The organism is Micromonospora sp. NPDC049559 (genome assembly GCF_040676675.1).
Lineage (GTDB): Bacteria > Actinomycetota > Actinomycetes > Mycobacteriales > Micromonosporaceae > JBFAPK01.
On record NZ_JBFAPK010000014.1, the window covers coordinates 106,634 to 163,511 of the forward strand.

Annotated in this window: 51 protein-coding genes, 1 pseudogene and 1 riboswitch (1 of these 53 only partly in view); of the genes and pseudogenes, 24 read left to right on the top strand and 28 right to left on the bottom strand. The window is 73.4% G+C overall.

The features are described 5' to 3' along the window. Nucleotides 1-67 precede the first annotated feature (67 nt). From katG to AB0J86_RS17590, 8 genes and pseudogenes are all read right to left on the bottom strand, one after another. Complete coding sequence (gene katG / locus AB0J86_RS17555) at nt 68-2,299, bottom strand: catalase/peroxidase HPI (protein WP_363858184.1); 2,232 nt, start codon at nt 2,297-2,299, stop codon at nt 68-70. A gap of 55 nt (nt 2,300-2,354) precedes the next feature. Then, a complete protein-coding gene (locus AB0J86_RS17560; RefSeq protein ID WP_363858303.1) occupies nt 2,355-2,777 on the bottom strand; it encodes a Fur family transcriptional regulator in 423 nt (140 codons plus the stop codon). 357 nt (nt 2,778-3,134) lie between these two features. Next, entirely contained in the window at nt 3,135-4,367 is a 1,233-nt protein-coding gene (locus AB0J86_RS17565; protein WP_363858186.1) for an epoxide hydrolase family protein, read from the bottom strand. Nucleotides 4,368-4,504: 137 nt separating this feature from the next. Beyond that, nucleotides 4,505-4,693: a DUF397 domain-containing protein gene (locus tag AB0J86_RS17570; RefSeq protein ID WP_363858188.1), complete on the bottom strand. Its 189-nt coding sequence runs from the start codon at nt 4,691-4,693 to the stop codon at nt 4,505-4,507. Continuing rightward, nucleotides 4,684-5,451 (bottom strand): annotated as a pseudogene (locus AB0J86_RS17575) (helix-turn-helix transcriptional regulator). Before AB0J86_RS17575 ends, AB0J86_RS17570 begins: the two are co-directional and overlap by 10 nt. 213 nt (nt 5,452-5,664) lie before the next feature. Beyond that, entirely contained in the window at nt 5,665-6,273 is a 609-nt protein-coding gene (locus tag AB0J86_RS17580; protein WP_363858189.1) for a hypothetical protein, read from the bottom strand. Nucleotides 6,274-6,330: 57 nt separating this feature from the next. Continuing rightward, on the bottom strand, nt 6,331-6,987 hold the full coding sequence (locus AB0J86_RS17585) for a response regulator transcription factor (RefSeq protein ID WP_363858191.1): 657 nt from the start codon (nt 6,985-6,987) through the stop codon (nt 6,331-6,333). Continuing rightward, nucleotides 6,984-8,144, bottom strand: coding sequence for a histidine kinase (locus AB0J86_RS17590; protein WP_363858193.1), 1,161 nt, complete (start codon nt 8,142-8,144; stop codon nt 6,984-6,986). The genes AB0J86_RS17585 and AB0J86_RS17590 overlap by 4 nt, the downstream gene beginning before the upstream one ends. 281 nt (nt 8,145-8,425) lie before the next feature. Between AB0J86_RS17590 and AB0J86_RS17595 the strand changes: the two genes are divergently transcribed. Next, complete coding sequence (locus AB0J86_RS17595; protein WP_363858195.1) at nt 8,426-9,289, top strand: MIP/aquaporin family protein; 864 nt, start codon at nt 8,426-8,428, stop codon at nt 9,287-9,289. A 51-nt stretch (nt 9,290-9,340) separates the two neighbouring features. Next, on the top strand, nt 9,341-10,858 hold the full coding sequence (gene glpK / locus AB0J86_RS17600; RefSeq protein ID WP_363858197.1) for a glycerol kinase GlpK: 1,518 nt from the start codon (nt 9,341-9,343) through the stop codon (nt 10,856-10,858). Between the two features lie 85 nt (nt 10,859-10,943). On the opposite strand, the gene AB0J86_RS17605 is transcribed toward glpK, so the two are convergent. Continuing rightward, the gene (locus AB0J86_RS17605) at nt 10,944-11,570 is read right to left on the bottom strand and encodes a TetR/AcrR family transcriptional regulator (RefSeq protein WP_363858199.1); all 627 of its coding nucleotides are present in this window, start codon (nt 11,568-11,570) and stop codon (nt 10,944-10,946) included. Nucleotides 11,571-11,700: 130 nt separating this feature from the next. Between AB0J86_RS17605 and AB0J86_RS17610 the strand changes: the two genes are divergently transcribed. Beyond that, nucleotides 11,701-13,197: an MFS transporter gene (locus tag AB0J86_RS17610; RefSeq protein WP_363858201.1), complete on the top strand. Its 1,497-nt coding sequence runs from the start codon at nt 11,701-11,703 to the stop codon at nt 13,195-13,197. A gap of 59 nt (nt 13,198-13,256) precedes the next feature. Here AB0J86_RS17610 and AB0J86_RS17615 read toward each other — a convergent pair whose 3' ends face one another. From AB0J86_RS17615 to AB0J86_RS17635, 5 genes are all read right to left on the bottom strand, one after another. Then, nucleotides 13,257-14,459, bottom strand: a complete 1,203-nt coding sequence (locus tag AB0J86_RS17615; protein WP_363858203.1) for a serine hydrolase domain-containing protein — start codon at nt 14,457-14,459, stop codon at nt 13,257-13,259. 104 nt (nt 14,460-14,563) lie between these two features. Next, a complete protein-coding gene (locus AB0J86_RS17620; protein ID WP_363858205.1) occupies nt 14,564-15,223 on the bottom strand; it encodes a 4'-phosphopantetheinyl transferase superfamily protein in 660 nt (219 codons plus the stop codon). 2 nt (nt 15,224-15,225) lie between these two features. After that, complete coding sequence (locus AB0J86_RS17625) at nt 15,226-16,077, bottom strand: metallophosphoesterase (protein ID WP_363858207.1); 852 nt, start codon at nt 16,075-16,077, stop codon at nt 15,226-15,228. Between the two features lie 16 nt (nt 16,078-16,093). After that, nucleotides 16,094-16,498, bottom strand: coding sequence for a cold shock domain-containing protein (locus tag AB0J86_RS17630; protein WP_363858209.1), 405 nt, complete (start codon nt 16,496-16,498; stop codon nt 16,094-16,096). 110 nt (nt 16,499-16,608) lie between these two features. Then, nucleotides 16,609-17,901, bottom strand: a complete 1,293-nt coding sequence (locus tag AB0J86_RS17635; RefSeq protein ID WP_363858211.1) for a hypothetical protein — start codon at nt 17,899-17,901, stop codon at nt 16,609-16,611. Nucleotides 17,902-18,621: 720 nt separating this feature from the next. On the opposite strand from AB0J86_RS17635, the gene AB0J86_RS17640 reads away from it, so the two are divergent. Next, a complete protein-coding gene (locus AB0J86_RS17640) occupies nt 18,622-19,080 on the top strand; it encodes a YbhB/YbcL family Raf kinase inhibitor-like protein (RefSeq protein ID WP_363858213.1) in 459 nt (152 codons plus the stop codon). A 186-nt stretch (nt 19,081-19,266) separates the two neighbouring features. After that, nucleotides 19,267-19,938, top strand: a complete 672-nt coding sequence (locus AB0J86_RS17645) for a FadR/GntR family transcriptional regulator (protein WP_363858215.1) — start codon at nt 19,267-19,269, stop codon at nt 19,936-19,938. Nucleotides 19,939-19,965: 27 nt separating this feature from the next. Here the strand turns inward: AB0J86_RS17645 and AB0J86_RS17650 are convergent, their stop codons facing one another. Further along, complete coding sequence (locus AB0J86_RS17650; RefSeq protein WP_363858216.1) at nt 19,966-20,817, bottom strand: poly-gamma-glutamate hydrolase family protein; 852 nt, start codon at nt 20,815-20,817, stop codon at nt 19,966-19,968. Between the two features lie 160 nt (nt 20,818-20,977). Between AB0J86_RS17650 and phnD the strand changes: the two genes are divergently transcribed. From phnD to phnE, 3 genes are read left to right on the top strand one after another with little or no spacing between them, the layout of a single operon-like run. Further along, nucleotides 20,978-21,904 carry a phosphate/phosphite/phosphonate ABC transporter substrate-binding protein gene (gene phnD / locus AB0J86_RS17655; protein WP_363858218.1) on the top strand — a complete coding sequence of 309 codons (927 nt, stop codon included), beginning with the start codon at nt 20,978-20,980 and terminating at the stop codon, nt 21,902-21,904. Between the two features lie 14 nt (nt 21,905-21,918). Beyond that, the gene (locus AB0J86_RS17660) at nt 21,919-22,635 is read left to right on the top strand and encodes an ATP-binding cassette domain-containing protein (protein ID WP_363858220.1); all 717 of its coding nucleotides are present in this window, start codon (nt 21,919-21,921) and stop codon (nt 22,633-22,635) included. Beyond that, a complete protein-coding gene (gene phnE, locus AB0J86_RS17665; RefSeq protein WP_363858221.1) occupies nt 22,625-23,596 on the top strand; it encodes a phosphonate ABC transporter, permease protein PhnE in 972 nt (323 codons plus the stop codon). Before AB0J86_RS17660 ends, phnE begins: the two co-directional genes overlap by 11 nt. Before the next feature lie 57 nt (nt 23,597-23,653). On the opposite strand, the gene yicI is transcribed toward phnE, so the two are convergent. The 4 genes from yicI to AB0J86_RS17685 all read right to left on the bottom strand — a co-directional run bounded on the left by yicI (nt 23,654) and on the right by AB0J86_RS17685 (nt 29,254). Further along, entirely contained in the window at nt 23,654-25,927 is a 2,274-nt protein-coding gene (gene yicI, locus AB0J86_RS17670; protein WP_363858223.1) for an alpha-xylosidase, read from the bottom strand. A 120-nt stretch (nt 25,928-26,047) separates the two neighbouring features. Continuing rightward, nucleotides 26,048-26,971, bottom strand: a complete 924-nt coding sequence (locus tag AB0J86_RS17675) for a carbohydrate ABC transporter permease (RefSeq protein WP_363858225.1) — start codon at nt 26,969-26,971, stop codon at nt 26,048-26,050. Beyond that, nucleotides 26,968-27,897: a sugar ABC transporter permease gene (locus tag AB0J86_RS17680; RefSeq protein WP_363858227.1), complete on the bottom strand. Its 930-nt coding sequence runs from the start codon at nt 27,895-27,897 to the stop codon at nt 26,968-26,970. Before AB0J86_RS17680 ends, AB0J86_RS17675 begins: the two co-directional genes overlap by 4 nt. A 55-nt stretch (nt 27,898-27,952) precedes the next feature. After that, complete coding sequence (locus AB0J86_RS17685; protein ID WP_363858229.1) at nt 27,953-29,254, bottom strand: extracellular solute-binding protein; 1,302 nt, start codon at nt 29,252-29,254, stop codon at nt 27,953-27,955. Between the two features lie 291 nt (nt 29,255-29,545). Between AB0J86_RS17685 and AB0J86_RS17690 the strand changes: the two genes are divergently transcribed. From AB0J86_RS17690 to cobM, 11 genes are all read left to right on the top strand, one after another. After that, complete coding sequence (locus AB0J86_RS17690) at nt 29,546-30,556, top strand: LacI family DNA-binding transcriptional regulator (RefSeq protein ID WP_363858231.1); 1,011 nt, start codon at nt 29,546-29,548, stop codon at nt 30,554-30,556. A 255-nt stretch (nt 30,557-30,811) separates the two neighbouring features. Further along, nucleotides 30,812-33,853 carry a glycoside hydrolase family 38 C-terminal domain-containing protein gene (locus AB0J86_RS17695; protein WP_363858233.1) on the top strand — a complete coding sequence of 1,014 codons (3,042 nt, stop codon included), beginning with the start codon at nt 30,812-30,814 and terminating at the stop codon, nt 33,851-33,853. A gap of 31 nt (nt 33,854-33,884) precedes the next feature. Then, complete coding sequence (locus tag AB0J86_RS17700; protein ID WP_363858235.1) at nt 33,885-34,277, top strand: DUF1992 domain-containing protein; 393 nt, start codon at nt 33,885-33,887, stop codon at nt 34,275-34,277. 156 nt (nt 34,278-34,433) lie between these two features. Then, nucleotides 34,434-35,426 carry an aldo/keto reductase gene (locus tag AB0J86_RS17705; RefSeq protein ID WP_363858237.1) on the top strand — a complete coding sequence of 331 codons (993 nt, stop codon included), beginning with the start codon at nt 34,434-34,436 and terminating at the stop codon, nt 35,424-35,426. 124 nt (nt 35,427-35,550) lie between these two features. After that, a riboswitch (cobalamin riboswitch) is annotated at nt 35,551-35,675 on the top strand. A gap of 63 nt (nt 35,676-35,738) precedes the next feature. Beyond that, nucleotides 35,739-37,814: a VWA domain-containing protein gene (locus AB0J86_RS17710; protein WP_363858239.1), complete on the top strand. Its 2,076-nt coding sequence runs from the start codon at nt 35,739-35,741 to the stop codon at nt 37,812-37,814. A gap of 1 nt (nt 37,815) precedes the next feature. After that, complete coding sequence (cobO, locus tag AB0J86_RS17715; protein ID WP_363858240.1) at nt 37,816-38,418, top strand: cob(I)yrinic acid a,c-diamide adenosyltransferase; 603 nt, start codon at nt 37,816-37,818, stop codon at nt 38,416-38,418. Then, entirely contained in the window at nt 38,412-39,758 is a 1,347-nt protein-coding gene (locus AB0J86_RS17720; protein ID WP_363858242.1) for a cobyrinate a,c-diamide synthase, read from the top strand. The genes cobO and AB0J86_RS17720 overlap by 7 nt, the downstream gene beginning before the upstream one ends. Continuing rightward, entirely contained in the window at nt 39,749-40,219 is a 471-nt protein-coding gene (locus tag AB0J86_RS17725; protein WP_363858244.1) for a cobalamin biosynthesis protein, read from the top strand. The genes AB0J86_RS17720 and AB0J86_RS17725 overlap by 10 nt, the downstream gene beginning before the upstream one ends. Next, entirely contained in the window at nt 40,216-40,608 is a 393-nt protein-coding gene (locus tag AB0J86_RS17730; protein WP_363858246.1) for a TIGR03618 family F420-dependent PPOX class oxidoreductase, read from the top strand. The genes AB0J86_RS17725 and AB0J86_RS17730 overlap by 4 nt, the downstream gene beginning before the upstream one ends. Continuing rightward, nucleotides 40,601-41,890 carry a precorrin-6y C5,15-methyltransferase (decarboxylating) subunit CbiE gene (gene cbiE, locus AB0J86_RS17735; protein WP_363858248.1) on the top strand — a complete coding sequence of 430 codons (1,290 nt, stop codon included), beginning with the start codon at nt 40,601-40,603 and terminating at the stop codon, nt 41,888-41,890. Before AB0J86_RS17730 ends, cbiE begins: the two co-directional genes overlap by 8 nt. A 25-nt stretch (nt 41,891-41,915) precedes the next feature. Next, nucleotides 41,916-42,677: a precorrin-4 C(11)-methyltransferase gene (gene cobM / locus AB0J86_RS17740; protein WP_363858250.1), complete on the top strand. Its 762-nt coding sequence runs from the start codon at nt 41,916-41,918 to the stop codon at nt 42,675-42,677. A gap of 63 nt (nt 42,678-42,740) precedes the next feature. Here cobM and AB0J86_RS17745 read toward each other — a convergent pair whose 3' ends face one another. Beyond that, nucleotides 42,741-43,832 carry a cobalt-precorrin-5B (C(1))-methyltransferase gene (locus AB0J86_RS17745; RefSeq protein ID WP_363858251.1) on the bottom strand — a complete coding sequence of 364 codons (1,092 nt, stop codon included), beginning with the start codon at nt 43,830-43,832 and terminating at the stop codon, nt 42,741-42,743. Between the two features lie 47 nt (nt 43,833-43,879). On the opposite strand from AB0J86_RS17745, the gene AB0J86_RS17750 reads away from it, so the two are divergent. Further along, on the top strand, nt 43,880-44,767 hold the full coding sequence (locus AB0J86_RS17750; RefSeq protein WP_363858253.1) for a cobalt-precorrin-6A reductase: 888 nt from the start codon (nt 43,880-43,882) through the stop codon (nt 44,765-44,767). Between the two features lie 219 nt (nt 44,768-44,986). Here AB0J86_RS17750 and AB0J86_RS17755 read toward each other — a convergent pair whose 3' ends face one another. Further along, nucleotides 44,987-46,429, bottom strand: coding sequence for an MFS transporter (locus tag AB0J86_RS17755; RefSeq protein ID WP_363858255.1), 1,443 nt, complete (start codon nt 46,427-46,429; stop codon nt 44,987-44,989). Nucleotides 46,430-46,614: 185 nt separating this feature from the next. Here AB0J86_RS17755 and AB0J86_RS17760 point away from each other — a divergent pair, with 185 nt between their 5' ends. Beyond that, on the top strand, nt 46,615-47,184 hold the full coding sequence (locus AB0J86_RS17760; protein ID WP_363858257.1) for a helix-turn-helix domain-containing protein: 570 nt from the start codon (nt 46,615-46,617) through the stop codon (nt 47,182-47,184). 205 nt (nt 47,185-47,389) lie between these two features. Then, nucleotides 47,390-48,742, top strand: a complete 1,353-nt coding sequence (locus AB0J86_RS17765) for a hypothetical protein (RefSeq protein ID WP_363858259.1) — start codon at nt 47,390-47,392, stop codon at nt 48,740-48,742. A 140-nt stretch (nt 48,743-48,882) separates the two neighbouring features. Here the strand turns inward: AB0J86_RS17765 and AB0J86_RS17770 are convergent, their stop codons facing one another. The 4 genes from AB0J86_RS17770 to AB0J86_RS17785 form a co-directional block, all read right to left on the bottom strand. Continuing rightward, nucleotides 48,883-49,497: an HNH endonuclease family protein gene (locus AB0J86_RS17770; protein WP_363858305.1), complete on the bottom strand. Its 615-nt coding sequence runs from the start codon at nt 49,495-49,497 to the stop codon at nt 48,883-48,885. Between the two features lie 182 nt (nt 49,498-49,679). Next, nucleotides 49,680-50,348: a DUF6585 family protein gene (locus tag AB0J86_RS17775; protein ID WP_363858261.1), complete on the bottom strand. Its 669-nt coding sequence runs from the start codon at nt 50,346-50,348 to the stop codon at nt 49,680-49,682. Nucleotides 50,349-50,509: 161 nt separating this feature from the next. Continuing rightward, the gene (locus AB0J86_RS17780; protein WP_363858263.1) at nt 50,510-52,582 is read right to left on the bottom strand and encodes an NPCBM/NEW2 domain-containing protein; all 2,073 of its coding nucleotides are present in this window, start codon (nt 52,580-52,582) and stop codon (nt 50,510-50,512) included. 297 nt (nt 52,583-52,879) lie between these two features. Continuing rightward, a complete protein-coding gene (locus AB0J86_RS17785) occupies nt 52,880-53,098 on the bottom strand; it encodes a hypothetical protein (protein ID WP_363858265.1) in 219 nt (72 codons plus the stop codon). Between the two features lie 161 nt (nt 53,099-53,259). Here AB0J86_RS17785 and AB0J86_RS17790 point away from each other — a divergent pair, with 161 nt between their 5' ends. Both AB0J86_RS17790 and AB0J86_RS17795 read left to right on the top strand, forming a co-directional pair. Beyond that, the gene (locus tag AB0J86_RS17790; RefSeq protein ID WP_363858267.1) at nt 53,260-53,811 is read left to right on the top strand and encodes an AAA family ATPase; all 552 of its coding nucleotides are present in this window, start codon (nt 53,260-53,262) and stop codon (nt 53,809-53,811) included. Between the two features lie 418 nt (nt 53,812-54,229). After that, complete coding sequence (locus tag AB0J86_RS17795) at nt 54,230-54,781, top strand: flavin reductase family protein (RefSeq protein WP_363858307.1); 552 nt, start codon at nt 54,230-54,232, stop codon at nt 54,779-54,781. Between the two features lie 78 nt (nt 54,782-54,859). On the opposite strand, the gene AB0J86_RS17800 is transcribed toward AB0J86_RS17795, so the two are convergent. The 3 genes in view from AB0J86_RS17800 to AB0J86_RS17810 are tightly spaced (at most 46 nt apart) and all read right to left on the bottom strand, a layout consistent with a single transcriptional unit that may run on beyond the window. Beyond that, nucleotides 54,860-55,684, bottom strand: coding sequence for a MetQ/NlpA family ABC transporter substrate-binding protein (locus AB0J86_RS17800; protein ID WP_363858269.1), 825 nt, complete (start codon nt 55,682-55,684; stop codon nt 54,860-54,862). 46 nt (nt 55,685-55,730) lie between these two features. Then, a complete protein-coding gene (locus AB0J86_RS17805) occupies nt 55,731-56,363 on the bottom strand; it encodes a methionine ABC transporter permease (RefSeq protein WP_363858308.1) in 633 nt (210 codons plus the stop codon). Between the two features lie 20 nt (nt 56,364-56,383). Continuing rightward, nucleotides 56,384-56,878, bottom strand: the 3' portion of a protein-coding gene (locus AB0J86_RS17810) for an ATP-binding cassette domain-containing protein (RefSeq protein WP_363858271.1). Its footprint extends 489 nt past the window's final position; 495 of the gene's 984 nt are visible here — the last part of the coding sequence; the start codon falls outside the window, past its right edge; it ends in the stop codon at nt 56,384-56,386.

Here is a 56,878-nt window from a genome sequence, read left to right on the forward strand (position 1 = left end):
GCCGCTCGCGAGCGGCCGGGGGCGTCGGTACGTGCGGTCGGCCGAACCGGCCGACCGCACGTCGGGATCACACGAGGTCGAACCGGTCCAGGTTCATGACCTTGACCCACGCGGCGACGAAGTCGTGCACGAACTTCTCCCGCGCGTCGTCGCTCGCGTAGACCTCCGCGAGCGCCCGCAGCTCGGAGTTGGAACCGAAGACCAGGTCGGCCCGGGTACCGGTCCACCTGACCTCGCCCGTGGCGGAGTCGCGGCCCTCGAAGAGGTTCGCGTCCTCGGAGACGGCGTGCCACGTCGTGCCCAGGTCGAGCAGGTTGACGAAGAAGTCGTTCGTCAGCGCGCCCGGGGTGGCGGTGAAGACGCCGTGCGGCGACTGCTGGTAGGTCGCGCCGAGGACGCGCAGACCGCCGACGAGGACGGTCATCTCGGGCGCGCTCAGGGTCAGCAGGTTCGCCCGGTCGACCAGGAGGAACTCGGCCGGCAGGCGGTGGCCCTTGCCGAGGTAGTTGCGGAACCCGTCCGCGGTCGGCTCCATCGCCGCGAACGACTCCACGTCGGTCTGCTCCTGCGTGGCGTCCATGCGGCCCGGGGTGAACGGAACCTCGCCCGCGAAGCCGGCGTTCCGCGCGGCCTGCTCGACGCCGGCGCCGCCGGCGAGCACGATCAGGTCGGCCAGCGAGATCTTCTTCCCGCCGGTCTGCGACGCGTTGAACGACTGCTGGATCCCCTCCAGGGTGCGCAGCACCGTGGCCAGCTCGTCCGGGTTGTTGACCTCCCAGCCGCGCTGCGGTTCGAGGCGGATGCGCGCCCCGTTGGCGCCGCCGCGCTTGTCACCGCCGCGGAACGTCGAGGCCGACGCCCACGCGGTGGAGACCAGCTGGGAGACCGTCAGGCCCGAGTCGAGGATCTGGGCCTTGAGGGCGGCGATGTCGTCGGCGTCGACGAGCTCGTGGTCCACGGCCGGGATCGGGTCCTGCCAGACGAGCGTCTCGGTGGGGACCTCCGGGCCGAGGTAGCGCTGGATCGGGCCCATGTCGCGGTGGGTCAGCTTGAACCACGCCCGGGCGAAGGCGTCGGCGAACTCGTCCGGGTTCTCCATGAACCGCCGCGAGATCTGCTCGTAGACCGGGTCGAAGCGGAGCGCGAGGTCGGTGGTGAGCATGCCGGGGGCGTGCCGCTTCGCCGGGTCGTGGGCGTCGGGGACGGTACCCGCGCCGGCGCCGTGCTTCGGCTGCCACTGGTGGGCACCGGCCGGGCTCTTGGTCAGCTCCCACTCGTACCCGAAGAGGTTCCAGAAGAAGTTGTTGGTCCACTTCGTCGGCGTCGTGGTCCAGGTGACCTCCAGACCACTGGTGATCGTGTCGGCGCCCTTGCCGGTACCGAAGCTGTTCTTCCAGCCCAGGCCCTGCTCCTCGATCGGGGCGCCCTCGGGCTCGGGGCCGACGTGGTCGGTGGTGCCCGCGCCGTGGGTCTTGCCGAAGGTGTGACCGCCGGCGATCAGGGCGACGGTCTCCTCGTCGTTCATCCCCATCCGGCGGAACGTCTCGCGGATGTCGCGGGCCGCGGCCAGCGGGTCCGGGTTGCCGTTGGGGCCCTCCGGGTTGACGTAGATCAGGCCCATCTGGACCGCCGCGAGCGGGTTCTCCAGCTCCCGGTCGCCGGTGTAGCGCTCGTCGCCGAGCCAGGTGGTCTCCGGGCCCCAGTAGACGTCCTCGTCGGGCTCCCAGACGTCGGGACGGCCACCGGCGAAGCCGAAGGTCTTGAAGCCCATCGTCTCCAGGGCGACGTTGCCGGTGAGGATCATGAGGTCGGCCCAGGAGAGGCTCTTGCCGTACTTCTTCTTGACCGGCCACAGCAGGCGGCGGGCCTTGTCGAGGTTGCCGTTGTCCGGCCAGCTGTTGAGCGGCGCGAAGCGCTGCTGCCCGGCGCCGGCGCCGCCCCGGCCGTCGTGGATGCGGTACGTGCCCGCGCTGTGCCACGCCATCCGGATCATGAACGGCCCGTAGTGGCCGAAGTCGGCCGGCCACCAGTCCTGGGAGGTCGTGAGGACCTCGGCGATGTCCCGCTTCACGGCGGCCAGGTCGAGGGACTTGAACGCCTCGGCGTAGTCGAACTCCTCGCCGAGCGGGTTGGCCACGGCGGGGTTCTTGGCGAGGATCTTCAGGTTGAGCCGGTTCGGCCACCAGCCGCTGTTACCGCCGCCCTGGGTGGGGTGGGGGGCGCGTCCGTGCGCGACGGGGCAGCGGGACTCGGCCCCTGCCTCGGCGTCGTGGACGACGGCGTCGTGGTTCTCGGACATCGGTTTCCTTCCGTGACGTGACGGATCGAGTGGATCAGAACGTGCCTGTGGTGGATCAGGGGGTGCCGGTGGTGGTGCAGTCGGGACAGAGGCCCCGGTAGACGACCTCGGCCTCGTCGATCGAGAAGCCGTGGTCGTCGGACGGGGTCAGGCAGGGGGCCTCGCCGACGGCGCAGTCGACGTCGGCGATCACGCCGCACGACCGGCACACGACGTGGTGGTGGTTGTCCCCGACCCGGGACTCGTAGCGGGCCACCGAGCCGGGTGGCTCGATGCGGCGCACCAGGCCCGCGGTCGTCAGCGCGCGGAGCACGTCGTAGACGGCCTGGTGGGACACCTCCGGGAGATCCCCGCGTACGGCCTCGATGATCGACTCCGTGTCGGCGTGCGGATGCGCGTAGACCGCGCCCAGCACGGCCACCCGAGGACGGGTCACGCGCAGCGCGGCCCCGCGCAGCAACTGCGGAAAGTCCAAGATCGTGGCCACGCCCCGAAGTCTCGTCTGTTTTCTGGAACGAGTCAAGAATATAGGCGAGACGTCACGCCGCTGGCACGGGGTCGGGCTCGGCGCTTCCGGGATAAACCCGGCCAAGTACGGCTAGCCATCGCTCGATGTCGGCGGCCGGTTGTGGCAGCGCTTCGAGACCGGGGCCGGCTTCGGACGTGCTCGTCCGGTAGCGGGCGGTTTGCCCGCCGGGGCCGGCCCGCGAGTTCATCCTCGCCGTAGCGGGCCGGAAAGTAAGTCGCTCTTCTCTCTCCACATCACCGACGGCGTGATCACAACGAATTCGATGTGAAGAGAAAAGAGCGAACCACTTCCGCCGGGGTCACCCGGCTAGCGGAGCGACCGGAAGGCGGCGCGAAGCTCCTCGCAGAACAGTTGCGGCTGCTCCCAGGCGGCGAAGTGCCCGCCCTTGTCCAACTCGTGGTAGTAGACGAGGTTCGGGTACGCCTGCTCCGCCCAGCTGCGGGGGGCCTGGTACAGCTCCCCGGGGAAGACGCTCACGGCGGCCGGGACGGACGAGGAGACGCCCTTCGCGGCGAAGAAGGAGAGCGTGTTCTCCGCGTACAGGCGGGCCGCGGAGACCGCCGTGTTCGTGAGCCAGTAGAGCGTGATGTTGTCGAGCACGTCATCCCGGCTGAGCCCCTCGGACGCCCCGGCGAAGACCCGGGAGATCAGATCCAGGCTCTGCGCGTCGTGGTCGAGCAGGAAGGCGGCCAGGCCGGCGGGGGAGTCCGCCAACCCGGTCAGCGTCTGCGGACGGCTCTGCATCATGAGGGCGTACGCGACGTGCTTCCAGACGAAGTCCAACTGCTCGACGGCGCGCCGCTCGTCGGCGGAGAGGTCGGACGGCATCGAGCCGAGCGCGTCGTTCGCGCCGGAGATGCCGGCCTGTAGCGCCTTGTCGAGGTCCGGCGGCACGGTACCGGCCATGTTCGTGTGGATGCCCAGCAGCTCCGGGGGCGCCTGCACGCCCAGCAGATCCGTGACCATCGCGCCCCAGTCGCCGCCCTGGGCCACGAAGCGCGCGTAGCCGAGGTTCCGCATCAGCTCGACCCAGGCGCGCGCGATCCGCTCGGGCCCCCAGCCCGGGGCGCTCGGCTTGGCCGAGAAGCCGTGGCCGGGCAGCGACGGGATCACCAGGTGGAAGGCGTCCGAGGCGTCCCCGCCGTACGCGGTGGGGTCGGTGAGCGGTTCGATGATTTTCAGCTGCTCGATCACCGAGCCGGGCCAGCCGTGCGTGACGATGAGCGGCAGCGCGTTCTCGTGCGGGGAGCGGACGTGGACGAGGTGGATGTCCAGCCCGTCGATCTCGGTGATGAACTGCGGCAGGGAGTTCAGCCGCGCCTCGATCCGGCGCCAGTCGTACTCGTTCTCCCAGTACCGCACGACTGCCTGGATCGTCGCGAGCGGCACGCCCTGCGACTGATCGGCGACAAGCTCCCTTTCCGGCCAGCGCGTGACCGACAGGCGCGTACGCAGCGCCTCCAGGTCTGCCTCCGGCACCTCCACGGTGAACGGCCGGAACAGCGTGGTGTCCATCACAGCCTCGGTCCTGACAGCCATGGGCGTCTTCCCTCCCCGCTACCGCGCCCGGACCGAGCACGGCTCCCTCGCAGCTCACCGCGCCTTACCCGCTGGCTCGCGGGCCATACGGGCGATCCGGCGCGGTGTTGGCGGAGCAGGGGTCGCGGTGCCGACTGTCAGCGGGTCTTGACGGCCGCCACGAACGCGCGCCACGCCTCGGGGTCGAAGCGGAGGGTGCCGCCGTCGCGGTCCTTGCTGTCCCGGACCAGTACGCGGCCCGGCAGGTTGTCGGCGACCTCGACGCACGCGCCGCCGTTGTTGCTGCTGCGGGTGGAGGTGCGCCACGCCGCGCCGGTCAGCTCCATGTCTTCGCCACTTCCTTGATCAGCTCGATCGACTGCCGGGTGGAAAGGGCCTCGCCGGTGATGCTCTCCCAGCGCCTCCCCAGGCTAACAAGGTCGGATCGGTCGCTGACGATCTGGCCGCGGAGCTGGTTGTCCAGGTAGCCGACCTCGGTGCCGTCGTGCAGCCAGGCGAGAATGAACGGGCCGGCCAGCCCGGTGTACCACGGGGTGTCCGCCGGGACGACGCGGATCTGCACGTACGGGCTCTCGGCCGCCGTGACCAGGTGTTCCAGCTGCTCCCGCAGCACGTCCCGGGTGCCGAGCGGCCGGCGCAGCACCATCTCGTCCAGCACCGCGACGAACTGGGGCGGCTTCTCCCCGGTGAGGATCGCCTGTCGCCTGAGCCGCCCGGCGACGATCCGCTCCACCTCGGCCGGCGGGAGCAGGCCGCCGACCTCCAGCATCGCCCGGGCGTACGCCTCGGTCTGCAACAGGCCCGGCACCACCAGCGGTTGATACGACCGTTAGTGAGGTCGCCTCCCGCTCGTTCTCCGCCCAGGGACGGAACCAAATGGGCTCACGACGTCTGTAGATGTCCGGCCAAATGTCCTCGACGTCCTTGCCGAGCGCCTTGGCGGCCTGCACCCGGTGCTGGGGATGTGGTATCCGGTCCTGGCTCAGCCAGCGGCCCGGGGTCTTGGGGTCCACGCCGACGAGTTCGGCGAGGGCCTCGGTGGTGAGTCCCTTCGCCCCATCGCGCTCCGCAGTGCCCTGTTCATCGGTGCTCCTCTTAGGACATCGATGGGTATGCGAGCACCATACCGGTGCGCTGCGTGGCTGTCCCGTCACTGATGGGGGTGATTGTGTCTGGCGGCGGCGCGTCGGTTGGGGGTGGCGCGGACGCCACAAATTCAGAGAACGAGTGGCTATCCCGCCTTCGATCGCCAACTCGTTCTCTGACTTTGTGAGGACGCCGGCCGAGGGCCGCCCGGTCAGGCGGCGGGTATCGGGGCCGGCCGGGATTCCGCCCCGGACGAGGGGCCGGACGAGGCGCCGGACGGGGGGCGGGACCGGCGGAGCGACCGCAGGCCCAGGTAGACGAAGGGCACCAGGAGCAGCACGTCGGCCACGTGCGCGATGTTCGCGTCGCGGGTGATCCGGCTCAGCGGGAACGCGAGCGCGCCGAGGGCGATCAGCAGACCGACCCAGGCCGGCGCGGCCCGCAGCCGCCACACGGCCAGCCCGAGGAGGAAGAGGGCGATCGGGAAGGCCGGCCCGAGGATCCAGTAGAGCGGGTACGCGGCGAAGGGGTGCTCCTGTAGCCGCTCGACCGCGACGGCGTGCGAGACGTCGAAGACCACCTCCTGAACGCTCTGGATCGCGAAGGCCAGCCCGCCGACGCAGGCGAATACGGTCAGCGGCAGCGCCACCGCGACGTAGCGCGGCGCGGCGGGGCGCAGCCGCTCGTAGATGCCGGCCAGGCCGACCAGCCAGGCGCCGATGGAGAGCGCGAGCAACGTACCGGAGACCAGGCCCTGCCGGTCGTCCTCCCAGAAGAAGCCGGCGACGAGATTGAGCGCCGGACCCAGGATGAGAAACATGCCGACGACGCTACGAACGGCTCGACCGGGGTAAATCCGCCCCGCGTGGTCCCCGGCCTACCGCGGTCGCGGTACGCCCGCGAGCCCGCCGCGGTAGGCGAAGACCACCAACTGGGCCCGGTCGCGGGCGCCGAGCTTGGCCATCGCCCGGTTCGTGTGCGTCTTCGCGGTCGCCGGGCTCATGCCCAGCCGCTCGCCCACCTCGGCGTTGGAGAGCCCCTCGGCGACCAGGGCCACCACCTCGCGTTCCCGGCCGGTGAGCGTGTGCGTGCCCGGCACCGCCGGCCCGTGCGCGAACGCCGCGATCAGCCGGCGCGTGATCCGGGGCGCCAGCAGCGCGTCGCCCGCCGCGACCACCCGTACCGCGTGCCGCAGCTCGTCCGGCTCCAGGTCCTTGAGCAGGAAGCCGCTGGCACCGGCGGCGAGCGCCGCGTAGACGTACTCGTCCAGATCGAACGTGGTCAGCACGACCACCCGTACGCCCGGCAGCCGGTCGTCGGCGAGGATGCGCCGGGTCGCGGTCAACCCGTCGGTACCGGGCATCCGGACGTCCATCAGCACCACGTCGGGGCGGTGCGCCCGGGTCAGCGCGATGGCCTCGTCGCCGTCGGCCGCCTCGGCGACCACCTCGATCTCCGGCGCCCGCTCCAGCAGCACCCGGAACCCGGCCCGCACCAGCGTCTGGTCGTCGGCCAGCAACACCCGTACCGTCATGTCGGCAACCACCCCCGTACCTCGAAGCCGCCGGCGGTCGCCGGTCCGGCGCGTACCCATCCGCCCAACCCCTCGGCGCGCTCCACCATGCCGCGCAGCCCGTTGCCCGCCGCCGGCGGCGGTTCGGGACGGGTCGTCCCGCCGCCCGCCCCGGCCCCGCCCACTCCGGCACGGCCCGCCCCGGCACGGCCCGTGCCGGTGCCGCCGTCGTCGCGGATGAGCAGCGCCAGCCCGTCCGGCCGGTAGCCGAGGCGGACCTCGATCCGGGTGGCCGCCGCGTGCCGCAGCGCGTTGGCGACCGCCTCCTGCACGATGCGGTACGCCGTGAACTCCACCGCCCGGGGCAGCGCGCGCGGCTCGCCGTCGGCGGCCAGCACCGCGCCGGTGGCGGCGGCCAGCGCCGGCAGCTCGCCGAGGCCGGGCGCGGGCGGGGCGGGGCCGGCCGCGGGCGTACCGTCGCGCAGCACGCCCACGGCGGCCCGCAGCTCGACCATCGCCTCCCGGCTGGACCGGCGTACGGCGGCGAGCGCGTCCCGGGCCAGCGCCGGGTCGTCGTCGAGCAGCTCCGCCGCGACCCCGGCCTGCACCCCGACCACGGCGAGGGTGTGCGCGGTGATGTCGTGCAGCTCCCGCGCGATGCGGATGCGCTCCTCGGTGACCCGCAGCTCCGCCGCCCGGTCGCGCTCGGCGGCGAGCAGCGCCAGCCGCTGCCGCCGGCCGCGCACCACCTCGCCGAGGAGCAGCGCCGCCACGAAGACCACGGTCGAGCCGTCCAGGGTGACGTCCAGCAGCGGCACGTGCGCGACCGTCATCCGCCCGTACGCGTCCAGGACGATCAGCGCGGCGGCGACCGCCAGCCCGGCCCGGCGACGCGGCGCGGCGGCCACCGCGTACAGCGCCACCCAGACCGGCACCGCCGGCACGCCGCCCGGGTAACCCAGCATGTGGTACTGCAGGAACAGCGCGCCGACCAGCGCGAGCACCGCGGCCGGCCAGCGTCGCCGGGCCAGCAGCGCGAGCGTCATCGCCAGCGCGATCGCGTACGCCCGCGGGTCCGGCGCGCGGTCGCCGGGCAGTACCGCGGTCACCACCATCCGGTACGCCGTGACGGCCCCGACGGCCGACACGACGGCGGCCTCGACCACCCACCGTCGCATCGGCCCACTGTACGAACCGATCCGGCCGGGCACGTACCACGAACGCGGTATCCGCCCGGTGCCGATGCGCCGGCCGCGCCCGGCCGGTTGTCCCGGACCGACCTGCGGATACCCAAAGTGGACCTTGACGGCCCGCCGGGGAAATCCTACCGTGGCCCGAAATGCCGCATGCCGTAACGCGGTCGTCACGATCCGAGAGGGAGCCGAGCCGAGTACGAGATCGAGCCCGCGCCAGCGCTCGCGTCGCGCCCCCGCGTCACGCCCGGGAACCAGGAGGAAAGATGACCCGACCGATGAGACTCCCGGGACTTCTTGGCGAGCTGGCCGCGGAGTTCGCCGGCACGCTGATCCTCATCCTCTTCGGGGTGGGGGTCGTCGCCCAAGTCGTCGCCGGTGGCATCGGCGACCACGACAGCATCGCCTGGGCCTGGGGGCTCGGCGTGACGCTCGGCGTCTACGTCGCCGGGCGGATCAGCGGCGCGCACCTGAACCCGGCGGTCACCCTCGCGCTCGCCGTCTTCAAGGGCTTCGCCTGGCGCAAGGTACTGCCGTACGCGCTGGCGCAGACCGCCGGCGCCTTCGTCGCCGCGCTGCTGGTGCGCTGGAACTACAGCGAGGTGCTGGCGAAGGTGGACCCCGGCCACACCATCAAGACCCAGGGCGTCTTCTCCACCCTGCCCGGCAACGGCGAACTGCCTGTCGGCCAGTGGGGCGGCCTGCGCGACCAGATCATCGGTACCGCGATCCTGCTCTTCGTCATCCTCGCCCTCACCGACCTGCGAAACTCGCCGCCCGCGGCGAACCTCACCCCGGTCGTGGTCGGGCTGCTCGTGGTCGCGATCGGCATGGCCTGGGGCACCAACGCCGGCTACGCGATCAACCCGGCCCGCGACTTCGGCCCGCGCCTGGCCTCCTTCCTGACCGGGTACCACACCGCCTTCCTCGACCAGTACGGTGACCCGTACTTCTGGGTGCCGATCGTCGGCCCGCTGCTCGGCGGCCTGCTCGGGGCGGCCCTCTACCAGCTCTTCATCGGCCGGTTCCTGCCCGCCGAGGACGCGCTCGAACCGGGGCGCCTGCCCACGCAGCCCGAGACCTCCCCGGCCGAGACCTCCCCGGCCGAGACCTCCCCGGCCAAGGGCTGACCGTCGTCCAGAATTCCGCTGCGCCCGCCACCTTGAGAACAGGAGACCCGGATGGCTGACTTCGTCGGCGCCGTCGACCAGGGCACCACCAGTACCCGTTTCATGATCTTCGACCATGCCGGCGGCGAGGTCGGCCGCCACCAGTTGGAACACCAGCAGATCCTGCCGCAGGCGGGCTGGGTCGAACACAACCCGGTGGAGATCTGGGAACGCACCTCCTCGGTGATCCGTACCGCCATGAACGCCCAGGGGTTGCGGGCCGGCGACCTGGCCGCGCTCGGCATCACCAACCAGCGCGAGACGACGGTGGTGTGGGACCGACGCACCGGCCGCCCCTACTACAACGCGATCGTCTGGCAGGACACCCGCACCGACCGGATCGCCTCCGCGCTGGACCGGGACGGGCGCGGCGACGTGATCCGCCGCAAGGCGGGCCTGCCCCCGGCCACGTACTTCTCCGGCGGCAAGATCCAGTGGATCCTGGAGAACGTCGACGGCGTACGGGAGGCCGCCGAGCGGGGCGACGCGGTCTTCGGCAACACGGACACCTGGCTGATGTGGAACCTCACCGGCGGTACCGACGGCGGGGTGCACGTCACCGACGTCACCAACGCCAGCCGCACGATGCTGATGGACCTGGAGACCCTCGACTGGGACGACGAGCTGCTCTCCTTCTTCGGCATCCCCCGCGCGATGCTGCCCGAGATCCGCCCCTCCTCCGACCCGGGCCGGTACGGCACCACCCTCGGCAACGGACCGCTCGGCGGCGAGGTGGCGCTCACCGCGATCCTCGGCGACCAGCAGGCGGCCACCGTGGGCCAGGTCTGCTTCACGCCGGGCGAGGCGAAGAACACCTACGGCACCGGCAACTTCATGCTGCTCAACACCGGTACCACGCCGGTCCGGTCGAAGTCCGGGCTGCTCACCACCGTCTGCTACAAGTTCGGCGACCAGCCCGCCGTCTACGCGCTGGAGGGCTCGATCGCGGTCACCGGGTCGGCCGTGCAGTGGCTGCGCGACCAGCTCGGCATCATCAGCGGCGCCGCGCAGAGCGAGACGCTGGCGGCGCAGGTGGAGGACAGCGGCGGGGTGTACTTCGTACCGGCCTTCTCCGGGCTCTTCGCCCCGTACTGGCGCTCGGACGCGCGCGGGGCGATCGTCGGGCTGTCCCGGTACAACACCAACGCGCACCTGGCCCGCGCCACCCTGGAGTCGATCTGCTACCAGTCCCGCGACGTCGCGGAGGCGATGGCGCAGGACTCCGGCGTGACGCTGGACGTGCTCAAGGTCGACGGCGGGGTCACCGCCAACCGGCTCTGCATGCAGTTGCAGGCGGACATCCTCGGCGTACCGGTGAGCCGGCCGGTGGTCGCCGAGACGACGGCGCTCGGCGCCGCGTACGCCGCCGGGCTCGCCGTGGGCTTCTGGAAGTCGACCGACGAGCTGCGGCAGAACTGGCAGGAGCACGAGCGCTGGCAGCCGAGCTGGTCGGAGCAGCGGCGCGAGGAGGGGTACGCGCGCTGGAAGAAGGCGGTACAGCGCACCCTCGACTGGGTCGACGTGGACTGAGTATTCCCTTGACGTAGCCGGCGGCTACCACCGAACTGCGGGAGGTGGCCGCCGGCCGGGCGTCGGCGCCGGGTGGGTGGCGGAGCTATCCCGCGTCGCTGCCCGGGACCACTCCGTAGAGGAGCCGCAGGATCGCGTCGCTCAGCGCGTCGAGCAGTTCGTCCTCGACGTACGCGTCCGGGCGGGCGAACACGTCGGCGAAGACCATGCTACGGAGGTTGATGACCATCGACGCCAACAGCTCGGGCGGAGCGCTCACGGTCCGGCCGGCGCGCGCGTCCCGCTCGATGCGCTGACTGAACGCCGAGCATCCGTCGGCGACCACCCGCTCGCGGACCTCAAGGATCTCCGGGCCCGGGTCGGGGGCGACGAACGCCTCACGCAGCCAGCCACCGTCGACCCGCCAGCGGGCCAGCGACCTGGCCAGGCCCCGGCGCAACGCGCCCCGGTCAAGCCCGTCGGAGGCCAGCCACTCCGCCATCTCCCGGTCGCTCTCGCCGAGCACCTGGTCGCAGAGCGCGGCGAGCACGGCCTGCTTCGACTCGAAGTAGAAGTAGAAGCCCGACCGGGCGATCCCGGCCGCGTTCGCCAGCTCGTCGATGGTGACCTGACTGATCGGCCGCTTCCGGAAGAGGGCGCGAGCGGCGTCGAGCAGAGCGCGCTCCCGTTGATCACCCTTCGTGGGTCCGCGACGGCTACCGGTGGCAGGCACGTCGCAATGTTACAACGGCTGTCCGGTGAAATCGACGTCACATCTCCTATTTTCGACATCGCGTTGAGAACCCTCGTCTCCGCGTCTACCTTCGGTTCGTCACCCCGCCTGGACCTCGAAGGAGAGCGCCGTGCCGCCCACTTCACCGCCGCCTCGACTCCTACTGCCGATCGCCTCGTACGCCGTGCTCCTCGTCGCTGCCCTCCAGACGTTGGTGGTACCGGTCGTCGCGAACATTCGCGCGGACCTGGGTGTGACGGCCACCTCCGCGAGCTGGGTGGTGACCGCCAACCTGCTCGCCGCCGCGGTGCTGACGCCGACGCTCGGCCGGCTTGGTGATTTGTACGGGCGTCGCCCGGTCATGATCGGCGTGGCCGTCGTCGTACTGGCCGGCTCGGTGATCGCCGCGACAACCAGCAGCCTGCCGTTGCTGATCGTCGCCCGCGTCCTGCAGGCCGCCAGCTTCGGGCTGTTCCCCCTGGCCATCGGCGTGCTGCGGGAAGAACTGCCGCCCCGGCGACTGACCGGCGCCATGGCGGTGGTCAGCGGCATGCTGGCGGTCGGCGCCGGGCTCGGACTGGCGGTCACCGGCCTGCTCATGCGGCACGGAGGCGACTACCACCGGCTGTTCTGGCTCGCGACCGCGCTCAGCGCCGTCGGGCTGGCCGGAATGGTGGCGCTGCCGCGCCGGAAGGCGGCGGGTACCGGCCGCCTCGACTGGATCGGCGCGGGCCTGCTCGGCCTGGGGCTGGTGCTGCTCATCCTGCCGCTGGAGGAGGGCAACGGCTGGGGCTGGTCCTCACCGCGGGTCCTCGGCTCGCTGGCCGGCGCGGTCGTCGTGTTCGCCATCTTCGTCCTGGCCGAGCGGCGGATCGCCGAGCCACTGGTCAGCACCCGGATGCTCACCCACCGCCCGATCGTCTTCGCCAACGTGGCGGGTCTGTTCCTCGGCTTCGCCATGTTCGCGGTGTTCCTGGCGGTCTCCAACCTCGTACAGGCGCCACCGGCGCTCGCCGGCTACGGCTTCCACTCGACGGTGCTCGCCACGAGCATGGTCTACCTGCTGCCCGGAACCGCCGGCGGCGTCATCACGGCACCGCTGGGCGGCCGCCTCGTCCTCCGGTACGGCGCCAAGGCGACGCTGGTGATCGCGGCGCTGCTCGCCTTCGTGGGCTTCGGCGTGCTGGCGGTCCTGCACGCGGCGACCTGGCAGGTCATCGTCGGGGCGTGCGCCGTCAACACGGCGGTGACCTTCGGATACGCGGCCCTGCCGGCGCTGCTCGTCGAGCACGTGTCGCCGGCCGAGACCGGCATCGCCAACAGCGTCAACTCGATCGCGCGTTCCGTCGGCATGTCCTTGGGCACCGCCTTCGTCGTCACCATGCTGACCCGCAACCTCGTCGACGGCGCACCCGTGCCGCTCCCGCACGAGGAGCAGTTCGTGTCCGTCTTCGCGGTCGGCGCGGTCTTGGCGATCCTCGCGGCGGCCCTGATCGCGTGGGGTCTGCCCCGCAGCCGAAGCGTGGCGCTGACCGTACGCGAGGTCGAGGAGGAGGAAGTTTTCGGCGCCGCCGGCCTCGACGTACCGGCGGATTTGCTCGCCCGCCAGAGCGCGCCCCGGCCCTGACGCCGGGGGAGGGGCCGCAGGCGGCCGGGTCGGCGACGACGGGCGCGACGTGTGCGGGGTCAGCCGGCGGCGGCGAGGGCGAGGGCGGTGAACTCGGTACGCGCGCCGTTGAAGAGGAAGTCGGTGGTCTGGGAGAGCGCGATCGCGGTCAGATCCCGGTGCGGGTCGTTGAACCAGGCCGTGCCGTAGCCGCCGTCCCAGCCGTACCGGCCCGGAACCGCCGACAGGTCGTCCGGCCCGGCCGCCACCGCCATCCCGTAGCCCCAGCCCTTCGGGTCGAGCAGCACGCCGGCGGTGTCGCGCTGGGCCGGCGTCAGGTGGTTGGTGGTCAGCCGTGCCACGGCCTCGGCCGACAGCAGCCGCCGGCCCCGATGGAGACCGCCGTTGGCCAGCAGCCGGGCGAAGGTGAGGAAGTCGTCCGCGGTGGAGAGCAGCCCGCCCGCGCCGGAGGGGAAGGCGGGCGGCGTGCTCCACGTCTCCGGCGCCGAGCGCTGCTGGACCTCCAACTTCCCGGTGGCGAAGTCCGTCATGTAGTAGCTCGGGATCCGGGCGGTCCCCTCCGGGGTCGTGAAGAATCCGGTGTCGGCCATGCCGAGCGGCTCGAAGAGCCGGGTACGCAGCACCTCGTCCAGCGGGGCGCCCGCGGCGCGCGCCACCAGCACGCCGAGCACCAGCGAGCCGACGTTGTACTGCCAGCGCTCACCCGGCTGGTACATCAGCGGCAACGTGCCGAACAGCTTGATCCACTCGTCCGGCGGGTGCGGCGTACGCGGCTCGGGCGCGCCGAGCGCCAGCCGCAGCTCCTCGGCGGCCCGCACGATCGGGTACGGCGGGTCGAAGGTCGGCTCGGTCAGCATGCCGAAGCCCATCCGGAAGGTCAGCAGGTCCTCGACGGTGATCGGCCGGTGCGCCGCCACCGTCTCGTCCAGCGGCCCGTCGATCCGGGCGAGCACCCGCCGGTCGGCCAGCTCCGGCAGCAGCCGGTCCACCGGCTCGGCCAACTCCAGCAGCCCCTCGGCGACCAGCAGCATCGTCGCCGCGGCGAGGATCGGCTTGGTCAGCGACGCCACCCGGAACAGGGTGTCGCGCCGCATCGGCGGAGCCTCGCCGAAGGCGTACGCCCCGATGGTGTCGACCCGCACCTCGTCGCCGCGGGCGAGGACCGTCACCAGCCCGGGCAGCTCGCCCCTGGCGACCCGGGCGGCCATCGCGTCGTGCAGCCGGCGCAAACCCTCGGCTGAAAGCGGTCCACTGGTAGCCACGACCCGCACCATACCGGTGGGCCCCGACATCCCGTGGCCGTCACGCGCGCCGGCGCGGTCGTGGCCGGGCCGACCGCCGACGGCGTCGCCCGGTGCCGCCGTCGTCAGCCGGGCAGCACCGCGATCGCGGTCACCAGCAGCCCGTCGCGGACCAGGTACCGGCCGCGGAACTCGCCCCGCCGCACGCCGCCGACCGCTGGACCGTCGACCAGCAGGCGCGCGGTGAAGCTGGCCGTGCCCGGCTCGAAGACGACGTCCGCCTCCGCGAAGCCCAGCCACCGCCCGGTCAGTGGGAACCAGGCCTTGTAGACGGACTCCTTCGCGCTGAAGAGCAGACGGTCCCAGTGGATCTCCGGCCGCGCGGCCGTCAGCTCGCCGAGGCGCCGCCGCTCGCCCGGCAGCGAGACCGCGGGGAGCACGTCGCGGGGCAGCTCCGCGTGCGGCTCGGCGTCCAGGCCGACCGTCACCAGTTCCCGGGCGTGCCCGAGCGCCGCGGCGCGGTACCCGGCACAGTGGGTCATGCTGCCGACCACGCCGGCCGGCCAGCGGGGCGCCCCACGCTGGCCGGGCACGATCGGCGCGGGCGGCAGGCCGAGCCGGGCCAGGGCGGTACGGGCACAGTGCCGGGCGGTGGTGAACTCGCGCCGCCGCTTCTCCACCGCCTGCCGGATCACCGCCTCCTCCTCGGGGAAGAGCGGCACCCCGGGCGGGTCGTCGAACGCCTCCACGGCCACCACGACCGGCGGGAGGATCTCCTCGACCACGCTCAGCTCCCCGGCGGCGGCAGGATCGTGCGCGGCGGTTCGGGCGCGGGACCCCGGCGCCGCCACTCGCGCGGGTAGCCCACCGACACCTCCTGGAAGCGCACCCCGTCGTGCCAGGTGGTACGCGGGATGTGCAGGTGCCCGTAGACCATCGCGGCGGTGCGGAACCGCCGGTGCCAGTCGGCCGTACGCTCGGTGCCGCACCACTGCGCGAACTCGGGGTAGTGCAGGATCCGGGTCGGCTCGCGTACCAGCGGATAGTGGTTCACGAAGACGATCGGCAGGTCGCCGTCGAGCTGCGCCAACCGCCGCTCGGTGGTCTCGACCCGGGCCGCGCACCAGGCCTCCCGGCTCGGGTACGGGTCCGGGTGCAGCAGCGCCTCGTCGGTGCAGACGACCCCGGCCTCGTACGCCAGCGCCAGCGCCTCCTCCTTCGTCGAGGCGCCCGGGGGCCGGAAGCTGTAGTCGTAGAGCAGGAAGAGCGGCACGACCAGCACCGGCCCGCCCGGCCCCGACCAGACCGGGTACGGATCCTCGGGCGTCACCACGCCGAGGTCGCGGCAGAGCTCCACCAGCCGCTGGTAGCGCGCCTCCCCGCGCAGGGTGACCGGATCCTCCCGCGGGGTCCAGAGTTCGTGGTTGCCGGGCGCCCACACCACGCGGGCGTAGCGCTCGCTGAGCACGCGCAGCGCCCACTCGACGTCGGTGAAGCGCTCGCCCACGTCGCCGGCGACCAGTAGCCAGTCCTCCGGGGACTCCGGCCACATGTCGGAGACGAACGCACGGTTGTCGGCGTACGCGACGTGCAGGTCGCTGATGCCGAGCAGGCGCCCGCCCGGCGGCGGTGGCGTCATCCTCGCGAGCCTGTGGTCAGCCGTCCACCCAGCCGTGCCGCTGCGCCAGGCTCAACAGCGCCTGCCGCAACTGCACGATCTGGCTGCCGGTCAGGCTGGGCGCGGTGTCCAGGAACAGCTCCGTGACCTCCTGCCGGAACGCGCTGGGGGAGAGGACGTCGCAGAGCCCGTCCTCGTCGTCGCGGGCCGCGGGGACCGTGGCGGTACGGGTGGCGGCGGTGCGGCTGATCCGTACCGAGAGCGCCTTGAGCCCCCGCTCGCTCGCCGTCGCCTCGTACTCGACGGGCGTGCCGGGGGTGAAGAGGTGGCGTTCCTCGCCGAGGGTGTTGGCATGCACGAACACGTCCTCGCCGCCGTCGTCCGGGGCGATGAAACCGTAGCCCCGGGTCTCGTCGAAGCGGAGCACCCTACCCAGTGACACACCACACCTACCACGTTGACGCCAGACTCCGTCGCATACCGTAACCGGGCGCTGATCGGAGTGCCAGCAGACGCGCGGACATCTCCGGTCACCAGCGGCTCACCGCCGGCTCACTGCCGACCGCGGGCCCAGGAGGTGAGCAGGGAGAGCCAGGGGCTGGAGCGCCGGGGCTGTGCCGGCGTGGGGGCGGCACCCCGCGGCGGCGCGGGCGGGTGCAGCGGCTCGCCCGGCGGGAACTCGACGGGCAGCTCGACCAGGCCGCGCAGGAACGGGGTCGGGTGCCAGGCCAGCTCCTCCACCGCCGCGTCCAGCCGGGCGCCGGGCAGGCGCTGCAGCAGCCGCCCGACCGCGGTGTAGACGATCTGCCGGGCCAGCCGCTCGGCCGGGCAGCGGTGCGGGCCGGCACCCCAGGCCAGGAAGGCGCGGTTCACGTGGGTGCTGGTGGAGATCGCCTCGGGGCTGCCGAGCACCGGGTCGGCGTGGGCGGCGGCGAGCCCGAGCAGCACCCCGTCGCCGGCCCTGACCTCCGTACCGAGGATCCGGGTGTCGGCGGTGGCGTAGCGGGCCGGCAGCACCGGCACCGGCGGGTCCTGCCAGAGGACCCGGTTCACCGCCTCCTCGATCTGCACCTCCGAACGCGCGTACGCGTTGCCCAGCCTGCGGTCGCCCAGCAGCGCCAGCAGGGTGTTGCTGATCAGGTGGGTGGTGGCCTCGCTGTTGCCGTTCATCATCTGGGCGAGCTGCTGGATCAGCTCGTCGTCGGTGAGGCCGGCCGGGTGCGCCATCATCCAGGACGGCAGGTCCGGTCCGGGCTGTTCGCGCTTGACCGACACCAGTTCGGCGTAGTAGCTCTCGATCTGCTGGTTGGCCTGCGCCGCCGTGGCCGGGTCGCTGTCGTAGACCTTCCGGGTCAGCTCCGCCAGCAGGTAGCCGCTGCGGTCGTCCATGCCGTACGCCCGGTTCATCACGAGCACGGGCAGCCAGCGCGCGTACTGCCCGATGGCCTCGGCCCGTCCGACGGCCACGAACCGGTCGATGAGCTGGTCGGCTATCTCCCGGATGTCGGCCCGGATCCGCTGCTCGGTGAGCCGTCCCAGGCCGTCCACGATGGCGGCGCGCAGCCGGTGGTGCTCGGCGCCGTCGGCGAAGACCACGTTCGGCCGGTAGCCGAAGATCGGCATCAGGGGGGAGTCCGGCTTCACCCGTCCCTCGGTGATCTCGCGCCAGCCGCGGGAGTCGTGCGAGTAGGTGGACGGGTTGCGCAGCACCTCGACGGTCTCGTTGTAGCCGAGCACGAGCCAGGTGGCCACGCCGGGCGCGATCTCCACCGGGGCCACCGTGCCGAACCGGGCCCGCAGGCTGTCCCAGGTCTGTTTCTCGATCGCCTGGCCGTACAACGGCACCGCCTGGTCGTGTAACGGACAGCGCGCGCTCGCGTCGCGATCGGTCACGGAACTGACCCCCTGGTCTGGACGATGACTTCCAGCCGCACCCGCCGGGCGAAGGATCCCGTCCGCGCGCCGCGGGGGGACCCGGGATGCACCACGGTACGAGGAGACGTCGACTGCACGGCGTAACCGAGCCAGTAGCCTAGTGTGCGAAGTGGACGGCGGGCCACCCGGTCCGGTCCGGCCCCTGGGGCGCGGGAATGACTATGTGCCGCCGGGCGGATACGGATCGGGGCCGGAGGACCCCCGACCCGCAGCATCATCCGCGGCGCGTCGTACCGTCGAGGGCGAGCCGCGGCCGGGTGCCGGGTCAGGGTCGCCCGACCCCTTCCGATCAGGGACTTTCGGCCCGTACCGGCGGGCCTCGCGTCGTACCACGCGCGTGTTCGCCGCCCCCCGCCGACGCCGGCCAGGGCTGTCCGCCGGCCGGGGCCAGGGCCGTCCGCCGCCGCGACGATGCGCCGCGCGGCCGGGGCTGCCCGCGCTCGTCGCCGCGTGACGGGAGGTATCGGACGCGACCTCGCGGTATCAGACGCCGCCCGGCGGGTATGCGAACGAGCGCTGGCGCGGCGCGGCGCTACCGCCGGCGCGGCGTCATCGCGGGCGCGGTGCCGTCGCGGGCCCGGCCCGACAGAGCCGGTGGCCGAGGCGCCCGACGACCGGAAGGGGTGGGCAATGGCCGGTGGTGGGATCATCATCCGTAGCGAGGCGTTCAACGAGCACGACCTCATGCCCGAGCGGTTCTCCCGGGACGGGGGCAACGTCTCGCCGCCGCTGGAGTGGCAGGACGTGCCGGAGTCCACGGCCGAACTGGTCCTGCTGGTGGAGGATCGGGACGCCGGTCGCCTGCCCTTCCTGCACTGGCTGGTCACCGGGATCGACCCGGCCTGCACCGGGATGGCCGAGGGCGAGGTGCCGGCCGGCGGTCGGGAGTGGCTGAACGGGTTCGGCGCGCCGGGCTGGGGTGGTCCCCGCCCACCCCGCAACGACGACCCGCACCGTTACTTCTTTCGGCTGTACGCGCTGCGCCAGCCACTCGCGCTGAAGCGGACCCCGCAGGTCCCCGAGGTGCACGAGGCCGTCGCCGACGTCGAGATCGGCAGCGCGAACATGGTCGCCACCTTCGCCCGCTGAGCGTCTCGGGCGTTTCGCCGGGCGGCGACCTCCGAACGAATGGCGCTTGTTGACGGGATAACGATCCTGGTAGACATCGGATGTATTCCTGTCGTTACCCGCCCGCGACGGCGAGCGCCGACGCCGCCCGTGGCCGGGCGCGGCGCCCTACCTCCGCCGGTGGGCGAGAGTCACCGGAGGTGGGAGATGGCGCTGACCGACGCGGCCATCGACAAGATCAAGGAGATGATCGTCTCCGGTGAGCTGGGACCGGGGGACCGGTTGCCGAAGGAGGTCGACCTCGCCGAACGGCTCGGGCTCTCCCGCAACTCGCTGCGTGAGGCGGTCAAGGCGCTCTCCATCATCCGGGTGCTCGACGTACGGCAGGGCGACGGCACGTACGTCACCAGCCTCGAACCGCACCTGCTGCTCGACGCGCTGAACTTCGTCGTGGACTTCCACCGCGACGACACCGTGCTGCACTTCCTCGAGGTACGCCGGATCCTCGAACCGGCGGCGACCGAGATCGCCGCCCAGCGGATGACCGACGCCGACATCGTCAAGCTCCAGGCGGTCCTCGACGACCTCGGGTCGGCCCCGGACATCGAGGCGCTGGTCGCCAACGACCTGGAGTTCCACCGGCGGATCGCCGCGGCGTCGGAGAACCCGGTGCTCACCTCGCTCATCGACGGCCTCTCCGGGCCGACCACCCGGGCCCGGATCTGGCGTGGGCTCACCCAGGAGGGTGCGGTGACCAAGACCCGCGAGCAGCACCAGGCCATAGTGGACGCGATCGCCAGCCGCCAGCCGCAGCTCGCCCGTTCCTGGGCCACCGTCCACATCGCCGGCGTCGAGGAGTGGCTGCGCCGGGCGCTGTGAGCCGCGACGACGGGCCAGGGTTTCCGCTCAGCCGGTGCGGCGGGCCAGGGCGACCCGGGTCGCCGCGACGAAGTCCCAGAAGACCGGCAGGGTGGTGTTCTTGCGCTGCGCCCGGGTGTTCGTACCGAACATGGCGGTGCGCAGCGGCGTGGTGAGCTCCAGCTGCGCGCCCGCGCCGGTCAGGGTCCGGTTGGCGATGTTCTCGGGCTCGTCCCCGTTGATCGCGGCGAGGTCGCGGGCGTCGAGGGCCCGGACGCCGACCCGGGCGTACTCCTGGAGCAGGTAGCCCTTGAGCGTGGTGTCGCGCCCGCCGACCGCCACCGCCGCGGTGCCGTCCGGCAGCCCCGCGTCCGCCGGGGTGCAGCCATGCAGCGAGACCGCGTACCGGGCGCCGGCGCAGAGCGAACGGGCGTACGGGTCGTCGCAGTGCGTGGAGGTGACGTGCAGTTCGCCGTTGCCGGAGGCGCGCAGCCCCTCGAACATCCAGTAGTCCCGGACGGGGCCGCCGGCTGGCGTCACCGCCAGCGTGGCCGGGTGGTAGCCGGCGATGGCGAGGCAGAGTTCCGAGGTACCCACCTCGATCCCGCCGCCGTGCGGCGCGATCACCACGGCGGACGGGAACGGCGCGTTCTGGCCCAGGTCGTCGTCGAGCGCCGGGTGCCGGCGGTAGCGGCGGGCGTAGTCGACGCCCTCGGCCAGGGCCGGGTCGGCGTAGAGCGCCGTGTTCGACGGGTACGCGTCGGCCGCCGCCGCGGCCAGGGCCGGCTCGCCCCCGCCCGCGCCGGCAGCCGGGGCGGACCCGGACGTGAGCAGGTACGGGCCGCCGACGGCCGCCGACGTCAACACCCCGAGCAGCGTCCTTCTCCGTACGCGCGCCATCCCCGTGCCACCTCTCCGGCCGACGCCAACGATCCCGGCGCTCCGGTCCCGGGCGCCCGGGGAAATTGGATCACGGCTGACCCTGGCTGAGCGAGGGCCCGGTCCGGTACAACAGGGCGATGGGATAAGGCCGTTCCCCGCAGGACGGAGGCCGACGACCGTGGTTCGCGCCCGCTCGCCCCGAATCCGTACGACACTGCTGCTGGCCGTCGTGATGTCGCTGCTCGTGGCCGGTTGCGGGGCGGGACCCGGCGACGCCGGCAGGGACGGGCTGCCGGCGAGGCTGCGCGTCGGGATCATCCCCAACGTCTCCCCGGAACGGCAGCGCGCCCAGTACGAACCGCTGCGCGAGTACCTCGCGAAGCGGCTCGGAGTCGGGGTGGAGTTGTTCGTGGCGAACAACTACGCCGGGGTGGTGGCCGCCCTCGTGGCCCGTCAGGTGGACGTCGCGTATCTCGGCGGGCTGACCTACGCGCAGGCCGCCGAGCAGTCCCGAGGCGTCGTTCCGCTCGTCACCGAGGTCGACGAGGAGACCGGTACCCCGCGCTACCTCTCGGCGGTCGTGGTTCCCGCCGCCTCCCCGGCCAGGTCGGTACGGGACGTCGTCGCCGCCGGTGGGCGCTTCGCCTTCGGCGACGTCAGCTCGACGTCGGGCAGCCTCTACCCGCGCATGATGATCGTCGACGCGGGGGCCCGGTGCGAGGTACGCGCGCTCGACCGCTGCCCGCCCCTGAGCAGCGTCACGTTCACCGGTGGCCACGACGCCACCGCGCTGGCGGTACTCAACGGCGCCGTCGACGCCGGCGGGATCGAACTGCGCATCCTGCACCGGCTGGAGCGGCAGGGCACCGTTCCCGCCGGCGCGCTGCGGGTGGTGGAGCAGCGGCAGGTGATGGGCTATCCGTGGGTGGCCCGGGACGGCCTGCCGGCGACTGCCCGCCGGGCGGTGGCGGGGGCCTTCACCGGCATCACCGACGCGAAGCTGCTCGACCTGCTGCGCGCCAGGTCGTACGTCGAGGTCACCGCGGACGACTACCGCGAGGTGCACGACAACGCCGCCCGGCTCGGGCTGCTCACGGTCGGCTGACGATGGAGATCGTGATGCGGGACGTCACCGTCGCCTTCGGCGGTGGTGCGGCCCCGGCGCTCGACGGGGTGGACCTGGAGGTCGGCACCGGCGAGCGGGTCGCGCTGCTCGGCGCCTCCGGCGCGGGCAAGAGCACGCTGCTGCGGGTGCTGCTCGGGGCGGTACGACCCCGCGCGGGCTCGGTACGCGTCGGCGGGGTGGACCCCTTCGGATCGCCGGCCCGGCTGCGCGAGCTGCGGCGGCGGACCGGTTTCGTCCGGCAGCGCGACGATCTGGTTCCCGGCCTGAGCGCGCGGGCGAACATCCTGATGGGACAGTCGCACCGTTGGGGTTGGCAGGGGTGGACGGCGGTGTTGCGCGGCCGGCTGCCCTCCCGGTACGCCGCCCGCGTCCGCGACCTGGCCCGGCGGCACGGCATCGAGGAGCTGCTCGACCGGCGGATCGAGCTGCTCTCCGGCGGGCAGCGGCAGCGGGTCGCCCTGGTGCGCGCGTTGCTCGGCGAGCCGGAACTGCTCCTGGCCGACGAGACCACCGCCGGGCTGGACGTGGTACGCGCCGCCGCGGCCCTGGCGGACCTGCGGGCCGTCGACGGGGCGACCCTGCTGGTCACCACGCACGACCTCACCCTGGCCCGGGGCTTCCCCCGGGTCGTGGCGCTGCGCCACGGGCGGGTCGTGCACGACGGCCCCGCTCCCGACGACGCCGCGGCCGGGGCCATCTATGCGTCCTGACCTGGGTGCCTCCCGGACACCGACCGACCCGGCCGGCGAGCCCGTACGCGCCGGCGAGCGGGTCGCCGACGGCCCACGCCCGGCGGCCGGCCCGGTCGCGGCGGAGCCGCCGCCGGTGGTCGTCCGCCGGCACCTGGCCCGGTTGCTGCGCTGGCTGGGCTACCTCGGCTGCGTCACGGTCGCGGTCTGGTCCCTCGGCGGCACCGGGGTCGGTGTCGGCCCGCTCGTCGAGGGGCGGGAGGGCATCCGCCGGCTGCTCGCCGGACTCTTCCCGCCGGACCTGGACGCGGAACTGCTCCGGCAGATCGGCGCCGCCACGGTCGAGACCATCCAGATCTCGGTGGCCGCGCTGGTGGGCGGTACCGCGCTCGGGCTGCCGCTGGCCGTACTCATCGCCGGCAACGTACGGGCCCCGCGCCCACTGGCCCTGGCGGCGCGCGGCCTCGCCACGGTCCTGCGGGGCGTGCCCGAGCTGCTCTGGGCGCTGCTCTTCGTCTCGGCGGTCGGGCTGGGCCCGGCGGCCGGGGTCTACGCGATCGGCCTGCACTCGGCCGGGATGATCGCGAAGCTCTGCTCGGAACAGCTGGAGGCCGTCGACCCGGCCCCGGTCGAGGCACTGCGGCTGACCGGCGCGTCCCGTACCGCCACCGCCGTCCTCGCCGTCGTGCCGCAGGCCCGCGCCACGGTCGCGTCGCAGCTGCTCTACCAGTGGGAGTGCAACGTCCGCAGCTCCGTCGTGATCGGCTACGTCGGCGCCGGCGGCCTCGGTCAGGAGCTGGGCATCGCGCTGCACCTGTTCCGCTACCAGGAGCTGGCCACGCTGATGGCCGCGGTGCTGCTGCTGGTGCTGCTCGTCGACGGCGCGTCGGTGCTGGTGCGCCGCCGCCTCGGGGTCACCGCCGCGCTCCCGGGGGAGTGCGAACGCCCCCGCTACCGGCTGTCGCGACCGCGGGTTCCCTGACCCCGCGCCGTTGCCGGGCCCCTTCCCGCCCCGGAGACGACGGGAAGGGGCCCGCCGTCACAGCGTGCCGGTCCAGCTCTCGACCTCGGCGTCGAGCGCGACGGGCGCGCCGGAGCCGACCAGGTGCACCCGCCAGGGGGCCGGCCCGCCGGCCACCCGGGTCGCGGTGACCGTCGCGCCGGCGCGGGTGACCACGAACCGGGCCGCCTCACCGCCGCGCGGCGTCGGTACCCGCACCGTCACCTCGGCCCCGTCGGGCAGCTCGTGCACCGCCAGGGTCACCCCGTCGGCGTACGGGTAGTCGGGGCGGTCCTCGACCGCGCCGAGCGGCAGGACGGTCCCGGGGCGGACGAGCAGCGGCACCCGGTCGAAGCCGACCGTCTCGCGTACCCACCGGGGGCCCTCGATCCGCTCGCCGGTGATCAGGTCGGTCCAGACGCCCGCGGGCACGTAGTAGCTCGTGTCGCCCTCGGCCGAGAAGACCGGCGCCACCAGCAGGCTGTCGCCGAGCAGGTACTGCCGCTCCAGGTGGGTGACGGCCGGGTCGTCGGGGAACTCGGCGACCATCGGCCGCATCACCGGCATCCCCTCCCGCTGGGCGACGACCGCCTGCCCGAACAGGTACGGCATCAGCCGCGCCTTGAGCCGGGTGAAGGTACGCAGGACGTCCACGGCCTCCTCGTCGAACTCCCACGGCACCCGGTAGCTCTGGCTGCCGTGCAGTCGGCTGTGCGAGGAGAGCAGCCCGAACGGCACCCACCGCTTGAAGACCGCCGGGTGCGGCCGGCCCTCGAAGCCGCCGATGTCGTGGCTCCAGAAGCCGAAGCCGGACATGGCCAGGGACAGCCCGCCGCGCAGGCTCTCGGCCATCGACTCGAAGGTGGACTCCGAGTCGCCGCCCCAGTGCACCGGGAACCGCTGCCCGCCCACGGTCGCGGAGCGGGCGAAGAGCACCGCCTCGCCCTCGCCCCGGTGCTCGGTGAGCAGCTCGAAGACGACCTGGTTGTAGAGCTGCGTGTAGTAGTTGTGCATCCGCTCCGGGTCGGCGCCGTCGTGCCAGACCACCTCGGTCGGGATCCGCTCCCCGAAGTCGGTCTTGAAGGTGTCGACCCCCAGCTCCAGCAGCGCCCGCAGCTTCCCGGCGTACCAGCGCCGCGCCTGCGGGTTGGTGAAGTCCACCAGCGCCATCCCGGCCTGCCACAGGTCCCACTGCCAGACGTCGCCGTCGGCGGTGCGGACCAGGTAGCCGTGCCGCATCCCCTCCTCGAACAGGGCCGAGCGCTGCGCGATGTACGGGTTGATCCAGACGCAGATGCGCAGCCCGCGCTCCTTGAGCTGCTTGAGCATGCCGGCCGGGTCGGGAAAGACCCGCTGGTCCCACTGGAAGTCCGACCAGTGGAACTCGCGCATCCAGAAGCAGTCGAAGTGGAAGACCGACAGCGGTATCTCCCGGTCGGCCATCCCGTCGACGAACTTGTTCACCGTCTCCTCGTCGTAGGAGGTGGTGAAGGAGGTGCTCAGCCAGAGGCCGAACGACCAGGCTGGCGGCAGGGCCGGGCGCCCGGTCAGCGCGGTGTACTTGCGCAGGATCTCGCGTGGCGTCGGGCCGTAGACGACCAGGTACTCCATCGACTGCCCGGCGACGCTGAACGAGACCCGGGAGACGACCTCGGAGCCCACCTCGAACGAGACCTGCCCGGGGTGGTTGACGAAGACCCCGTACCCGCGGTTGGTCAGGTAGAACGGGACGTTCTTGTACGCCTGCTCGCTGCTGGTGCCGCCGTCGGCGTTCCAGACGTCGACCACCTGGCCGTTCTTGACCAGCGGGCCGAAGCGCTCGCCCAGCCCGTACACCGCCTCGCCGACCGCGAGGCCGAGCTGTTCGCGTACGTAGGAGCCGTCGTCGGTGTCCAGCGCCGCCATGCTCTTGCGGCCGCTGGCGGTGAGCACCCGGCCGTCGGCCACGAACTCCAGCCGCCAGTCGTCGCCCCGGTGGAACCGGGCCGAGAGCGCGCCCGAGGTGATGGTGGCGAAGTCGACGCCGTCGGTCACCCGCACCTCGGTCTCCGGGTCGGTGGCGAGGGAGAACTCGGGCAGGCGGGGCCGGGTACCGAGGAAGTGGCCGATCCGGACCGCGACGACGTCCGGCGCGGGCGCGGTGCAGCGGACGGTGAGCAGGGGCAGGTTGAGTGTGTCGCCCCGGTGGGTGATCTTCTTGGTCGGCGCGTACACGGTGAGCGCCCCGGGTTCCACGGTGACGTCGTGCACCTCCGCGGGGTACAGGGGCCGTACCCCGGGACGCATCCGCCAGTAACCGTCGCTGAATTTCATCTCGGCCCTATCTCTGCTGAGCTGCTACCTGACAGCGGGGTCGACGTTGAACCCGGGGTACGTGTCCGCGCCGGCCGGTCCGCCACCGGGGGAGCGGGGCGGGACGGGCGCGCGGGGGTGCTACTTGAGCGCGCCGGCCAGCACGCCGCGGGTCAGCGTGCGCTGGAAGAACAGGAAGAACAGCACGGCCGGCACGATGCCGAGCAGCGCGGAGGCGCTGGTCGTGGTGGCGTCCATCATCCGGTCGCCCTGCAGGACGCCGAGCGCGACGGGAACGGTCTGGTAGTCGCTGGAGATCAGGAAGACCAGCGGCAGGAAGAACTCGTTCCAGGTCCAGATGAAGAAGAACGTGAAGAGCACCGAGAGCGTCGGCCAGTTGGTCGGTACCACCACCCGCCAGAGCACCCGCCACCGGCCGGCTCCGTCGAGCGCCGCCGCCTCCAACAGTTGCCTGGGGAAGTCGCGGAAGACCGAGGAGAGCAGGTACGTGCCGAACGCCGACTGGATCGCGGTGAAGATGATGACGACCGCGAGCCGGGTGTTGTAGAGGCCCACCTGCTTGGACAGGTAGTAGAGCGGGTAGACCAGTGCCTCCTGCGGCAGCAGGTTGGCCAGCAGGAAGAACATCAGGAAGGCCAGCCGGCCGCGCAGCCGGCCGATCCCGATCGCGTACGCGTTGAGGACCGAGACCAGCAGCGCCAGCACCGCGACCGAGATGCTGATCAGGAAGCTGTTCCAGAGCTTCTCGCCGAAGTCCACCCGGAACCAGAAGTCGACGATCCCCTGCAGGTAGAGCCGGTGCGGCGGGGCGAGCGGGCCGTTGGCGGCGTACTCGGCCGGCGCCTTGACGGCGTTCAGCGCCACCACCAGGAACGGTGCCACGACCAGCAGGGTCAGTACGGTCAGCGCGCCCAGTACGGCCATGCGGGTGACCCGGCCGGGCCGCCGGCGTCGCGCGGCCGGTGCGGGCGCGGCGGGTCGTCGCGACGGTGCGGCGGGGGAGGCCGGCAACTCGGTCGCGGTGGCGGGGTGCGGGCTGGTCATCGGGCGGTCCCCTCCCGGCGCTCGTCGCGGGTCTGCAGCCGCAGGAACGCGTAGGTCAGCACCACGATGATCGCGGTCAGTACCGTCGAGATCGCCGAGCCGTACCCGGGATCGGCCTTCTCGAAGAAGTTCTGGTACGCGAAGTAGGAGGGGACCAGGGTGGCGTTGCCGGGCCCGCCCCGGGTCAGTACGAAGATCTGCCCGAAGACCTTCAGCGCGGCGATGGTGGTGGTCACCAGCACGACGTAGATCTCCGGCTTGATCAGGTGTACCGCGATCCGGGTGAAGCGCTGCCACCAGCCCGCGCCGTCGAGGTCGGCGGCCTCGTACAGCTCGGGGTCGATCCGCTGCAACCCGGACATGAACATGACCACCGGGTAGCCGAGCTGCACCCAGATCAGCACGCCCATCACGCTCCAGAGCGCGTACCGGGGGTCGCCGAGCCAGTTGCGGGCCAGCGCGTGCAGCCCGATCCGGTCCAGGATCGCGTTCAGCGCGCCGTAGCTCGGGTGCAGGATCCAGCCCCAGACGATGCCGGTCACCGCCACCGGCAGCACCTGCGGCAGGTAGAGCCCGGAGCGCAGCGCGCTGGCGGCGCGCGGGCCGATCCGCTTGCCGACGTAGTCGAAGAGCACCGCGGCGAGGAAGAGCCCGAGCAGGGTCGGCAGCACCGCCATCGCCGCGATGATGTTGAGGATGTTGCGGAACGAGGCCCAGAAGTTGGCGTCGTGCAGCAGCCGGTCGTAGTTCTCCAGCCCGATCCACTCGGGCGTCCCGATGCCCGGCCAGCGGGTGAAGCTGATGCCGACGTTCATCAGCAGCGGTACGACGATGACCGCCAGGAACAGCAGCACGCCGGGGAGCAGGAAGATCGCGTAGCCCTGGCCCGGTCGTGACCGCCGCCCGCGGGCGAGCGTGCTTGCCATGGGGGATACCTCCGGTCGCGGTGGGCGCCAGGGCTCTCCGGCGCCCACCCGGGCGTCACTTGCCGATGCTGGCCAGGTTCTCCTGGTACGGCTTGGCGATCTCGTCGAGCACCTGCTCCGGGCTCTTGGTCCCGTTGATCAGGTTCTGGACGCCGGCGACCAGCACGTCGTAGTAGCCGGGGGCCGCCCAGTCGGGATAGAAGGCGAGCCCGTCCGAGCCGTTGAGCCGGTTGAAGTTCTCGATCAGCTCCTTGGCCTTCGGGTTGGTGATCGCGGCCGGATCGGCGGCCAGCGGTACGCCGCCCGAGTTGCCGAGCAGGTTCTGGATCTCCGGCTTCAGCGTGACGTCGATGAAGTCGTACGCGAGCTGCTTGTTCTTCGCGTTGGTCGGCACCACCCAGAGGTTGCCGCCCGATCCGGGGTGGAGGGTGTTGCCGGGGAAGAGGAAGGTGCCCCACCGGAAGTTCTTGATCTCGTCGGCGAAGCGCCCGTACCACCAGCTGCCGGAGATGAGGATCGGGTACTTGCCCTGCTCGAACGCCACCCCCATGTCCTCGGCCTTGATCCCGGCCGAGTTCTTGTCGAGGTAGCCCCTGCGCACCCAGTCGGCGAACCGGGTGGCGCCGAAGCTGAACTCCGGGCCGGTGAGGTCCACCCTGTGCTTGTAGAGCTGGAAGCCGTCCACGAAGGACCGGTCCGCCTTCGAGAGGGCCAGCTCGTAGAGGATCTGCTGGGCCGGGTACTCGGCGCCGCCCACCGACAGCGGCGTGACCTTGTTGCGCGCGAACGTGTCGAGCACCGACTCGAACTCGGCCAGGCTGGTCGGCACCTGGAGCTGGTACTTCGCGAACAGGTCCTGGTTGTAGTAGACCATCACGTACTCGCCGTAGTTAGGCACGCCGAACCACTTGTCGCCGCCCATGACGCCGTTGCGGTCGTACTTGGAGGTGGTGGCGACGCTGGGGGAGACGGCCTTGTCCCAGCCGCGCCTGGTCGCCTCGGCGGTCAGGTCCGTGAGCAGGCCCTGCTTGGAGAGGAGCCCGGCGGAGGCGTTGCCCTTGTTGTACTCCAGGATGTCCGGCGCCTGGTCGGAGTTGAGGATCATCCCGGCGTTCTGGCGGATCTGCTCGAAGCCCTTCTCCTCGTAGGTCACCTTGACGCCGGGATGGCTCGCCTCGAACTGTTTGATCGCCTCGGCCCAGGCGATGCCCATGGCGCTGTTGGCGCCCTCGTAGTGCCAGAGCCGCAGGGTCTTGCCGTCACCGTCGCCGGCGTCGGCGCCGCAGCCCGTCAGGCCGAGGGTGGCCAGGGTGAGCAGCGCGGTCGCGAGCGCGCCGGTGGCTTTCCTTCGGTTCATGTTCCGGCCTCCTGCTGGGGCGGGTCGCCGGGTACGCCACCGTGGCGCCGGCCAGTCGAAGCGCTTCGATCACGAAGTTACGAGCGGAGTCCGGACCGTGTCAATGAGGTGCCGGCCGGCATTTCGAAAATGTTTCGGTAACTCCGGTACACCCGCCGCCGCTCGCCCCGGAATCTCGACGTCGGTCGAGGCGTTGGCGTGCCGGCGTCGAGTAAGTACGATCCGATGGCCGCCGGCTCGGGCGGGTATCGTGCCCGCCGCCGTCGTACGGCGGTGGGAGAGGGGGCGGCGGTGCCGTCTCGCGGCGCCCGGCCGAGCATCGGCCAGGTGGCGGAGCTGGCCGGGGTCAGCGCCACGACGGTCTCGCACACCCTCAACGGCCGGCGGCCGGTCTCGGCGGCCACCCGCCAGCGCGTGCTCGCGGCGATCGAGGAGCTGGGCTACCGGCCGAACGTGCTGGCCCGGGGGCTGCGCGCCGGGCGCAGCCTGACCGTCGGACTGGTCATCCCGGACATCACCAACCCGTTCTACCCGCTGCTCGCCCGCGGCCTGCAGGACGTGCTCGGTCCCGCCGGCTACGACGAGATCATCACGAACACCAACGGGGACCGGGAGCTGGAGCGCGCCGCGCTCGACAAGATGATCTCCCGGCAGGTGGACGGCATCGCCTTCGCCGTCTTCCACACCCACGCCGAGGACCTGCGGCCGGTGATCGAGGCGGGTACGCCGGTCGTCCGCCTCGGCGGGCGTCAGGTGCAGCGCGGGGTGGACCTCGTCCACAGCGACGACGAGGGCGGCGCCGCGGAGGCGACCCGCTACCTGCTGCGTCGCGGCTACCGGCGGATCGGGTTCATCTGCGGGCAGGCCGCCGAGGGGCCGGCGGCGGAGCGGGTGGCCGGCTACCGGGCCGCGCTGGTCGAGGCCGGCGCCCCGGCCGGGCCGGAGCTGGTCGCGTACACCCGGTTCAGCCGCGCGGGCGGCGCCGACGGCCTCGCCCAGCTGCTGGCGCTGCCGCGACCGCCGGACGCGGTGCTCTGCGCCAACGACATGATGGCGATCGGCGCGCTCGACGTGGCCCGCACGCGCGGCCTGCGGGTGCCCGAGGAGATCGCCGTCATGGGCTTCGACGACATCGAGGCGGCCAGCCTCGTGTCGCCCCAGCTGACCACGATGGCCAATCCGGCCCGGGAGATCGGCCAGGCGTGCGGGCGGCTCCTGCTGGACCGGCTCGGCGGTGCGGCCGGCAACCCGTCGGCCGAGGTCGTCGTCCCGGCCCGGCTGGTACGCCGGCAGTCGGCGTGACGGCCGGGAGCTATCGACACGGGCCGGGTTCCCGGTAGATTGTGGATCAGTCTTAACGTTTTGCGAACCCCGGCGGGGCGTACCCGTACCGCCTCCGCTCCGCCCCTTCGACCGCCGCCCGCCACACTATGATCCCGATCATGATCCGGGGGGCGGTGCTGCCCTACCCGGCCGGACCGTGCCGGTCGACCCGTCGCGCCGCGGCGGTGACCGGTGGCGGTCCGGCCGGCGCGCCGTAAGGAGTAGTGGAAGCCCATGCACGACGACCGGAGCCTCGTCGAACAGCGACTCGACCGTGTCCTGACCGAACGCCTCCGACCCGCGATCTACTCGCACCGCGTACCGCTGACCGTGCGGGCCTGGACCGCGCCGGGCGAGCCGGTCCCGTTCGCGCGCGCCCGTACCGCCGACTACGAGCCGGTGCGCTCCGGCGACCCGTGGGGGCCGCCCTGGAGCACCGTCTGGTTCCACCTCACCGGCGAGGTACCGGCCGACTGGGCCGGCCGGCGGGTGGAGGCCGTGGTCGACCTCGGCTTCGAGGCGGACCGGGCCGGCTTCCAGTGCGAGGGGCTGGCGTACACGCCGGACGGCGTACCGGTGAAGGGGCTCAACCCGCGCAACGCCTGGCTGCCGGTGGCGGCGTCGGCCCGCGGCGGTGAGCGGGTCGAATACCTCGTCGAGGCGGGGGCCAACCCGCTGATCGGTCAGCCCTCCGGACCGACCACGCTCGGCGAGCGGGAGACGGCCGGCAGCGAGCCGCTCTACCGGCTCGGCCGGCTCGACCTGGCCGTGCTGGAGACCGAGGTCTGGGAACTCGTCCAGGACCTGGAGGTACTCAACGGGCTGATGCGCGAACTCGGGCTGCGCGACCCGCGCCGCTTCGAGCTGGTACGCGCTTTGGAGCGCGCGCTCGACGCGATCGACCTGCACGACGTCGCCGGTACCGCCGCCGCGGCGCGCAAGCAGCTCACCGAGGTGCTGTCCCGGCCCGCGAACGCCAGCGCGCCGCGGATCACCGCGACCGGCCACGCCCACATCGACTCGGCCTGGCTCTGGCCGCTGCGCGAGACGATGCGCAAGGTGGCCCGGACCACCGCCAACGTCACGGCGCTGATGGCCGAGCACCCCGACTTCACGTTCGCCATGTCGCAGGCGCAGCAGCTCGCCTGGCTCAAGTCCCAGCAGCCGGCGCTCTTCGCGAAGGTCGCCGAGCGGGTCGCCACCGGCCAGTTCGTGCCGGTCGGCGGCATGTGGGTGGAGTCCGACACCAACCTGCCCGGCGGAGAGGCGCTCGCCCGCCAGTTCGTCCACGGCAAGCGCTTCTTCCTGGAGGAGTTCGGCCTCGAGACGCGGGAGGTCTGGCTGCCCGACTCGTTCGGCTACTCGGCCGCGTTGCCGCAGCTCGTCCGCCTCTCCGGGTCGCGCTGGTTTCTCACCCAGAAGATCTCCTGGAACCAGGTGAACCGCTTCCCGCACCACACGTTCGCCTGGGAGGGCATCGACGGCACCCGGGTCTTCACGCACTTCCCGCCGGTCGACACGTACAACAGCGACCTCTCCGGCAAGGAGCTGGCGCACGCCGCGGGCAACTTCGCCGAGAAGGGGCACGCCACCCGCTTTCTCGTCCCGTTCGGCTGGGGCAACGGCGGGGGCGGGCCGACCCGGGAGATGATCGCCCGGGCGCACCGCACCGCCGACCTGGAGGGCTCGCCCCGGGTCGGCCTCGGCACCCCGCGGCAGTTCTTCGAGGCCGCCGAGGCCGAGTACCCGGAGCCGCCGGTCTGGGTCGGCGAGCTCTACCTGGAGCTGCACCGCGGCACCTACACCAGCCAGGCGCGCACCAAGCAGGGCAACCGGCGCAGCGAACACCTGCTGCGCGAGGCCGAGCTCTGGTGCGCCACCGCCGCCGTCGCCGGGCTCGCCGACTACCCGTACGAGGCGCTGGACCGGCTCTGGAAGACGGTGCTGCTGCACCAGTTCCACGACATCCTGCCCGGCAGCTCGATCGCCTGGGTGCACCGGGAGGCCGAGGCGACGTACGCGGAGATCCGCGCCGAGCTGGAGGAGCTGATTGCCGGCGCGCTGCGGGCGCTGGCGGGCGAGGGGGACGCGACGGTCGTCTTCAACGCCGCCCCGCACGCCACCGCCGACGGTACGCCCGCGCTCGGCGCGGCCGTGGCGACCGCCCGGCCCGACCCGGTCCCGGTACGCCTGACCGGTACCGCCGACGGCGGCCACCTGCTCGACAACGGCCTGGTACGCCTCACCGTCGACGCGCGCGGCCTGGTCACGTCCCTGGTCGACCTCGCCGCCGACCGGGAGGTGATCCCGGCCGGGGCGGCCGGCAACCTGCTCCAGCTCCACGCCGACCTGCCCAACGCCTGGGACGCCTGGGACATCGACTCGTTCTACCGCAACCGGCACACCGACCTCACCGGCGTCGAGCGGCTCACCGCCGAGGTCGACGCGGCCGGCGTGGCCACCGTCTCGGTGGTCCGCCACTTCGGCGCCTCCCGGGTGACCCAGCGGACCAGCCTGCGGCCCGGTACCGGGCTGGTCGAGTTCGACACCGAGGTGGACTGGCACGAGGTCGAGGCGATCCTCAAGGTGGCGCTCCCGGCCGACGTGCACACCGACCGCTGCGCCTGCGAGATCCAGTTCGGTCACGTGTACCGCCCGACGCACGGCAACACCAGCTGGGACGCGGCGAAGTTCGAGATCCCCGCGCACCGCTTCGTGCACGTCGCCGAGCCCGGGTACGGCGTCGCCGTGGTCAACGACTCCACCTACGGACACGACGTGACCCGGGCCACCGGCGTCGACGGGGTCGCCACCAGCACGGTCGTCCGGCTGTCGCTGCTGCGCGCCCCCCGCTACCCCGACCCGCGTACCGACCAGGGCCTGCACCGGTTCCGCTACGCGCTGGTCGCCGGCGCGGCGATCGGCGACGCGGTGCGCGAGGGGTACCAGCTCAACCTGCCGCCCCGGCGGGTGCCCGGCGGCACCGGGGTCGCCCCGCTGGTCACGGTCGACAACCCGGCCGTGGTGGTCGAGGCGGTCAAGCTCGCCGACGACCGCTCCGGCGACCTGGTGGTCCGCCTCTACGAGTCGCTCGGCGGGCGGGCCGCCGCCCGGTTGCGCACCCGTTTCCCGGCGACCGGGGCGTACCACGCCGACCTGCTGGAACGCCCGCTCGCCGACGCGGAGCCGGTCACGCTCGACGGCGCGGACGACGGTGGGAGCGTCGCGCTGCGGCTGCGCCCGTTCCAGATCGTCACCCTGCGGTTGCGCCGGTAGGATTTCGGCGTACGGCGAGGTCGAGGCGGGGGTGACGCGCGTGGTCAGCCGGTACGAGTCCCGGATCGAGCGGCAAATCCGCGAGGCGCAGGAGCGGGGCGAGTTCGACAACCTGCCCGGCGCCGGCAAGCCCCTGCCCGACCGTGGCGAACTCCACGACGAGAACTGGTGGATCAAGGAGTGGATCCGCCGGGAGAACCTCACGGGCCTCGCGCCGGCCTCCCTCCAGGTGCGCAAGGAGGCCGAGGAGCTGATGCGTACGCTGGCCCGGGTTTCCGCGGAGTCGACCGTACGCGAGATCGTCGCCGGGCTGAACGAGCGAATCGTCCGGGCCCGCCGGGGCCTGCTCGACGGGCCGCCGGTGGTGCTCCGGACCTTCGACGTGGACGAGGTCGTCGCCGCCTGGCGCCGCGAGCGTGGCTGACCCGGTTGTTCGTGCTTCGGGCGTGGATAGGCGATTTCTGGAGGAACATCGCGATAGTGGCGGCGTCGCGTCGGCGATTGCGATCGGAGGATTGCCTCCGCTAACGTGGAGGGCTGCCTCCGTATTGCCTCGTTCACAGGGAAGGCCGGTCCCGCCATGCCCACCAACGCCGAAGCCGGCGGAGCCGTAACCAACGGCGGGGCCGCGGCCAACGGCGGGGCCGCGACCAACGGCGGAACCGTCGCGGCCGGGGCCGCCGGTACCCTGACCATCGGCGGTGACCTCGTCGTCAACCGGATCGGCTACGGCGCCATGCAGCTCACCGGCGCGCAGGTCTGGGGCGAGTACCCCGACCGAGACGCCGGCATCGCGCTGCTGCGGGAGGTGGTGGCGGCCGGGGTCACCTTCATCGACACCGCCGACGTCTACGGCCCGCACGCCAACGAACTGCTCATCCGCGACGCGCTCCACCCGTACCCGGAGGGGCTGGTGATCGCGACCAAGGGCGGCTTCGTCCGGGGCGGGTACGACTACTCCACGCTGGGCGCGGTGGGCAACCCCAACTACCTGCGGCAGAGCGCGCACATGAGCGCCCGCCGGCTCGGGGTCGAGCGGATCGACCTGTACTACCTGCACAGCGGCCGGGCCGCCGACGCGCCCTTCGAGGAGCAGATCGCCACCCTCGCGGAGCTGCGCGAGCAGGGCCTGATCCGGCACATCGGGCTCTCCAACGTCACGCTCGAACAGTTCCGTACCGCCCAGGGCATCGTCGACATCGCCGCGGTCACCGCGCTCTACAACGTGAGCAACCGGGCGGGCGTGGAGCAGGTGCCGACCAGCCGGGCCGGGGCCGAACTGCTCGCCGCCGCCGAGGCGTCGGCCGTGGTCTTCTCGCCCTGGCACCCGGTGAGCATCGCCGATGGCGGGGACCCGGACCGGATCACGGCGGCCCTCGAACCCATCGCCCGGCGGCACGACGCGACCGTACGGCAGATCGCCCTCGCCTGGCAGCTGCACCGCTCGCCGGTCATCCTGCCGATCCCCGGCACGACCAGCCCGGCCCACCTCCGGGAGAACCTGGCGGCGGCCGCGCTCCGGCTGACGCCCGAGGAGGTCGCCACCATCACCGCGCTCGTACCGGAGAGCTGAGCGCGCGGCCGCGGGTCCAGGCCCGCCGGGATGTGATCTCGGCGGCCGGCCGGTCGGGGACGGGCCGCGTCGCGTTGACGGCGGGGCACCCGGTGGGACAACATGGCGCGACGAGCGGTGCGCGGAGGAACCCGGTGCGAATCCGGGACGGTCCCGCCACTGTGACCGGGGAGTGACCCCTCACGCACGGGCCACGGCCGAGAGGCTGGAAGGTCGAGGGGAAGCGTCGATCCGGGAGCCAGGAGACTCCGGCCGCTCACCACCCACAACACGCGGGCGTGGACACCCGCGGAAGGGACCGAGCGTGGCCGCATGCCTGAGCGCGGGATGACCGCGCCGTACCCGTTCTCCGCCGTCGTCGGCCTCGCCGAACTGCGCCTCGCGCTGCTGCTCACCGCGGTCTCCCCGGCCGTCGGCGGGGTGCTGGTCCGGGGCGAGAAGGGCACCGCCAAGTCCACCGTTGTCCGGGCGCTCGCCGCGCTGCTGCCCGAGGTCGACGTCGTCACCGGCTGCCGCTTCGCCTGCGACCCCGCCGGCCCCGACCCGTCCTGCCCGGACGGGCCGCACGAGCCCGGCCCGCTCGCCGCCCGGCGCCGCCGCGCCGCGCTGGTCGAGCTGCCGGTCGGCGCCACCGAGGACCGGGTCGTCGGCACGCTGGACCTGCAACGCGCCCTCGCCGACGGGGTCAAGGCATACGAGCCGGGCCTGCTGGCCGCCGCGCACCGCGGGGTGCTCTACGTCGACGAGGTCAACCTGCTCCCGGACCACCTGGTGGACCTGCTCCTGGACGCCGCCGCGATGGGGCGCGCCCACGTCGAGCGCGACGGCGTCTCGGTCAAGCACGCGGCCCGGTTCCTGCTGGTCGGCACGATGAACCCGGAGGAGGGCGAGCCGCGGCCGCAGCTGGTCGACCGGTTCGGACTGGTCGTTTCGGTGGCCGCGCCCGGGGAGACGGCCGACCGGGCCGAGGTGGTCCGCCGCCGGCTGGCGTACGAGGCCGATCCGGAGGGCTTCGCCGCCCGGTGGCGCGGGGAGGAAGCCGCGCTGGCCGAGCGGATCGCGGCGGCCCGGGACCGGCTGCCGTCGGTGCGGCTCCCCGACGCCGAGCTGGACCGGATCGCGGCGATCTGCCTGCACTACGGCGTGGACGGGCTGCGCGCCGACATCGTGGTCGCCCGTACCGCCGTCGCGCTCGCCGCCTGGCACGGCCGGGCCGTGGTCGGCGCGGCGGAGGTACGCGACGCGGCGCGGCTCGCGCTGCCGCACCGGCGCCGCCGCGACCCGCTGGACCCGCCCGGCACCGACCGGGAGCGGCTGGAGGAGACGCTGCGGAAGTTCGGCGGCGACGACGAACCGGAACCGCCGGGACCCGGCGACCCCGACCCGGGCGGTTCCGACCCGGACGGCGGCGGTGCCCCGGACGGCGGCGGCCGGGACGACCGGGGCGCCGGGAACGACGGGCCCGACGCCGGCACGCCGGGCGGCGGCGGCCCGGGGACCGGCACCGACGGCGGCACCGGCGACGCACCGACCGCGCCGACCTCGACCGCGCGGACGTCGACCGAGCCCGTCGGTGCGGGGCAGGACCCGAGCGACGCGCCCGACGCCGGGTCGACCGGAGGGCGCGCCGCCAGCGCCGAACCGGCCGCGGCGCCGTACCGGCCCCGGGTGCTGACGGTGCGCGGCCGGGGCGCCGGGGCGCACACCGGCCGCCGCTCCCCGGCGTACGCCCGGCGGGGCCGGGTCGTCGGGGCGCGCGCCTCGTCGGGGGCGGTGACCAGCCCGCACCTGCCGGCCACCCTGCGCGCCGCCGCCGAGCGCGGCGCCCGCCGCCCGGCCGCCCGCGACCTGCGCCAGGCCGTGTACGTCGGGCGCGAGTCCAACCTCGTGCTCTTCGTGGTGGACGCCTCCGGTTCGATGGCGGCGCGGCACCGGATGCGGGTGGTCAAGACCGCGGTGCTCTCCCTGCTGCGCGACGCCTACCAGCGGCGGGACAAGGTCGGGATGATCACGTTCCGGGGCGCCGAGGCCAGCACGGTGCTGGAGCCGACCGCCAGCCACGAGGTGGGCGTGCTGCGCCTCGCGCAACTGCGCACCGGCGGGCGTACCCCGCTCGCGGCGGGCCTGCGGCAGGCGGCGCTGACCCTGCACGGCGAGCGCCGCCGCGACGCGCGCCGCCGTCCCCTGCTCGTGGTGGTCACCGACGGCCGGGCCACCAGCGGGCCCGACCCGTTGACGGCGGTGCCGGCGCTGGCCGGCGTCGCGGCGGTGGTGGTCGACTGCGAGACCGGGCCGGTACGCCTCGGCCTGGCCCGCCGGCTCGCCGCCGCCCTCGACGCCGACTGCGTACCGCTGGACGCGCTGCACCAGCTCGGAAAGGTGGCCTGAGATGCCGCAGGGCAAGCCGGAACAGATCCCCGACGACGGACTCACCACCCGGCAGCGGCGCCGCCAGCCGGTGCTGGCGGTCCACACCGGCCAGGGCAAGGGCAAGTCGACCGCGGCGTTCGGCATGGCACTGCGCGCCTGGAGCGCCGGCTGGCCGATCGCGGTGTTCCAGTTCGTGAAGAGCCCCAAGTGGAAGGTCGGGGAGGAGACGGCGCTGCGTACCCTCGGCGAGAGCGGCCGGGGCGGCAGCGTGGTCTGGCACAAGATGGGCGAGGGCTGGTCCTGGATCCAGCGCCCCGGCACCGAGCGGGACCACGCCGCCGAGGCCGCCGAGGGCTGGGCGCAGATCAAGCGCGACCTCGCCGCCGAGGCGTACCGCTTCTACGTGCTGGACGAGTTCACGTACCCGGTCAAGTGGGGCTGGGTGGACGTGGCCGACGTGGTCGCCACCCTGCGGGACCGGCCGGGCAACCAACACGTCGTGATCACCGGCCGGGACGCGCACCCGGAGCTGGTGGAGCTGGCCGACCTGGTCACCGACATGACGAAGATTCGGCACCCGATGGACGCCGGCCGCAAGGGCCAGCAGGGCATCGAGTGGTGAACGTACCGCGCCTGGTCGTCGCCGCCCCCGCCTCCGGGCACGGGAAGACGACCGTCGCCACCGGACTGCTCGCCGCCTTCGCGGCCCGCGGCCTGCGGGTGGCCGGCTTCAAGGTGGGACCGGACTACATCGACCCCGGCTACCACGCGCTCGCCGCGGGGCGGCCCGGCCGCAACCTCGACCCGGTCCTGCTCGGCGCGGAGCTGGTCGCGCCGCTGTTCGCGTACGGCGCGACGGGCGCGGAGCTGGCCGTGGTCGAGGGCGTGATGGGCCTGTACGACGGGCGTACCGGCGCCGGCGACCTCGGTTCCACCGCGCACGTCGCCGCGCTGCTCGACGCCCCGGTGGTGCTCGTCGTCGACGCCTCCGCGCAGGGGCGCTCGATCGCGGCGCTGGTACACGGCTTCCGGTCGTTCGGATCGGTCCGCATCGCCGGGGTGATCCTCAACCGGGTCGGCTCCGACCGGCACGAACAGCTGCTCCGCGACGCCTGCGACGAGGTCGGCACGCCGGTGTTGGGCGCGCTGCGCCGGCACCGGGCGATCGCCGCCCCGTCCCGGCACCTGGGCCTGGTGCCGGTGGTGGAGCGACGGGCCGAGGCGACCGAGTCGGTGGCCGCGCTCGGGGCGCTCGCCGCCGACGCGCTGGACCTGCCCGCGCTGCTGGCGGTGGCCCGGGCCGCGCCGCCGCTGCCGGTGACGCCGTGGGCGCCGCCGGCCGCGCCGCCGGCCGCGCCGCCGCCGCCGCGCCGGCCGGTCGTCGCGGTCGCCGGCGGCCCGGCCTTCAGCTTCGGCTACGCCGAGACGCCCGAGCTGCTCCGCGCCGCCGGCGCCGAGGTGGTCCCGGTCGACCCGCTACGCGACGAGGCGCTGCCGCCCGGCACGGCCGCGCTGGTCGTCGGCGGCGGCTTCCCTGAGGTGTACGCCGACCAGCTCGCCGCCAACGCGCCGCTGCGCGCGGCGGTGGCCGCGCTCGCCGCCACCGGCGCGCCGATCGCCGCCGAGTGCGCCGGCCTGCTCTGGCTCTGCCGCAGCCTGGACGGCGCGCCGATGTGCGGGGTGCTCGACGCCGAGGCGACGATGACCGAGCGGTTGACGCTGGGCTACCGCGACGCGGTGGCGCTCACCGACAGCCCGCTGATGCCGGTCGGCGCCCGGGTCACCGGGCACGAGTTCCACCGTACGGCGGTCAGCCCGGCGGCCGGCGCGACCCCGGCGTACGGGTGGCGGCCCGGCGCCCCGGAGGGTTTCGTCTCCGGTGGCGTGCACGCCTCCTACCTGCACCTGCACTGGGCCGGACGGCCCGAGATCGCGCGGCGCCTGGTGGCGGCATGCGGCTGATCGTGGGGCTCGGCGCCCGGGCCGGCGTCGCCGCCGACGAGCTGGAGGCGCTGGTGGCGGCGGTGCTCGCCGACGCGGGACTGGAGCCGGCGTCGGTCGGCACGCTCGCCACCCTCGACCGGCGCGCCGGTGAGCCGGGGGTGGTGGAGCTGGCCCGCCGGTTCGGCTGGGCGCTGGTCGGCTACCCGGCCGAGCAGCTCGCGGCCGAGGCGGTACCGCACCCGTCGGAGCGGACCCGGGGCGCGGTCGGTACGCCCAGCGTGGCCGAGGCGGCGGCGCTACGCGCGGCCCGCGACGCCACCGGTGGCGTGCCGGGCCGCCTCGTCGTCCCCCGACGCGGCGGCGGCCCGGCCCTCGCCGCCGTCGCCGCCCCTACCCCCGCCGACCTTCCCGTCGATCATGGAGTTGTGGCTGGCACTATGCCCGGATTCGCGACTTTCGAGAGGGCCACGACTCCATGATCGACGAGTACGGCGCGGGGCTGCTGCGGTTCTGGCGCGAACGGCACCTGGTCAGCCTCACCACGCTGCGGCGCGACGGTACGCCGCACGTGACGCCGGTCGGGGCGACCCTCGACCCCGCCACCGGCACCGCCCGAGTGATCTCCTCGCGCGGCTCGCAGAAGGTCCGCAACGTGCTCGCGGCCGGCCCGGGCGGTGCCCCGGTCGCCCTCTGCCAGATCGACGGCCGGACCTGGTCGACCCTCGAAGGCCGGGCGGTGGTCCGGACCGAGCCCGAGGCGGTCGCCGACGCCGAGCAACGCTACGCCCAGCGGTACCGGCAGCCACGCCCGAACCCGGACCGGGTGGTCATCGAGGTCCGGATCACCCGGGTGCTCGGCAATGCCTGAACACGGGCCGGCCTCCGGCGCGGTCGTCGCCTCCGACCCGGTGCCGGCGCCCGGCGGGCGGGCGGGGCGCGACGTCGCGGCGGTCACGGTGGTCGGCATCGGCGCCGACGGCTGGGCCGGGCTGACCGAGCCGGCCCGGGCGGCGCTGGGCGCGGCCGAGGTGCTGTTCGGCAGCGCCCGCCAACTCGCCCTGCTCCCGGCCGACCCGGGTCCGGACCGGGTCGTCTGGCCGTCGCCGCTGCTGCCCGCGCTGCCCGGCCTGCTCGACGCGTACGCCGGTCGCGCGCTCGCCGTGCTGGCCAGCGGCGACCCGATGTTCTTCGGCATCGGCACCACGCTGGTCCGGCTGCTCGGGCCGGACCGGGTGCGGGTCGTGCCGCACCCCTCGTCGGTCTCGCTCGCCTGCGCCCGGCTCGGCTGGCCGGTGGAGGAGACGGAGGTGGTGAGCCTCGTCGGCCGCCCCCTCGAGCTGCTGCACCGGGCGGTGCACCCGGGACGCCGGCTGCTCGTCCTCGGCGCCGACGGGCGTGCCCCGGCCGCCGTCGCCGACCTGCTCACCGCGCGGGGCTACGGCGGGAGCGGGCTGACGGTACTGGAGTCGCTCGGCGGCCCCGACGAGCGCGTCCACCACGGCACGGCCGGTCGGTGGGGCGAGCGTACGGCCGGACCGCTGCACATCGTCGCGGTCGAGTGCCGGGCCGACCCGGACGCGGTACGGCTGCCACCGGTGCCCGGACTGCCGGACGACGCGTACGAGCACGACGGGCAGCTCACCAAGCGCGAGGTACGCGCGATCACGCTGGCCGGGCTCGCCCCGCTCCCCGGTGAGCTGCTCTGGGACGTCGGCGCGGGCGCCGGCAGCATCGCCATCGAGTGGTCCCGCGTCCACCCGTCCTGCCGGGCCGTCGCGGTCGAGCGGGACCCGGAGCGGGCCGCCCGGATCGGGCGCAACGCCGCCGCGCTCGGCGTACCGGGGCTGCGGGTCGTGGTCGGGGCCGCGCCCGAGGCGCTGGACGGGCTGGAGCCGCCGGACGCCGTCTTCGTCGGCGGCGGGCTCACCGCCCCCGGGCTGGTCGACCGCTGCTGGCGGGCGCTGCGCCCCGGCGGTCGGCTGGTGGCCACCGCGGTCACCCTCGAATCGGAGCGCCTGGTGGGCGAGGCGTACGCCCGGCACGGCGGCGACCTGACCCGGATCGCGGTGAACCGGGCGGCGCCGGTGGGGGGCTTCACCGGCTGGCGGGCCGCGCTGCCGGTGACCCAGTGGACGGTGGTGAAGCGATGACCGTGTACTTCACGGTGGTGAAGCGATGACCGTGTACTTCATCGGCGCCGGACCGGGCGCCGCCGACCTGATCACGTTGCGCGGCCGGGACCGGCTCGCCGCCGCACCCGTCTGCCTGTACGCGGGCAGCCTGGTCCCGGCCGAGCTGCTCGACCACTGCCCGCCCGGGGCCCGGCTGGTCGACACCGCGCGGATGAACCTCGACGAGATCGTCTCCGAGCTGGTCGGGGCGCACGCCCGGGGCCAGGACGTGGCGCGGCTGCACTCCGGCGACCCGTCGGTCTTCAGCGCCGTCGCCGAACAGATGCGCCGCCTCGACGCCGTCGGCGTGCCGTACGAGGTGGTGCCGGGGGTACCGGCCTTCGCCGCGGCGGCCGCCGCGCTGCGCCGGGAGCTGACCGTACCCGGGGTCGGGCAGACCGTGATCCTCACCCGTACCGCCGCGCGGGCCACGCCCATGCCGCCCGGGGAGGAGCTGGCGACGCTGGGGCGCAGCCGGGCCACGCTGGTGCTGCACCTCGCCGTGCAGCGGATCGAGCAACTGGTCGAGGAACTGGTGCCGAACTACGGCGCGGACTGCCCGGTCGCCGTGGTGGCCCGGGCGAGCCGGGACGACGAGCTGGTGCTGCGCGGCACGCTGGGTGAGATCGCCGAGCGGGTACGGTCGGCCGGGGTGGTCCGTACCGCGGTGGTGGTCGTCGGCGCGGTGCTGACGGCGGAGCAGTTCCCGGACAGCCACCTCTACTCGCCCGACCGATGCCGCCCCGCCCCCAACTCGTCGATCTAGGGCAAATCGTCGTGATTGGAGATCAATCCACAAGGATTTGCCCTAGATCGACGAGGGAGTCGGTCAGTGGGCGCGGCCGACGATGGCGCCGGCCCGGTCGATGACGACGACGTCGACCGCGACCGGCGCGCCCCGGAGCACCTCGACGGCGGCGTCCCGGGCGCCGGCGGCCACCAGGTCGCCCAGCGGCAGCCCGGCCGCCTGGCACTGGCGCAGCGCGTCCAGCGCCGTGTTCGCCCCGCGCACCCCCTCGACCAGCGCCGGCCCGGCCCCGGCGCCGGCGACCAGGTCGGCGAGCTGCCCGAAGTCGACCTGCGAACGCGCCGAGTGCAGGTCCAGGTGCCCCGCGGCGAGCTTGGTGAGCTTGCCGATGCCGCCGGCCACGGTCAGCCGGGGCACCGGATGCCGGCGCAGGTACTTGAGCACCGCCCCGGCGAAGTCGCCCATGTCGAGCAGGGCGTCCTCGGGGAGCCCGTACAGCTCCGCGGCGACCCGCTCCGAGGTGCTGCCGGTGCAGGCGGCGACGTGCCGGTGCCCGGCCGCGCGGGCCACGTCGACGCCCCGGCGGATGCTGTCGATCCAGGCCGAGCAGGAGTACGGCACCACGATCCCGGTGGTGCCGAGGATGGAGAGCCCGCCCAGGATGCCGAGCCGCGGATTCCAGGTGCGCCGGGCCAGCTCCGCGCCGCCGTCGACGGAGATCTCCACGACCACGTCGCCGCTGGCCCCGTGCGCCCCGGCGACCCGGGCCACCGCCGCGCGCATCATCTCCCGGGGCACGGGGTTGATCGCCGGCTCGCCGACGGGGAGCGGCAGGCCGGGCTTGGTCACCGTACCGACGCCGGGGCCGGCCAGGAACGTCACGCCGCTGCCCGGCGCGCCGGCCCGTACCGTCGCCGAGACGAGCGCGCCGTGCGTGACGTCCGGATCGTCGCCGGCGTCCTTGATCACGGCGGCCGTCGCGCTCTCCGGCGCCAGCCGCTCCCGGGCCAGCGCGAACGCGGGTCGCTGCCCCTTCGGCAGGATGACCTCGACCGGGTCGGGGAAGGCGCCGGTCAGCAGCGCCGTGTACGCGGCGGTGGTCGCCGCCGTGGCGCAGGCGCCGGTCGTCCACCCGTACCGCAGGGGAGTGCTGGTCGTCCTGCCGCTGGTCACCGGGTCAGCATGCCCGCCGGCCGCGCCCGCCGCGCAGCGGGGCCCCGATGAGTGAGCCACCCGCCGCCGACCGCCCCGCCGCGCCGCCCGCGTCCGCCGCGCCGCCCGCGTCCGCCGCGCCGCCCGCGTCCGCCGCGCCGCCCGCGTCCGCCGCGCCGGATCCGATCGCACCCCGGGCGGAGCGGCCGGGGACCGTGCTGCTGCTCGGCGGTACCGCCGAGGCCCGCCGCCTGGCCGGACTGCTCGCCGCCCGGCCCGGCCCGCGCGTGGTGACCTCGCTCGCCGGACGGGTGGCCCGACCGGTCCTGCCGCCCGGTGAGGTACGCGTCGGCGGGTTCGGCGGTCCGGCGGGACTGGCCGAGTGGCTGCGGCGGGAGGGCGTGACGGCGGTGGTGGACGCCACCCATCCGTTCGCCGCCCGGATCACCGCCTCCGCCGTCGCGGCCAGCGCCGAGGTCGGCGTACCGTTGCTCGTGCTGCGTCGGCCGGGCTGGACGGCCGGGCCGGGCGACGACTGGCACCGCGTACCGTCGCTGGAGGCTGCGGTCGACCCGGTCGCCGCGCTGGGGGAGCGGGTCTTCCTCACCATCGGGCGCCAGGGGCTGGCCGCCTTCGCCGGGCTGGACCGGCCGTGGTTCCTGGTCCGCGCGGTCGACCCGCCCGAGCCGCCGCTGCCGTCCCGGGCCGAGGTGCTGCTGGATCGGGGACCGTTCACCGTGGACGGTGAGCTGGCGCTGCTGCGCCGGTACCGGATCGACCTGCTGGTCACCAAGGACAGCGGCGGCGAGATGACCGCCGCCAAGCTGGTCGCCGCGCGGCGGCTCGGCCTGCCGGTGGTGGTGGTGGACCGGCCTCCGCTGCCGGCGGTGCCGCGGGTGGCGAGCGTCGAGGCCGCGCTCGCCTGGCTCGCGGACCGTCCCGACCGCGCGGGCTGAGCCGGGCCGGCCGCGCGGGCTGAGCCGTCCCGGCCGCGCGGGCTGAGCCGTCCCGGCCGCGCGGGCTGAGCCGGGCCGGCCGCGCGGGGTGGGGGTGGCCGCGCGGGGTGGGGGTGGGGCCCGCCGTGCCCCGCGAATCCCGTCAGGCTTGATGTCTTCGCGGCGCACGGCGGGCCCCACCTGGCGGTTGCGGTCCGCCCGGCGGCGCGGTTGGGCCGGTCAGGGGCGCTTGCGTGGGAAGGTGAGCGCCACCAGCAGGGTGCTCACGGAAATGATCGCCGAGGCCGTGAACGCCGCGGTCATGCCGGTGATGAGCGCGTGGTGCGCGGTGGCGGGGCCGGCGGGCAGTCCGGCGCCCGCGTGCCGCGACGCGCTGCCGAAGACGGTGACCAGCACGGCCAGCCCGAGCGACGCACCCGTCTGCTGCATTGTCTGCAACGCGCCGCCGGCCGCACCGGCATCCGCCGGGGCGACGCGGGACATGATGACCGGCGTGAGCGGTACGAAGCCCAGCCCGCCGCCGATGCCCATCAGCAGCATGGGACCGAGCAGGCCGTCGACGTAGCCGCTGGTGGCGGAGAGCTGGGTGAGCCAGACCAGCCCGACGATCATCAGGAGTGATCCGCTCACGGCGAGCGGCCGGGGGCCGAAGCGGGGCAGCAGGTGCGGGACCAGCCGGGTCATCGTGAACATGCCCGCCGCCATCGGCAGGAAGGCGAACCCGGTGCCGAGCGCGCCGAGTCCCCGTACCTCCTGGAGGAACTGGGTGAGGAAGAAGAACATCGACATCATCGCCGCCGGGCCGAGGAAGAAGTTCAGGAAGCCGGCGGCGCGGTCGCGGTCGGCGAAGAGGCGCAGCGGCAGCAGGGGTTGCGGGGCGCGCAGCTCGATCGCGAGGAATAGTACGAGCAGTACCGCCCCCGCGACCAGCGTGCTGAGGGTGGTCGGGTCCGACCAGCCGACCGAGGCGGCGTGGATGAAGGTGTAGACCAGGGCGGCGACGGCGGCGGTACCGGTCAGTGCGCCGGGCAGGTCCAGCCGGGCGGGGTGCCGCTGCGGCTCGCGGACGTACCGGGGCGCGAGCAGCACGGCGGCCAGCCCGAGCGGCACGTTGATGAACAGCACCCAGCGCCAGGAGGCCACCTCGGTGAGGGCGCCACCGACGATCAGACCGACGGCGAAGCCGCCGCTCGCCACCCCGGAGAGCAGTGCCAGCGCGCGGATCCGAGCGCGCGGCTCGGTGAAGGTCGTGGTGATCAGGGCGATCGTGCTGGGGCCGGCCGCGGCGGCGCCGACACCCTGGAGGACCCGGGCGGCCAGCAGCCAGCCGGGCGTGGTGGCGAAGCCGCCGAGCAGCGAGGCGAGGGTGAAGAGCGCTATCCCACCGACGAAGGTCCGGCGGCGGCCGAGGATGTCCCCGGTCCGGCCGCCGAGGAGCAGCAGCCCGCCGTAGGCGAGCGTGTAGGCGCTCATCACCCACGCGAGGCCGGTGGGGGAGAAGTTCAGGTCGCTCTGGATGCCGGGCAGCGCCACGTTCATCACGGTGGCGTCGAGGATCAGCATGAGCTGGCAGGTGACGATGATGGCGAGGGCCAACCCGGGCCTGTGCCGGCGCGCGTCGACGCGTCCGGCGGTGATCGTGGGCAGGGTCTGTTGCGACACCGCGTACTCCAGGGGAAAGGACGAATAACCGGAGATAGCCTCCGGTTCGTACCCGGCTAGCATATGGAGACCGGCTCCGTTTGCCAAGACTATCCGGAGGAAGTCTCCGCTTGGTGGTTCGGGGAGCCGGGCGGGTCGGCAAGCGCGGCGGGTCGGGAAGCGCGGCGGGTTGAGGAGGCGGGCAGGTGGACAACCCCGGACGGCAGATGCGCGCGGACGCGCGGCGCAACCGCGAGCGGCTGGTCGCCGCGGCCCGGGAGGCGTTCACCGAGCACGGCCCCGACGCGGCGCTGGACGAGATCGCCCGGCGCGCCGGCGTCGGTCCCGGCACCCTCTACCGTCACTTCCCCAACCGGGAGAGCCTGCTCGGCGCGGTCTACCGCGGCGACATCGAGGCGCTCGCCGAAGCCGCGGAGGAGCTGGCCGCAGCCCATCCGCCCGAGGAGGCGCTGGGTCGGTGGTTGGGCCTGCAGCTGGAGTACGCCCGGCAGAAGCGCGGCCTGACCGCGGCGCTCAAGAGCGCGCTGGCGGCCGACGGCGAGACCCTCGACTGGTGCCGGACCACGCTGCGCGGCGCCCTGGGCATGCTGCTGGAACGCGCGCAGGCCGAGGGGTTGATCCGGCCGGACGTGGAGCCGACGGAGCTGCTCCGGCTGGTGCACGCCGTGGCGGTGGCGAGCGAACCGGAACCCGGGCAGGCCGAGCGGCTGCTCTCGTTCGTCCTCGACGGGCTTCGTAGCCGCGACGGGCGGTAGGTGCCGGGGCGGTAGGTCCCGGGAGGCGGTGGGCCCACGGTGGGTGGTGGGGCCCACGGTGGGGCTGTGCGTTGGAAGTTGCCGGTCAGTAGCATAAATATGGCGAAAATTTCCGTTCCGACCCTTGCCGGATGTGCACAGACTTCGATCTCCTGGGCGCGTCGTCGGCGCCCGCCGCGGCGTGACCGAGTCCTGGGGGAAGGAATTGATCAAATCACGACGTCTCGGCTGGTCGGTGGCGGCAGGGCTCGCCATCGTCCTGGTCAGCGCGGGGACGGCGCAGGCGCATCACCGCACCGGCACCGAACCGGACCGGCCGTACGCGCAGCCGGCGACCGCGCCCACCCGCGGCTGCGCGACCGTCGCGGCCACGCCGTCCGCCCCGCCGGCCGCCAGCATCCCGGCCATCCAGGTCATCTACGCCTGGCACGACGGGGACGGCAACCACTACGAGGAGTCGGTCGAGCAGATCGCCCGCATCGTCGACCGGATCGACTGGGCGCTCGACGAGTCGAGCAACTACGACCAGCACCTCAACCTGAGCTGCCGCTACACGCCGAACGGCACGTACGCCGACTACGCCCGCGCCCTCGTCCAGGCGGAGAAGATCGAGGCCGGTACGACCAGCTTCACCAGCTCCGCGACGGTACGCGCCGACCTGAACGGCGCCGGGTACGCCGACAGCAACCGCTACTACCTGGTCTTCACCGACTTCGAGTCCGAGTCCGACTCGAACCTCTGCCCCACCACCGGCGGTTACTGCTACTCGGTCGTCGAGGTCTGGGACAGCGGCGTGGCCGGCCACGAACTCGCCCACAACCTCGGCGCCGGGCACGCCTGGATGACCGAGGCCGGCCAGCAGTACGTGCCGGACATCATGATGGGCTGGGAGTGGTACTGGCTCTTCGACCCGGGGTTCCGGCAGTACTACGACCCGAGCGAGCTGACCGCCAGCTTCTACATCGACCCGTATCCGTCGACCACCCGGGCCAACATCGCCACCCACCCGGCGCTCACCGTACCGACCTGCTGTGACAGCGGCGCCAACAGCGACCTGCTGACCGCCCAGGAGCGCACCGTCGAGGCGACCGCGCCGGGCGCCGCCGCGACCGGCTTCGGCGTCACCGGCGGCGCCACCGCCGGGGTCACCGCCGCCTGCGGGGTCAGCGGGGTCTCCTGCAAGTACTTCGACGGCCGCCGCTCGCTGCGGGTCACCACCAGCGCGTCGGCCGCCTCCGGCACGGTGATCACCCGGCGGCCGGACGTCACGGCCGGGCAGACGTACAAGTACCTCGTCCGGCTGCGCGCGGACACCGCCGGTACGGTGCGGCTGCGACTGAACTGGTACAACTCCGCCAACACCCTGGTCTCCAGCAGCCAGAGCGCGGACATCGGCGTGACCACGAACTGGCTGGAGTGGCGGCTGACCGCGGCGGCGCCCGCCGGCGCGACCCGGGTCGAGGCGGCCGTGATCGCCCCGGTGCAGACGTCGTTCACCTTCAACGCCGACTCGTTCCAGCTGAACCACTGCAACCCGAACTGCCGGATGGACACCTGAGCCGTACGGCCGGCCACCTCGACCGAGGTGGCCGGCCATTTCCCGCGCGGGCAACGTACGCGCCGCGGATCATCACGTTCCCCGCCGGGGGCATTCCGCGCGCCGTGCGACACGGCGCCCCGGGCCGGGGGTTCGGGGAATCAGGACGAGCAGCTGTTCAGCATGGTCTGCAGGGCGGACTTCTCCGCGGACTGCAACCGCAGCCCCCAGTGGTACTTCGAGTGCACCCACATCTTCGCGTAGGTGCAGCGGTACGCCGTACGGCTGGGCTGCCAGGTGGACGGGTCCTGGTCGCCCTTGGACTGGTTGACGTTGTCCGTCACCGCGATCAGCTGCGGGTAGGTCAGGTCGTTGGCGAACGACTGCCGGCGGCTGGTGGTCCAGGTGTTGGCGCCCGAGCGCCACGCCTCGGCCAGCGGCACCACGTGGTCGATGTCCAGGTCGGACGGATTGGTCCAGGTCGCACCGTCGTACGGGCTGTACCAGCTGCCCGAGGTCGGCGTGCAGGAGCTGTTCACCGTCACGCCGGTGCCGTCGCGGCGCAGCACCGTCTCCCGGGTGTCGCAGGCGCCGGAGATGGTGATCCAGTGTGGGAAGAGGTCCCGGGAGTAGCCGGTCAGTGAACCCTCGGCGGCGACGGTGAGGGCGTTGAGTTCGCTCTGGGCGGTGGCCTTGCTGGGAATGTTCGGCGGGGTGGCGCCGGCCGGCGCGGCCAGGACCAGGGACGTGGTCAGGCCGGCCAGGGCGGCGGCCACGAGGGCCGGCCGGAAAAGCCGGAACCGTCGGTGCGGACGGGACAAGGGGTGCCTCCCGAAGGCGTGTGGGGGTACGGGACCGCCAAGATCGATCATGCGCGTGACCGCGCCATGACGATCCCGTGTCCAGCCATCGACGGCCGCCCGAAGCCTCGGCGGCGCACCCGCCGCCGCAGGTACCGCTAGCCGAGCCGGCCCGCCTCGTGGACCAGGGTGAGGAACGCGCGGAGGTTCGGTACGCGGTGCACGCTCACCAGCCCCCACGCGATGCGCCTGCCGCGCGCGGTGACCTTGACGTTGCCCCGGTCCACGTCGATTTTCTCGATCTCCGCCCAGCCCAGCCGCTTCCGGTTCCGGTTGAACCAGACGGCCACCGAGAGCCCGTCCGGCTCGATCGCGTACGGTCCGAATTCGAGCCGCCCGCCCTGCCGCAGCGCCGCGCGCATCCCCGGCAGCTGGGCGGCCGTGATCCGCGGGTCGACCAGCTCGCGGAAGTCGTCGGCGATGTGCCGCTCGGTGCGGGTGGTCTCGCCGCCCACCCGGTACCCCCGGCCGTCGCGCAGGCCGAACCAGCACATGATGTCGGTCCCGCGGTAGCCGCCGTTGACGTACTTGCGGGTGATCTGCTGGGTGAAGCGCTCGACCTCGTCGTAGCGGAAGTGGAACGGCTCCGCGTCGCCGCCCGGGGCGACCACGACCCCCTGCTCGAAGACGCCGACGGTCATGAGCTTGCCCCGTACGGCCTGTAGCCGCGAGCCGCCCGCCATGACCCGGATCGGCGCGCCCAGCGAGCGCTCGCGCGCGATGGCCAGGAACGCCGGTGGGACCGGTACGTCGTCGTGGCGTGTCATCCCGCCCCACCTCCCGAGTCCGTGCGGTACGCCGGAATCGTCGAGGGCTCACCAGGTCGGGTCAATGGCACTTGCTGCCACGTCGCGCCGCGCACCTTCCGGCGCGGAGCGGTGCCGCGCGTCGGCCCGCCCTAGCGGCGGGCCGACGCGCGGCGTCGGTTTCAGCAGTTGGCGGTCAGGCCGGCCCAGTCGGCGCGGTCGTTGTACCCGCCGTCGCCACCGTCGCCGACCACCAGGTCCAGCACCCGCACGCCGCCGAGGTCGACGTCGACCTGGCGCGGGTCGTCGCGGGTGACCACCCCGCTGTCGAAGAGGACCCGGCCGTCGGCGACCACCTGGAACGTCGACGTGGCGCCCTCGGGACCGACGTTGCGGACCGCGTCGTCCAGGCCCACGGTCGCGGTCAGCCGGGTGCACCGGTCGCCGACGTAGTAGCGCACGGTGGACGGCGACGCCACCCCGAGGCCGGTCGGGTAGACCTGGCCGACCAGGCTGATCGGCGAGCCGCCGCCCACGCTCTGGTCGACCGTCGGGCTCATCCAGCCGCTGGTGGCGCTGATCCAGGTGTGGTGCGAGAGCGGGACCTCGCCGTCCGGCGGCACCGGCGCGACCACCACGGACGAGGCGGTCGACTGCTGCAACCGGCCGCGCCCGGCCACGTCGTACGACGTGGTGGCGGTCAGCGTGGCGGAGCCCGGCGCCGCGGCGGCGGGCAGGGCCACCGCGAAGGTGAAGGTGGCCGAACGGCCGCCGGGCAGTGACTTCGGCGCCGTGCCGAGCGCCCGGACGGTCCAGCCGTCGGGCGCCGTGAGCCGTACCCGGGGTGCGGAGACCGGCTGCGCGCCGTCGTTGCGCACGACCACCTCGACCGTCGCCTCGTCGCCGCCGGCGACCACCGGCGCCGAGCCGGCCGGGGTCGGGATCGCGCCGACCCGGGTCACCTGGGGGAGCCCGGCGGTCACGTGCGGTACGCCCGGCGCGCCGTGGGCCGTGCCGACCCGCAGCAGCGCCGCGCCGTGGGCCGGCACCGCCGCGCTGAGGGTACCGGCGCTCTCGGTCACCCGGTTGGTCCACGCGTCGCGGACGGTGAACCGCGAGCCGGTCAGGCCCGTCGAGGCGGCGCTGGTGGTGAGGATCGCCGGGCTCTCGCCGCGGTTGAGCAGCACCACCGCCCGGTCCCCGTTCGCCAGGCGTTTCACCCAGGTCTCCGTGGTGCCGGCCGGGCCGACCCGGACCGCCTGCACGCCGGCCGGGTCCTGGTTGATCGCCAACGCGTCCGGGTCGGCGAGGATCTCGACCGAGGTGCGGCCGAGCTTGCGGACATCGCTGCCGATCACCAGCGGCGCCGCCGCGACGGACCAGAGCGTCATCTGGGTACGGAACTCGTCGTCGCTCATCCCCAGCTCGGGCGCGAGGTAGTCCGGGTCGTTGAAGTGGCCGGGGCCGGCGACCTCGGGGTGCCGCGCGTTCGCGTCGTAGTTGCGCAGGACGTCCTTGAACTTGATGTCACCGACGAAGCCGACGTCGGTGTAGGTGCGCCAGGACTGCGCGATCGCCGGGGCGTAGCTCCAGGAATACGTCGACTGCTGCTCCTCCGGGTAGTCGCCCCAGTCCGGGGAGGTCACCGGGTTGCAGAGGTTGAAGATGATCGGCCGCTTGCTGGCGTTGTCGCGCAGCGCCCGCGCGAAGTCGGTGTAGACCGTTTTCGGGTCCAGGTCGGCGGCGATGCCGCAGAGGAAGTCGACCTTGACCGCGTCGAACTGCCAGGCGGCGAACTGGTCCGCGTCGCGCTGGTAGTAGCCGCCGCTGCCGAGCCCGCACCTGCCGGGGATGTACGGGCCGGCGTCGGTGTAGATTCCGGCCCTGAGGCCCTTGGCGTGGATGTAGTCCACCAGCGGCTTCAACCCGTTCGGGAACCGGGTCCGGTCGGCCTGCAGGTCGCCCGCGGCCGTACGCGGCTCCGGGTCCTGCCAGCCGCCGTCGAGCCAGACGATGTCGTAGCCGGCCGCGGCCAGCCCGCGCGAGACGAGCGCGTCGGCGACCTCGCGTACCGACTGTTCGGAGAAGTCGCCGCCGAGGCCGAAGTACGTGTTCCAGCCCTGGTACGGCGTGGGGCTGAGCAGCTGTGCCGGCGCGGGTGTGCCGCTCGCGTCCCCGACCGCCTGCGCGGGGGCGGGCGCGACCAGCAGTCCGGCCGCGAGGGCGGCCAGCGCGGTGAGCGCACGTGGTTTCACATGGATTCCTTTGCTGCCGGGAAAGGAGTGCGCCAGCGGCACCGCGTGTCGCGGGGCGGTGCCGCGAGCGGGTCGGTTTGTTTCGCCAGATCTTGCCGCCGGTTACCGGGGCGTGTCAATAATAATTCGTAAATTATGAGCTGACTGTAGGTAGACGCGCGCCCCGGCGCGCGGAAGGGCCCGCCTACCGGGGCAGGGGAGGGTGGCGGGAAGGCGCCGCCGAGCGGTGCCGGGGAAGGGCGACGGCCCGGCCGGACCGCGGTCGCGGCTCCGCCGTCCACGGTATGTCGTGACCGGCTACAGTGCCGCGACCAGCGCCTCGCCGTGCTTGCGCACCCACTTGGCGGCGACCGCGTCGAGGTCGGCCAGCTCCGGTTCGAGGACCGCGAGCGGCTCGACCGGGGTCGCCGCGCCGAGCTCGCCGAGCAGCGTGGTCAGTGCGGACCCCACGGCCCGGCGCGAGTTGAGCCGTGGGTTGCCGATCAGCTCGACGATGTCGGCCTGCTGCGTCGTCATCGGTGCTGCGCTCCTCGTGACAGCGGGCGTGGTCCGGCGGGCGGCGTGCGGGGCCGCCCGGCCGGATAGTCCCATCTAATGGATAGGAAAACTATGCTTTCGTCAACCGCGCCACCGCCACCGCACTGCCGTTCGCGGGCCGGAGCGGGGAGAATGCCCGGATGAGGCGAGTGCTCGTGACCGGCATGTCGGGTACCGGCAAGTCGTCGGTGGTCGACGCCCTGGCCGAGCGTGGCCACCGGGCGGTGGACGCCGACTACGGCGGGCTGTCGCACCTGGTGGCGGTGCCCGGCGACGAGCTGACCGGGGTGGGCGCGGGACGCGACTGGGTGTGGCGCGAGGACCGGATCGAGCGGCTGCTGGCCACGGACGACGGCGACCTCCTCTTCCTCGCCGGCTGTGCCCCCAACCAGGGGAAGTTCTATCCGCGCTTCGACCACGTCATCCTGCTCACGGCGCCGGCCGAGGTCATCGCGCGGCGGCTGGCGACCCGGACCACCAACCCGTACGGCAGGCGACCCGACCAGCTCGCGCGGACGCTCGAACTGAAGCGGACTGTCGAGCCGCTGCTCCGGCGGGGCGCGGATCTCGAAATCGAGACGACGCTGCCGCTGGACGAGGTGGTCGCCGCGATCCTCCGTCACGTGCGGCCCTCCGGCGCGCTCCCGTACGGCGGGTCCGACTCGTCGTGGTCTGGCGACCACGTGGGGTAAAACCTACTTGACATGTAGGAGATGCAGGTTGATCATTGGGGGCATGACCAGCCAGGAGGCGGACCTCGACGGCACGGGCGTCGCGGTGTCGCGCGGGTACTGTCGAGCCTGGACCGCCATCCGCGGCCGTTAGCCCCGCCGGACCCGCCGCGATCCGGATCGGGCGCCGCGGTGCTCGGCGAGGGTGGCACCACGGCCCCCATCCTCGGCCGGAACGATCACAGTCCACCATCACCCGGCCGCGACGATCACCTGCCGGATCCCCGGCCCCGCCCCGCGCCGGTGTGACCGGACCCCGTCGCCCGCCGCACGAGCGATCCTTCCGTCCCGCCGCGGCGACGGCCAGCGGTACGACCGCGACCGCCACGAGGTGCCCTCGATGGACCCGATCCACCCGCTGACGACATCGGAGGAAACCATGACGGTCACCGCCGACCCCGTCGCACCGGTCGACCCGGACGCGTTCCGGGCGCTGCTACGCCGGCAGGCCGCCACTGTCGCCGTGGTGACCGCCGCCGGGGAGCCACCCGTCGGGTTCACCGTCACCTCGCTGACCTCGGTGTCGCTGCGCCCGCCGCTGCTGTCCTTCTGCATCGCGCACACCTCGTCGAGCTGGCCGACGGTGGCGCGTACCGAGCACGTCGCGGTGCACCTGCTGTCGCGGCCCCAGCACGCCGTGGCCCGTACCTTCGCCACCAGCGGCATCGACCGCTTCGCCCAGCACCCCGACTGGCGGACCGGGCCGTACGGGGTGCCGCTGTTGCACGACGTACTGGCCTGGCTGGTCTGCCGGGTGGTCAGCCGGGTCACCGCCGGCGACCACGAGATCGTACTGGTCGAGCCGAGGCTGGCCGACTACGCCGCCGAGGGGGAGCCGCTGCTCTACCACATGGGCCGGTACGTGGCGCTCGGCGCGGAGGCCGACGCGGCCGGCGGCGATCCCGGCACCGGCGTGCCGCGCGCGGCGTAGCGGCCGGGCCGGAACGGGCCACGCCAGCGGGAACGGCCAGCACGCTGTCCGTCCCCGCCCGTCGGCGCGGGCCGCCGCTCAGAAGGCCGCCAGCACCGAGCCCTGGTACTTCTCCTCGATGAACTTCTTCACCTCGGGGGAGTGCAGCAGCTCCTCCAGCTTGCCCACCCGCGGGTCGCTCTCGCCGCCGTCGCGGACCACGACGAGGTTCGCGTACGGGTTGCCCTCGCCCTTCTCCAGCACCAGCGCGTCGGTGGCCGGCTTGAGCCCGGTCTCGATCGCGTAGTTGCCGTTGATCACCGAGGCGGCGGTGTCGTCCAGGCTGCGCGGCAGCTGGGCCGCCTCCAGCTCGCGGAACTGCAGCTGCTTCGGGTTCTCCGCGATGTCCCGCTGGGTGGCCTTCACGCCGGCGCCGTCCTTGAGCTTGATCAGCCCGTTCTGGGCGAGCAGGTTGAGCGCCCGACCGGAGTTCGACGGGTCGTTCGGGATCGCGATCACGCCCTTGGCCGGCAGGTCGGCGAGGTTCTTGACCTTCTTGGAGTAGAGGCCGAGCGGCTCGATGTGCACCGGCTTGAGCGCGGTGAACTTGTAGCCCTTGGCGGCCTTCTCCTCGTCCAGGTACGGCACGTGCTGGAAGTAGTTGGCGTCCAGCTGCCCGTCGGCGAGCGCCCGGTTCGGCTGGACGTAGTCGGTGAACTCGACGATGTCCAGCTTCAGCCCCGCCTTCTCCGCGAGGTTGTCCTTGACGTACTTGAGGATCTCGCCGTGCGGCACCGGGTTGACGCCGACCTTGAGCGCCGCGTCCGGCGGGGTCGACGTACCCGTCTCGTCGGACGAGCCGCAGGCGGCCAGCCCCAGGACGAGCGCGGCGGCGGCGATGGTAACGGTCAGGGTGCGTCGCAAGGGGATACCTTTCTGTTCCGCGCCGCGGCGGGTCCGCGGGCGTTGCTCAGCGGTGGGAGAGACGCCGGGCGACCAGGTCGCCGAGCATCTGGACGAGCTGTACGACCACCACCAGCAGGACGACGGTGCCGATCATCACGTCGTCCTCGAAGCGCTGGTAGCCGTAGCGCAGGGCGAGGTCGCCGAGTCCGCCGCCGCCGACCACGCCGGCCATCGCCGAGTACCCGATCAGCGCGACGACCGTGATGGTCAGCCCCGCGACCAGGCCGGGCCGGGCCTCGCGGAGCAGGAGCTTGAAAATGATCTGCGAGCGGGAGGCGCCCATGGCCCGGGCCGCGTCGATCACGTCTCGGCCGACCTCGCGTACCGCCGCCTCGACGATCCGGGCGTAGAACGGGATCGCGCTCACGGTGAGCGGCACGATGGCGGCGGTGGTGCCGATCGTGGTGCCGACCAGTGCCCGGGTGAAGGGGATGATCGCCACCAGCAGGATGATGAAGGGCAGCGACCGCCCGACGTTCACGACGAGGCCCAGCAGCGCGTTGAGCGGCCGGGCCGCGAGCAGGCCGCCGCGGTCGGTCAGCACCAGCAGCACGCCGACCAGCAGCCCGCCGACGGCGGAGAGCAGGGTGGCGACGCCGACCATGTACGCCGTCTCGCGCAGCCCCTGCCACAGCATCGGGGCGAGATCCGGCGAGATCACCGGGCCACCTCCACGGCGAGGCCGGCCTCGCGCAGGCCGCGTACCGCCGGCTCGACCCGGTCGGGCGTTCCCGGCACGGCCAGGCGCAGCCGGCCGGCCCGCCCGGCGGCGAGCTGCTCCACGGCGCCGCCGACGATCCGCACGTCCAGGTCGTACCGGCGGCTCAGCGTCGAGACGACGGTCTCGTCCGCGGTCCGGCCGGCGAGCGTGACGTCCAGCAGCACGGTCTCCGGCAGCGCCGGCACGGGGCCGAGCGGGAACAGGTCGCGGGCCAGCTCGGAGCCGGGACGGGCGATCAGGTCGGCCACCGGCCCCGACTCGACGAACCGGCCCTCGCGCATCACCGCGACCGAGTCGCAGAGCCGCTTGACCACGTCCATCTCGTGCGTGATCAGCAGGATCGTCAGGCCGAGCCGGCGGGTGAGGTCGCGGAGCAGGGTCAGGATCGCGCCGGTGGTCTCCGGGTCCAGGGCCGAGGTCGCCTCGTCGGA

Excerpts from the sequence above, each read along its gene's own strand:
- glpK (WP_363858197.1), top strand. The coding sequence starts at position 9,341 with ATGGCTGACTTCGTCGGCGCCGTCGACCAGGGCACCACCAGTACCCGT.
- phnE (WP_363858221.1), top strand. The coding sequence starts at position 22,625 with ATGCGTCCTGACCTGGGTGCCTCCCGGACACCGACCGACCCGGCCGGC.
- AB0J86_RS17680 (WP_363858227.1), bottom strand. The coding sequence starts at position 27,897 with ATGGCAAGCACGCTCGCCCGCGGGCGGCGGTCACGACCGGGCCAGGGC.
- AB0J86_RS17725 (WP_363858244.1), top strand. The coding sequence starts at position 39,749 with ATGCGGCTGATCGTGGGGCTCGGCGCCCGGGCCGGCGTCGCCGCCGAC.
- AB0J86_RS17580 (WP_363858189.1), bottom strand. The coding sequence starts at position 6,273 with ATGTTTCTCATCCTGGGTCCGGCGCTCAATCTCGTCGCCGGCTTCTTC.
- cobO (WP_363858240.1), top strand. The coding sequence starts at position 37,816 with ATGCCGCAGGGCAAGCCGGAACAGATCCCCGACGACGGACTCACCACC.
- AB0J86_RS17565 (WP_363858186.1), bottom strand. The coding sequence starts at position 4,367 with ATGGCTGTCAGGACCGAGGCTGTGATGGACACCACGCTGTTCCGGCCG.
- cobM (WP_363858250.1), top strand. The coding sequence starts at position 41,916 with ATGACCGTGTACTTCATCGGCGCCGGACCGGGCGCCGCCGACCTGATC.
- AB0J86_RS17795 (WP_363858307.1), top strand. The coding sequence starts at position 54,230 with ATGACGGTCACCGCCGACCCCGTCGCACCGGTCGACCCGGACGCGTTC.
- AB0J86_RS17595 (WP_363858195.1), top strand. The coding sequence starts at position 8,426 with ATGACCCGACCGATGAGACTCCCGGGACTTCTTGGCGAGCTGGCCGCG.
- AB0J86_RS17805 (WP_363858308.1), bottom strand. The coding sequence starts at position 56,363 with ATGCTGTGGCAGGGGCTGCGCGAGACGGCGTACATGGTCGGCGTCGCC.
- AB0J86_RS17730 (WP_363858246.1), top strand. The coding sequence starts at position 40,216 with ATGATCGACGAGTACGGCGCGGGGCTGCTGCGGTTCTGGCGCGAACGG.
- AB0J86_RS17705 (WP_363858237.1), top strand. The coding sequence starts at position 34,434 with ATGCCCACCAACGCCGAAGCCGGCGGAGCCGTAACCAACGGCGGGGCC.
- AB0J86_RS17695 (WP_363858233.1), top strand. The coding sequence starts at position 30,812 with ATGCACGACGACCGGAGCCTCGTCGAACAGCGACTCGACCGTGTCCTG.
- AB0J86_RS17570 (WP_363858188.1), bottom strand. The coding sequence starts at position 4,693 with ATGGAGCTGACCGGCGCGGCGTGGCGCACCTCCACCCGCAGCAGCAAC.
- yicI (WP_363858223.1), bottom strand. The coding sequence starts at position 25,927 with ATGAAATTCAGCGACGGTTACTGGCGGATGCGTCCCGGGGTACGGCCC.
- AB0J86_RS17660 (WP_363858220.1), top strand. The coding sequence starts at position 21,919 with ATGCGGGACGTCACCGTCGCCTTCGGCGGTGGTGCGGCCCCGGCGCTC.
- AB0J86_RS17675 (WP_363858225.1), bottom strand. The coding sequence starts at position 26,971 with ATGACCAGCCCGCACCCCGCCACCGCGACCGAGTTGCCGGCCTCCCCC.
- AB0J86_RS17650 (WP_363858216.1), bottom strand. The coding sequence starts at position 20,817 with ATGGCGCGCGTACGGAGAAGGACGCTGCTCGGGGTGTTGACGTCGGCG.
- AB0J86_RS17640 (WP_363858213.1), top strand. The coding sequence starts at position 18,622 with ATGGCCGGTGGTGGGATCATCATCCGTAGCGAGGCGTTCAACGAGCAC.
- cbiE (WP_363858248.1), top strand. The coding sequence starts at position 40,601 with ATGCCTGAACACGGGCCGGCCTCCGGCGCGGTCGTCGCCTCCGACCCG.
- AB0J86_RS17645 (WP_363858215.1), top strand. The coding sequence starts at position 19,267 with ATGGCGCTGACCGACGCGGCCATCGACAAGATCAAGGAGATGATCGTC.
- AB0J86_RS17790 (WP_363858267.1), top strand. The coding sequence starts at position 53,260 with ATGAGGCGAGTGCTCGTGACCGGCATGTCGGGTACCGGCAAGTCGTCG.
- AB0J86_RS17750 (WP_363858253.1), top strand. The coding sequence starts at position 43,880 with ATGAGTGAGCCACCCGCCGCCGACCGCCCCGCCGCGCCGCCCGCGTCC.
- AB0J86_RS17710 (WP_363858239.1), top strand. The coding sequence starts at position 35,739 with ATGCCTGAGCGCGGGATGACCGCGCCGTACCCGTTCTCCGCCGTCGTC.
- AB0J86_RS17625 (WP_363858207.1), bottom strand. The coding sequence starts at position 16,077 with ATGACGCCACCGCCGCCGGGCGGGCGCCTGCTCGGCATCAGCGACCTG.
- AB0J86_RS17585 (WP_363858191.1), bottom strand. The coding sequence starts at position 6,987 with ATGACGGTACGGGTGTTGCTGGCCGACGACCAGACGCTGGTGCGGGCC.
- AB0J86_RS17785 (WP_363858265.1), bottom strand. The coding sequence starts at position 53,098 with ATGACGACGCAGCAGGCCGACATCGTCGAGCTGATCGGCAACCCACGG.
- AB0J86_RS17590 (WP_363858193.1), bottom strand. The coding sequence starts at position 8,144 with ATGCGACGGTGGGTGGTCGAGGCCGCCGTCGTGTCGGCCGTCGGGGCC.
- AB0J86_RS17685 (WP_363858229.1), bottom strand. The coding sequence starts at position 29,254 with ATGAACCGAAGGAAAGCCACCGGCGCGCTCGCGACCGCGCTGCTCACC.
- AB0J86_RS17775 (WP_363858261.1), bottom strand. The coding sequence starts at position 50,348 with ATGACACGCCACGACGACGTACCGGTCCCACCGGCGTTCCTGGCCATC.
- katG (WP_363858184.1), bottom strand. The coding sequence starts at position 2,299 with ATGTCCGAGAACCACGACGCCGTCGTCCACGACGCCGAGGCAGGGGCC.